At 41.0% G+C, this 57671-nt stretch carries 54 protein-coding genes and 1 pseudogene (2 of these 55 cut by a window edge); 37 read left to right on the top strand and 18 right to left on the bottom strand.

The features are described 5' to 3' along the window. Positions 1–526 carry the 3' portion of a cation:proton antiporter gene (locus tag DW036_RS19630; protein ID WP_118465885.1) on the top strand. It extends 1745 nt beyond the left edge of the window, so 526 of the gene's 2271 nt are visible here — the last part of the coding sequence; its start codon lies beyond the left edge, outside the window; it ends in the stop codon at positions 524–526. A 53-nt stretch (positions 527–579) separates the two neighbouring features. Then, positions 580–1005, top strand: coding sequence for an HIT family protein (locus tag DW036_RS19625; protein ID WP_118296533.1), 426 nt, complete (start codon positions 580–582; stop codon positions 1003–1005). Positions 1006–1092: 87 nt separating this feature from the next. Here DW036_RS19625 and DW036_RS19620 read toward each other — a convergent pair whose 3' ends face one another. The 5 genes from DW036_RS19620 to DW036_RS19600 form a co-directional block, all read right to left on the bottom strand. Further along, the gene (locus DW036_RS19620) at positions 1093–2079 is read right to left on the bottom strand and encodes a Gfo/Idh/MocA family protein (protein WP_118465884.1); all 987 of its coding nucleotides are present in this window, start codon (positions 2077–2079) and stop codon (positions 1093–1095) included. Positions 2080–2100: 21 nt separating this feature from the next. Continuing rightward, positions 2101–2520, bottom strand: coding sequence for an RNA-binding S4 domain-containing protein (locus tag DW036_RS19615; RefSeq protein WP_022391529.1), 420 nt, complete (start codon positions 2518–2520; stop codon positions 2101–2103). 36 nt (positions 2521–2556) lie between these two features. Continuing rightward, on the bottom strand, positions 2557–3120 hold the full coding sequence (gene pth, locus DW036_RS19610; RefSeq protein ID WP_118220909.1) for an aminoacyl-tRNA hydrolase: 564 nt from the start codon (positions 3118–3120) through the stop codon (positions 2557–2559). 164 nt (positions 3121–3284) lie between these two features. Then, positions 3285–3875 (bottom strand): 50S ribosomal protein L25/general stress protein Ctc, encoded by a 591-nt coding sequence (locus tag DW036_RS19605; protein WP_118465883.1) that lies wholly within the window; start codon positions 3873–3875, stop codon positions 3285–3287. A gap of 125 nt (positions 3876–4000) precedes the next feature. After that, positions 4001–4456, bottom strand: a complete 456-nt coding sequence (locus DW036_RS19600) for a PUR family DNA/RNA-binding protein (RefSeq protein ID WP_118465882.1) — start codon at positions 4454–4456, stop codon at positions 4001–4003. Between the two features lie 172 nt (positions 4457–4628). Here DW036_RS19600 and nusB point away from each other — a divergent pair, with 172 nt between their 5' ends. The 6 genes from nusB to DW036_RS19570 all read left to right on the top strand — a co-directional run bounded on the left by nusB (position 4629) and on the right by DW036_RS19570 (position 8684). After that, positions 4629–5555, top strand: coding sequence for a transcription antitermination factor NusB (gene nusB / locus DW036_RS19595; RefSeq protein WP_118465881.1), 927 nt, complete (start codon positions 4629–4631; stop codon positions 5553–5555). 39 nt (positions 5556–5594) lie between these two features. Further along, positions 5595–5924: a preprotein translocase subunit YajC gene (gene yajC, locus DW036_RS19590; protein WP_118465880.1), complete on the top strand. Its 330-nt coding sequence runs from the start codon at positions 5595–5597 to the stop codon at positions 5922–5924. A gap of 17 nt (positions 5925–5941) precedes the next feature. After that, a complete protein-coding gene (locus tag DW036_RS19585; RefSeq protein ID WP_118465879.1) occupies positions 5942–6958 on the top strand; it encodes a CdaR family protein in 1017 nt (338 codons plus the stop codon). Continuing rightward, on the top strand, positions 6948–7562 hold the full coding sequence (gene coaE, locus DW036_RS19580) for a dephospho-CoA kinase (protein ID WP_118465878.1): 615 nt from the start codon (positions 6948–6950) through the stop codon (positions 7560–7562). Before DW036_RS19585 ends, coaE begins: the two co-directional genes overlap by 11 nt. 29 nt (positions 7563–7591) lie before the next feature. After that, entirely contained in the window at positions 7592–8023 is a 432-nt protein-coding gene (locus DW036_RS19575; protein ID WP_118465877.1) for a DUF5606 domain-containing protein, read from the top strand. 424 nt (positions 8024–8447) lie between these two features. Further along, positions 8448–8684 (top strand): hypothetical protein, encoded by a 237-nt coding sequence (locus DW036_RS19570; protein WP_118220915.1) that lies wholly within the window; start codon positions 8448–8450, stop codon positions 8682–8684. Between the two features lie 78 nt (positions 8685–8762). On the opposite strand, the gene clpB is transcribed toward DW036_RS19570, so the two are convergent. After that, the gene (gene clpB, locus DW036_RS19565; RefSeq protein WP_118465876.1) at positions 8763–11351 is read right to left on the bottom strand and encodes an ATP-dependent chaperone ClpB; all 2589 of its coding nucleotides are present in this window, start codon (positions 11349–11351) and stop codon (positions 8763–8765) included. A 582-nt stretch (positions 11352–11933) separates the two neighbouring features. Here clpB and DW036_RS19560 point away from each other — a divergent pair. The 6 genes from DW036_RS19560 to DW036_RS19535 all read left to right on the top strand — a co-directional run bounded on the left by DW036_RS19560 (position 11934) and on the right by DW036_RS19535 (position 16520). Then, positions 11934–12536, top strand: a complete 603-nt coding sequence (locus tag DW036_RS19560; RefSeq protein WP_118220917.1) for a DUF6621 family protein — start codon at positions 11934–11936, stop codon at positions 12534–12536. 43 nt (positions 12537–12579) lie between these two features. After that, on the top strand, positions 12580–13476 hold the full coding sequence (locus tag DW036_RS19555) for a LysR family transcriptional regulator (protein ID WP_118465875.1): 897 nt from the start codon (positions 12580–12582) through the stop codon (positions 13474–13476). Positions 13477–13571: 95 nt separating this feature from the next. Then, positions 13572–14582, top strand: coding sequence for a YeiH family protein (locus DW036_RS19550; RefSeq protein ID WP_118465874.1), 1011 nt, complete (start codon positions 13572–13574; stop codon positions 14580–14582). Between the two features lie 152 nt (positions 14583–14734). Beyond that, the gene (locus tag DW036_RS19545) at positions 14735–15250 is read left to right on the top strand and encodes an RNA polymerase sigma factor (protein ID WP_118465873.1); all 516 of its coding nucleotides are present in this window, start codon (positions 14735–14737) and stop codon (positions 15248–15250) included. Further along, positions 15231–15758 carry a hypothetical protein gene (locus DW036_RS19540; RefSeq protein WP_118465872.1) on the top strand — a complete coding sequence of 176 codons (528 nt, stop codon included), beginning with the start codon at positions 15231–15233 and terminating at the stop codon, positions 15756–15758. Before DW036_RS19545 ends, DW036_RS19540 begins: the two co-directional genes overlap by 20 nt. Positions 15759–15764: 6 nt before the next feature. Beyond that, positions 15765–16520: a DUF4252 domain-containing protein gene (locus DW036_RS19535; RefSeq protein ID WP_044533869.1), complete on the top strand. Its 756-nt coding sequence runs from the start codon at positions 15765–15767 to the stop codon at positions 16518–16520. A gap of 73 nt (positions 16521–16593) precedes the next feature. On the opposite strand, the gene recA is transcribed toward DW036_RS19535, so the two are convergent. The 3 genes from recA to DW036_RS19520 all read right to left on the bottom strand — a co-directional run bounded on the left by recA (position 16594) and on the right by DW036_RS19520 (position 19452). After that, positions 16594–17631, bottom strand: coding sequence for a recombinase RecA (recA, locus tag DW036_RS19530; RefSeq protein ID WP_022391543.1), 1038 nt, complete (start codon positions 17629–17631; stop codon positions 16594–16596). Between the two features lie 139 nt (positions 17632–17770). Then, positions 17771–18217 (bottom strand): thioredoxin-dependent thiol peroxidase, encoded by a 447-nt coding sequence (gene bcp, locus DW036_RS19525; RefSeq protein WP_118465871.1) that lies wholly within the window; start codon positions 18215–18217, stop codon positions 17771–17773. 41 nt (positions 18218–18258) lie between these two features. After that, the gene (locus DW036_RS19520; RefSeq protein ID WP_118465870.1) at positions 18259–19452 is read right to left on the bottom strand and encodes a saccharopine dehydrogenase family protein; all 1194 of its coding nucleotides are present in this window, start codon (positions 19450–19452) and stop codon (positions 18259–18261) included. Between the two features lie 339 nt (positions 19453–19791). On the opposite strand from DW036_RS19520, the gene DW036_RS19515 reads away from it, so the two are divergent. After that, on the top strand, positions 19792–20583 hold the full coding sequence (locus DW036_RS19515; protein ID WP_118465869.1) for an META domain-containing protein: 792 nt from the start codon (positions 19792–19794) through the stop codon (positions 20581–20583). A 64-nt stretch (positions 20584–20647) separates the two neighbouring features. On the opposite strand, the gene DW036_RS19510 is transcribed toward DW036_RS19515, so the two are convergent. The 4 genes and pseudogenes from DW036_RS19510 to DW036_RS19495 all read right to left on the bottom strand — a co-directional run bounded on the left by DW036_RS19510 (position 20648) and on the right by DW036_RS19495 (position 23762). Then, positions 20648–20974, bottom strand: a complete 327-nt coding sequence (locus tag DW036_RS19510) for a multidrug efflux SMR transporter (protein WP_118465868.1) — start codon at positions 20972–20974, stop codon at positions 20648–20650. 70 nt (positions 20975–21044) lie between these two features. Then, positions 21045–21608 (bottom strand): Crp/Fnr family transcriptional regulator, encoded by a 564-nt coding sequence (locus tag DW036_RS19505; RefSeq protein WP_118465867.1) that lies wholly within the window; start codon positions 21606–21608, stop codon positions 21045–21047. Positions 21609–21815: 207 nt separating this feature from the next. Next, positions 21816–22391: a Crp/Fnr family transcriptional regulator gene (locus DW036_RS19500; RefSeq protein WP_118465866.1), complete on the bottom strand. Its 576-nt coding sequence runs from the start codon at positions 22389–22391 to the stop codon at positions 21816–21818. Then, a pseudogene (locus DW036_RS19495) lies at positions 22330–23762 on the bottom strand (MATE family efflux transporter). Before DW036_RS19495 ends, DW036_RS19500 begins: the two are co-directional and overlap by 62 nt. Before the next feature lie 318 nt (positions 23763–24080). On the opposite strand from DW036_RS19495, the gene dnaK reads away from it, so the two are divergent. Continuing rightward, positions 24081–26000: a molecular chaperone DnaK gene (gene dnaK / locus DW036_RS19490; RefSeq protein ID WP_118465864.1), complete on the top strand. Its 1920-nt coding sequence runs from the start codon at positions 24081–24083 to the stop codon at positions 25998–26000. Positions 26001–26294: 294 nt separating this feature from the next. After that, a complete protein-coding gene (locus tag DW036_RS19485; protein WP_118465863.1) occupies positions 26295–30149 on the top strand; it encodes a TIM-barrel domain-containing protein in 3855 nt (1284 codons plus the stop codon). Positions 30150–30182: 33 nt separating this feature from the next. Here the strand turns inward: DW036_RS19485 and DW036_RS19480 are convergent, their stop codons facing one another. Next, positions 30183–30656, bottom strand: a complete 474-nt coding sequence (locus tag DW036_RS19480; protein ID WP_118465862.1) for an N-acetylmuramoyl-L-alanine amidase — start codon at positions 30654–30656, stop codon at positions 30183–30185. A gap of 265 nt (positions 30657–30921) precedes the next feature. Here DW036_RS19480 and DW036_RS19475 point away from each other — a divergent pair, with 265 nt between their 5' ends. The 5 genes from DW036_RS19475 to DW036_RS19455 are packed head-to-tail and all read left to right on the top strand — an operon-like array spanning position 30922 to position 35447. Then, the gene (locus tag DW036_RS19475; RefSeq protein WP_118465861.1) at positions 30922–32181 is read left to right on the top strand and encodes a carboxypeptidase-like regulatory domain-containing protein; all 1260 of its coding nucleotides are present in this window, start codon (positions 30922–30924) and stop codon (positions 32179–32181) included. Between the two features lie 49 nt (positions 32182–32230). Then, positions 32231–32782, top strand: a complete 552-nt coding sequence (locus DW036_RS19470) for an RNA polymerase sigma-70 factor (RefSeq protein WP_118465860.1) — start codon at positions 32231–32233, stop codon at positions 32780–32782. Beyond that, positions 32779–33636, top strand: coding sequence for a FecR family protein (locus DW036_RS19465; protein WP_118465859.1), 858 nt, complete (start codon positions 32779–32781; stop codon positions 33634–33636). Before DW036_RS19470 ends, DW036_RS19465 begins: the two co-directional genes overlap by 4 nt. Positions 33637–33655: 19 nt before the next feature. Next, the gene (locus tag DW036_RS19460) at positions 33656–35215 is read left to right on the top strand and encodes a carboxypeptidase-like regulatory domain-containing protein (RefSeq protein WP_118465858.1); all 1560 of its coding nucleotides are present in this window, start codon (positions 33656–33658) and stop codon (positions 35213–35215) included. Between the two features lie 55 nt (positions 35216–35270). Further along, positions 35271–35447 carry a DUF4250 domain-containing protein gene (locus DW036_RS19455; protein WP_118465857.1) on the top strand — a complete coding sequence of 59 codons (177 nt, stop codon included), beginning with the start codon at positions 35271–35273 and terminating at the stop codon, positions 35445–35447. A gap of 11 nt (positions 35448–35458) precedes the next feature. Here DW036_RS19455 and DW036_RS19450 read toward each other — a convergent pair whose 3' ends face one another. Beyond that, the gene (locus tag DW036_RS19450; protein WP_118465856.1) at positions 35459–36556 is read right to left on the bottom strand and encodes a DUF4421 domain-containing protein; all 1098 of its coding nucleotides are present in this window, start codon (positions 36554–36556) and stop codon (positions 35459–35461) included. 994 nt (positions 36557–37550) lie between these two features. Beyond that, positions 37551–37778 carry a hypothetical protein gene (locus tag DW036_RS19445; protein WP_007665603.1) on the bottom strand — a complete coding sequence of 76 codons (228 nt, stop codon included), beginning with the start codon at positions 37776–37778 and terminating at the stop codon, positions 37551–37553. 169 nt (positions 37779–37947) lie between these two features. Here DW036_RS19445 and DW036_RS19440 point away from each other — a divergent pair, with 169 nt between their 5' ends. The 6 genes from DW036_RS19440 (at position 37948) to DW036_RS19420 (ending at position 42139) form a co-directional block, all read left to right on the top strand. Then, on the top strand, positions 37948–38487 hold the full coding sequence (locus tag DW036_RS19440) for an RNA polymerase sigma factor (RefSeq protein WP_007665601.1): 540 nt from the start codon (positions 37948–37950) through the stop codon (positions 38485–38487). A 4-nt stretch (positions 38488–38491) separates the two neighbouring features. Further along, on the top strand, positions 38492–38845 hold the full coding sequence (locus tag DW036_RS19435) for a hypothetical protein (RefSeq protein ID WP_118465855.1): 354 nt from the start codon (positions 38492–38494) through the stop codon (positions 38843–38845). A gap of 25 nt (positions 38846–38870) precedes the next feature. Then, the gene (locus tag DW036_RS19430; protein WP_118465854.1) at positions 38871–39413 is read left to right on the top strand and encodes a hypothetical protein; all 543 of its coding nucleotides are present in this window, start codon (positions 38871–38873) and stop codon (positions 39411–39413) included. A 78-nt stretch (positions 39414–39491) separates the two neighbouring features. Then, positions 39492–39689, top strand: a complete 198-nt coding sequence (locus tag DW036_RS25795; RefSeq protein ID WP_187374644.1) for a hypothetical protein — start codon at positions 39492–39494, stop codon at positions 39687–39689. 96 nt (positions 39690–39785) lie between these two features. Further along, positions 39786–39944 carry a hypothetical protein gene (locus DW036_RS25790; protein ID WP_187374643.1) on the top strand — a complete coding sequence of 53 codons (159 nt, stop codon included), beginning with the start codon at positions 39786–39788 and terminating at the stop codon, positions 39942–39944. Positions 39945–40564: 620 nt separating this feature from the next. Further along, positions 40565–42139 (top strand): ClC family H(+)/Cl(-) exchange transporter, encoded by a 1575-nt coding sequence (locus DW036_RS19420; RefSeq protein ID WP_118465853.1) that lies wholly within the window; start codon positions 40565–40567, stop codon positions 42137–42139. A gap of 9 nt (positions 42140–42148) precedes the next feature. Here DW036_RS19420 and DW036_RS19415 read toward each other — a convergent pair whose 3' ends face one another. Beyond that, positions 42149–43516, bottom strand: coding sequence for a TrpB-like pyridoxal phosphate-dependent enzyme (locus tag DW036_RS19415; protein WP_118465852.1), 1368 nt, complete (start codon positions 43514–43516; stop codon positions 42149–42151). A 133-nt stretch (positions 43517–43649) separates the two neighbouring features. Between DW036_RS19415 and DW036_RS19410 the strand changes: the two genes are divergently transcribed. Together DW036_RS19410 and DW036_RS19405 are read left to right on the top strand one after the other, a co-directional pair. Continuing rightward, a complete protein-coding gene (locus tag DW036_RS19410) occupies positions 43650–45479 on the top strand; it encodes a TrkH family potassium uptake protein (RefSeq protein WP_118465851.1) in 1830 nt (609 codons plus the stop codon). 23 nt (positions 45480–45502) lie between these two features. After that, positions 45503–46189, top strand: a complete 687-nt coding sequence (locus DW036_RS19405) for a TrkA family potassium uptake protein (RefSeq protein WP_118465850.1) — start codon at positions 45503–45505, stop codon at positions 46187–46189. On the opposite strand, the gene DW036_RS19400 is transcribed toward DW036_RS19405, so the two are convergent. Further along, on the bottom strand, positions 46190–46558 hold the full coding sequence (locus tag DW036_RS19400; protein WP_022393352.1) for a helix-turn-helix domain-containing protein: 369 nt from the start codon (positions 46556–46558) through the stop codon (positions 46190–46192). Positions 46559–46953: 395 nt separating this feature from the next. Here DW036_RS19400 and DW036_RS19395 point away from each other — a divergent pair, with 395 nt between their 5' ends. The 7 genes from DW036_RS19395 to DW036_RS19365 all read left to right on the top strand — a co-directional run. Next, entirely contained in the window at positions 46954–47532 is a 579-nt protein-coding gene (locus tag DW036_RS19395) for an RNA polymerase sigma-70 factor (protein WP_118465849.1), read from the top strand. Between the two features lie 49 nt (positions 47533–47581). Next, positions 47582–48523: a FecR family protein gene (locus tag DW036_RS19390; RefSeq protein ID WP_118465848.1), complete on the top strand. Its 942-nt coding sequence runs from the start codon at positions 47582–47584 to the stop codon at positions 48521–48523. 152 nt (positions 48524–48675) lie between these two features. Beyond that, positions 48676–52065 (top strand): TonB-dependent receptor, encoded by a 3390-nt coding sequence (locus tag DW036_RS19385; protein WP_118465847.1) that lies wholly within the window; start codon positions 48676–48678, stop codon positions 52063–52065. A 15-nt stretch (positions 52066–52080) separates the two neighbouring features. After that, positions 52081–53778, top strand: coding sequence for a RagB/SusD family nutrient uptake outer membrane protein (locus DW036_RS19380; protein ID WP_118465846.1), 1698 nt, complete (start codon positions 52081–52083; stop codon positions 53776–53778). 33 nt (positions 53779–53811) lie between these two features. Beyond that, on the top strand, positions 53812–54270 hold the full coding sequence (locus DW036_RS19375; RefSeq protein ID WP_118465845.1) for a hypothetical protein: 459 nt from the start codon (positions 53812–53814) through the stop codon (positions 54268–54270). A 168-nt stretch (positions 54271–54438) separates the two neighbouring features. Beyond that, entirely contained in the window at positions 54439–55893 is a 1455-nt protein-coding gene (locus DW036_RS19370) for a putative Ig domain-containing protein (RefSeq protein WP_369906823.1), read from the top strand. A gap of 36 nt (positions 55894–55929) precedes the next feature. Beyond that, positions 55930–57671: the 5' portion of a glycoside hydrolase family 20 protein gene (locus DW036_RS19365; RefSeq protein ID WP_118465843.1), read on the top strand. 583 nt of this gene lie beyond the right edge of the window; only the first 1742 of its 2325 coding nucleotides appear in the window; the start codon lies at positions 55930–55932; its stop codon lies beyond the right edge, outside the window.

Below are 57671 nucleotides of genomic sequence, written 5' to 3'. Positions count from 1 at the left end.
GCGTCTGCTATCCCGTGATCTCCACCTGACGGATTTTGAAGTACCTGGTGAGTCGGCATGGGCAGGGAAAACACTTGCAGAACTCAATTTCGGAAAGAAATATGGTATACATGTAGTTTCTATTCTTCGCGGAAGGAGGAGAATTAATATACCGGGAGCTTCCGTGCGTCTTTTTCCGGAAGATAAAATACAAGTTATAGGTACGGATGAAGAACTGAACCTGTTTAGTTTGGAGATGGAGAAAGCAGCAATCTTAGAAACGGATGTAGTTGAAAAGAGTGAGATGATTCTGCGTCAGTTCCGTGTAGATGCCCACTCCATATTTTTAGGTAAGACAATGCGTGAATCCGGTATTCGTGAGCAGTATCATTGTCTTATTGTAGGCGTGGAGAGGGGAGAGGAAACTTTGCACGCGCCCGATCCGCATGAACCGTTTATGGAAGATGATGTGGTTTGGATAGTAGGAGAAAATGCGGATGTGTATAAATTAGTGGGACAAAAGAATGAGAATGTCGACATGGAATAAGGATAGAAAGTTTATCTTTGCTCCGTAAACATAAATAATAAATCAAGAATATCATGAAAAGTGATCCGAAAGAATGTTTGTATTGTCAGAATAATGAGACTCTGCACAATCTGATGATTGAGTTTGCTGAATTGAGTGTATCCCGCGTATTTTTGTTTAAAGAGCAAACCTACAGGGGACGTTGTCTTGTATCTTATAAAGACCACGTCAATGATTTGAACGAATTGAGTGATGAAGACCGTAATGCTTTTATGGAAGATGTTACTCGTGTAACCCGTGCTATGCAGAAAGCTTTTAATCCAGAAAAGATCAATTACGGTGCATATTCCGATAAATTATCACACTTGCATTTCCATCTTGCACCGAAGTATGTAGATGGTCCTGATTATGGTGGTACATTTCAGATGAATCCGGGAAAGGTATACTTGACGGATGCTGAATATAATGAGTTGATTGAGGCGGTGAAGAAGGAACTTTGATAGTGATTAGGGGTGAGTGATTAGTGATTAACACCATGCGGTTATAGCGTAGCTACTAATCACTAATCACTCACCCCTAATCACTAATTAAAGTTTATTAAGTATCTTGTCCATCACCCAGTTTGTAAGCGTTGCGCTTGCTCCGTCGCAGGTACAAATAGACTTGCCTAAAAGATGATCGACAACGGCTTGAATAAGTGGCTGTTGTACATGCTCGGGGTTTGCAACAGGAATTTCTTCTCTTCCTTTTTCCGTATGCAGGGCGATGGGATCGTAAGTAAATACGGAGAAACAAATCATTCCCTTATCTCCAATAACTTCAATGCGGTCTTCGCGTGCAGAGTCGTGTGCTACAAAGCACCAGGAACCACTGCCTACTAATCCACTGTCGAACTGGAAACATGCACTTAAAGTATCTTCGGCCGGATAGAGTCCGCCACGATTACTTTTGTATCCGTTAGCTTCCAAGATGCAGCCGAACATATCTTGTAATAAATCAATCTGGTGTGGAGCTAAATCATAAAAATAGCCACCTCCGGCAATGTCTGGTTGTACTCGCCACGGAAGATTTTCTTTGTTATAATCCAGGTCCCGGGGAGGTTGGGCAAAGCGGATTTGTACATTGATAATATTACCTATCGTACCATTCTCTACTAATTCCTTTACTTTCAGAAAATAGGGAAGATAACGGCGATAATAAGCTACAAAGCAAGGAACCCCCGTTTCGTTTGAGATACGGTTGATGCGGCAGCATTCCTCGTATGTTACCGCCATAGGCTTTTCTATATAAACAGGTTTACCCGCTTTCATAGCCATGATGGCATAGGTGGCGTGTGAAGAAGGAGGAGTGGCGATATAGATGGCATTCACTTCTTCGTCATCAATCAGTTCCTGAGCATCATTATACCACTTTGGAATACCTCTTTCCTGAGCATAAGCTTTGGCTTTAGCTCCATCGCGACTCATGACGGCAATCACTTCTGAACCTTCTACCTTTTGAAAGGCGGGACCACTTTTATGTTTGGTTACTTCTCCGCAACCAATAAATCCCCATTTTATCTTCTTTTCGCTCATAAATATATAATGTGTTCTCTTTTACTCTTCTTCAAAATCAAAGTCAAAATCAAAGTCATCCATAAATTCTGGAGTAGTGAACTCCTCCAGATTCCGTCGATCTTTCTTTGTAGGGCGGCCGGCACCTTTAGCACGGTCTACGAAGCCACTGACACGGCTCATTTCCAATAATTCATACTGGTCGGGAGTCGTTACATTTTCCATCATCTCTGCAACGAGCTTTGCTCCGACACGTTTTTCAATGGCTTGCAGTACTTTAAAAGAGTAGGTAACAGGTGGTTTACGTACTTGTATAACATCGCCTGGTTTCACTGTACGAGCGGCCTTTGCCAATGCTCCATTGATGCTGATTCGGCCTTTCTTACATGCCTCGGCAGCGATGGTGCGTGTTTTGAAAATACGCACGGCCCACATCCATTTATCTATTCTTGCTTCACTCATAATTATTTATAGGAGGAAGTAGTTGTTAACTGCCAACTACTTTTTATTAAATTGGTTCATTGTAATGTCAATTCCTGCCAGGCAGAAACTCTTGATGATCTCTCCTGCTGTTTTCAGGCGTTCATCCATCGTTTTCTGATCTTCTTCGGTAAAATGTCCCAGCACGTAGTCCACTTGGCCGCCTCGTGGAAATTCGTTACCGATACCGAAACGAAGTCGGGCATAATTCTGTGTACCCAGAATAGCAGCAATATGTTTTAAACCGTTGTGTCCGGCATCGCTACCTTTTCCTTTTAGGCGCAAAGTTCCAAAAGGTAGGGCGAGGTCATCTACTATTATTAACACATTTTCCAATGGAATGTTTTCTTTCTGCATCCAGTAACGCACGGCATTTCCGCTGAGGTTCATGAATGTAGAAGGTTTTAGTAATAACAGTTGGCGTCCTTTGACGGATAGGGTAGTGGTAAAACCGTAACGTCCGTCGTTGAAAGTGGCACCTGCTTCTTTTGCCAATGCATCTACTACCATAAAACCTATGTTATGGCGGGTTTCGTGATATTCGGGACCTATATTTCCTAATCCAACAATTAAATATTTCATGTTTCTGAATAATGTTTTTAGAAAACTATAAGCTATAAATAGCTATGCTATGAGAATAGTAGTAAACGAGGAACGCGGATTACCGCAGCGTTCGCGGATTAATGTAATCTGCGTCTTCTGCGTTAACCCGCGTTCCGGAATATGTTTTCTTACGAAAGAACTGATTAGTTGCCTGCAGCAGCAGCGGCACCTCTTGCAGCACGAGTCAGCTTAACAGCGCATACAACAGCTTCTTTTGCATTCATCAATTCCAGACCTTCGAAGCTCAACTCACCAACTTTAACAGTCTTACCCAGACCCAAGTGAGCAACATTTATAGTCAGTTTCTCAGGAATAACGTTATATAAAGCTTTCACTTTCAGTTTACGCATCTGCAATACCAGCTTACCACCGGCTTTAACACCTTCTGCCAAACCTTCCATTTGTACCGGAACTTCCATAACGATGGGTTTAGATTCGTCAATCTGATAGAAGTCAACGTGCAGGATAGTATCTTTTACCGGGTGGAATTGAATATCCTTCATGATAGCGTTTATTTTCTTGCCATCGATTATGAGGTCAACTACGTAGATGTGCGGAGTATAAACTAAGTTGCGCAGACCATCAGCGGGTACAGTGAAGTGAATGTTTTCACCTGCTCCGTAGAGTACGCAGGGTACACCGTTGTCTTTACGAATAGCTTTCAAAGCTCTTGCTTGTTCCGAAGAACGTTCTGCAATAGTTCTTGCAGTACCTTTTACTTCAATTGATTTCATTTCTTTAATTTTTTGTGTTACTCTAAATTAAGTTGTTTTGTTGCTTAATTCACCATCGCACGATGTGGGGTTACCACACAATGTTGCAAAAAAGCGGTGCAAAAGTACAGCTTCTTTTTGAATTATCAAAGAGTTGGCTCTTCAAAATCTATATCAATCTTGATTTCTCCGTCCAATTCCATACCTTTTTCATTCATTTCAGCTATAGCCTCCAGTGCAGCCTCTATATTTGCATCGGCATCTGCATCTATAACATTCTCTGCATCTGCTTTTGCATTCATATCGCCTATAACTTCCAGCATTTCTTTCTGATTAATGAAATTAATAGCTTCATTCAGACCGTTCATGAACTTTTCAAAATCTTCCCTATATAAGAAAATCTTATGTTTCTCAAAACTTACCTGCGCATCTTCGCCTTCACCAGTCACCACTTTCTTGCTTTCAGTGATTGCGAGAAACATTTCATCTTTTCTGTTCTTTTTTACATCCAGATAGTAGATTCGTTTACCTGCTTTAATGGATTTGGAGAATACAATCTCCTTATCGTTCATGTCCGCTCCTTTTTTCTTTAAGTCTTCCATATTTTAGGTTTCTTGTTGTAATTGGCTTCAAAAATGACGATTTTTTTTAAACTGTCAAAAGAAAAAGCCCGGATAATGAATATCTGCATTAAAAAATGTGATTTATTTGCGTAAACTCATTAAAAATGTCTACTTTTGCAACTCGTTAACAACAGTATTGATTAATAGATTTATGATTAACAGAGTTCTTATTCGTCTTAAGATTATACAGATTGTATATGCTTATTATCAGAATGGCAGTAAAAATTTAGACTCAGCGGAGAAAGAATTATTCTTTAGTCTTTCGAAAGCGTATGACCTTTATAATTATTTGCTGATGCTGATGGTGGCTCTGACGACTTACGCACAAAAACGCATTGATGCGGCAAAAGCCAAGTTAGCTCCGACCGCGGAGGAGTTGTATCCCAACATGAAATTCGTAGAAAACAAGTTCGTTTCTCAGTTGGAAGTGAATAAGCAGTTGCTTGATTTTGCTGCCAACCAAAAACGGTCGTGGACAAATGACGAAGACTTTATCAAGGGTTTGTATGAGAAGATTATAACTTCTGATATATATAAGGAATATATGGCTTCGCCTGATAAGTCTTATGAAACAGACCGTGAATTATGGAGAAAGCTCTATAAAGCATTTATATTTAATAACGAAGCATTGGATGCTTTGTTGGAAGACCAGAGTCTTTATTGGAATGATGACAAGGAAATCGTAGATACTTTTGTTCTGAAGACAATCAAACGTTTTGAGGAAAAGAATGGGGCCAATCAGACTTTGTTGCCTGAGTTCAAAGATGAGGAGGACCAGGAGTTTGCTCGTCGTTTGTTCCGTCGTGCTATTTTGAACTGCGACTACTATCGTCATCTGATCAGTGAGAATACTCGTAATTGGGATTTGGATCGTGTAGCCTTTATGGACGTTATAATAATGCAATGTGCATTAGCGGAAATTCTAAGTTTTCCGAACATTCCTGTGAGTGTTTCGTTAAATGAGTATGTAGAGATTGCTAAAGTCTATAGTACGATGAAGAGCGGAAGTTTCGTAAATGGTACATTAGACGGAATAGTTAATCAATTAAAAAAAGAAGGTAAGTTGGCTAAAAACTGATATCTTTGTTGAGTATTAAAAACTAAAAACGAATAATTTATGAATTTAATGACCGTATTCTTGCAAGCTCCTGCCGCAGCCCCTGGTGGTGGTAGCATGATGTGGATTCTTCTGATTGCTATGTTTGCTATCATGTATTTTTTCATGATTCGTCCACAAAACAAAAAGCAAAAAGAAATTGCAAACTTCCGCAAATCGCTTCAGGTAAACCAAAAGGTGATTACTGCCGGCGGTATCCATGGTATTATCAAAGAGATTAATGATAATGATATAGTACTTGAAATCGCTTCTAACGTTAAGATTAGAATTGATAAGAATTCTATATTTGCAGCAGCTGCAGATGCTAACAGTAATCAGGCTGCTAAATAATTTTTAATAATGAGCCTATGATTGATCGTAGGAACATAAAACGCATATATTTAAAAACTGCGAGAAAAATTAAGGACTTTCTGCTCAGTGATAAGAGCAGAGAGTTCTTAATTTTTTTATTCTTCTTCTTTATAGCCAGTGGCTTTTGGCTGCTTCAGACATTAAATAATGACTATGAAACGGAATTCTCTATTCCGGTACGTCTGAAAGGAGTTCCTAATAATATTGTTATCACTTCTGAACCTCCTTCCGAACTGCATATCCGAGTGAAAGATAAAGGTACGGTGTTACTCAACTATATGCTTGGAAAGAGCTTTTTCCCTATTACTCTGGATTTTTCTGATTATAAAGGGAAGGATAACCATGTACGTATCTATTCTTCGCAGTTTGAGAAAAGATTGCTCAACCAATTGAATATATCTACAAAATTACTTTCTGTGAAACCCGATACGTTAGAGTATATCTATTCTACCGGAGACTCCAAATTAGTTCCGGTGAAGTTACAGGGAACAGTAAGTGCCGGACGCCAGTATTATATTTCCGATACAATTTGTACGCCTGATTCTGTATTGGCTTACGCACCTGCAGGTGTATTGGATACGATAACCATTGCCTATACACAGAAGGTGAAATTTGAAGATGTCTCTGATACATTGAAGAGGCAAATTCCTTTGCTTGCTCAGAAAGGGGTTAAGTTTGTGCCAGCTTCTGTGGAGATGATTTTTCCTGTGGATATTTATACTGAGAAAACTGTGGAAGTTCCTTTGCGAGGTGTTAACTTTCCTGCAGGCAAAGTGTTGCGTGCATTTCCATCAAAAGTGAATGTTACTTTCCAGGTTGGTTTGAGTCATTTCCGCCAAATAACAGCAAGTGATTTTCATATCAATGTTTCTTATGAAGAGCTTCTGAAATTAGGTTCGGATAAGTATACGGTGAAATTAAGATCAGTGCCGAAAGGCGTAAACCAGATACGCATCAGTCCGGAACAGATAGATTTCCTTATTGAGCAAGTATCTCCTGATTATGGCAATTAAGATAGGTATAACTGGTGGAATCGGTAGTGGAAAAAGTGTAGTTTCCCGACTACTGGAAGTGATGGGGGTCCCTGTTTATATCTCGGATATTGAATCCAAGCGCCTGACTGTTTCGGACTCTTTGATTCGCCGGGAACTGATAGCTTTATTGGGAGAAGATATTTATACCGGTGGAGAGTTGAATAAACCCTTGCTTGCTTCCTATATATTTGGTAACTCCGAACATATCCGTACTGTAAACGGTATTATTCATCCACGGGTGCGGGATGATTTTCATCAATGGGTAAAGCGACACGATACATATCCGATAGTAGGGATGGAGTCTGCAATTCTGATTGAAGCCGGATTTGCAGGTGAGGTAGATGCTGTAATTATGGTATATGCACCCGAGGAAATCCGTATAGCCCGTGCCATGCAGCGTGATACTGCTCCGCGGGAATTAGTGGAACGTCGTGTTCGTAGCCAGATGAGTGATGAAGATAAGCGTATCCAGGCTGATTTTGTAATTGTAAACGACGGTGAAACTCCGTTAATTCCGCAGGTTTTAGAACTAATAACTTCTCTATCTAAAAATATTGCTTACCTTTGCCCACCGAAAAAATAAAATATTACTAATAAAAAATAGAACATACTATGTTGAAGACTATTTTGTCTATCTCCGGTAAACCGGGATTGTATAAACTCATTTCACAAGGTAGAAATATGTTGATTGTAGAATCACTTACAGACAAGAAACGTTTCCCTGCTTATGGTAACGAGAAAATAATATCTTTGGGCGATATTGCCATGTATACGGATACGGACGATGTGCCTTTGAAGGATGTATTACTTGCCATGAAAGAGAAAGAAAACGGTGCAGCTGTAGTGATGGATCTGAAAAAAGCCACTGCTGATGACCTTCGTGCTTATTTGGGAGAAGTTCTGCCGACTTTCGATCGGGACCGTGTTTATGTGACGGACATCAAAAAACTTATTTCCTGGTACAACCTGTTAGTTGCTTGCGGAATGACTGATTTCGAAGAGGCTGCAGAAGTTGAAGCTACTGAAGAAAAAACAGAAGAATAAAATTAAAAACAAGCTATTCTTTTTATAGAAAAGCGGATTATGCGGGACATCTCGGATAATTCGCTTTTTTTTATGCTGTAGCTTTAATTTTGACTACTTTTTTTCTACCTTTGTTGCCATCCTGAAATGCAGGGTAGGTAGTGACCTCCCTTTACAATAATTGAAGGATAATTATAGATAAAAGCGTTTAATATTATCTTGTACTTGAAATCTGGACAATTTCACGCTATTCAAGGATAATAGACAACAAACGTTCATGCTCTGTTGTATATGTACATGTATATATAGTTCGGAGCGTGGGTTGTTGTATATTATTTGAATAGTGGCAGTCCAGAGCCCCAGGTACAATAATAACAACAGTTCCCACGCTTTTTTATTATGAATTTACTGCCTTGAGAGGGAACTTGAGGTTGGCAATGATAAGATGGAAGAACATAAGAGCGTAACAGTACAGGTAGATAAAACTGCTGGTAAGATATATGTGGGTGGAGTGTTGCCTAACGCTACGCTTTGTTTATACCATATCCGGGGAAAGGTGATCGATGTAAAGCAGGCGAAAGAAGAAAATATTTCTTTTGATTTGCCATGTGCAGGAGATTATGTGTTGGTTGTGACGCATCCCTTATCTACACCAGTTGTTAAGCAACTTGCTATAAAATGAGAAAAAGGCTGTCTTGTTAGTTCTGAAGTACATTTCATCCAGAAACAAGACAGCCTTTTTTATCTCCGTTTTTTAGGTTTAATTTTTAAATACTAACCCTTCACCGCTGGCATCGACTGTAATCGGTTTGCTACGGTCTACTTCCTGAGATAACAGCTTCTTAGACAAGTCATTCAGCAAGTAATGTTGGATAGCCCGTTTTACAGGACGAGCACCAAACTCAGGATCATATCCTACCTTCGTCAGGAATTCTATAGCTCTTTCCGTCAATATCAATTCCACACCATTTTGGGCAAGCATCTTTTGTACACCTTTTATCTGAAGTACCACAATCTGCTTGATTTCGCTTTCGGTCAGTGGCAGGAACATAATTGTTTCGTCAATACGGTTCAGGAATTCCGGGCGAATTGTCTTCTTCAACATATTCATCACTTCCTTCTTCGTTTCTTCAATTATCTGCTCCTTGTTGGTACCATTCAGCTTTTCCATCTGACTTTGGATATAAGCACTACCCATGTTAGATGTCATGATAATGATGGTATTCTTGAAGTTTACCACACGTCCTTTGTTATCCGTCAGGCGTCCGTCGTCCAATACCTGAAGTAAGATATTGAATACATCCGGATGTGCTTTCTCTATTTCGTCGAACAGTACGACTGAATAGGGCTTGCGGCGGATAGCTTCGGTTAACTGGCCACCTTCATCGTAACCTACATATCCCGGAGGCGCTCCGACCAGACGAGATACACTATGCTTTTCCTGATATTCACTCATATCGATACGCGTCATCATAGACTCGTCATCGAAGAGGAACTCGGCAAGAGCCTTGGCAAGTTCCGTTTTACCAACACCGGTAGTACCGAGGAAGATAAACGAACCAATCGGTCGCTTCGGATCTTGCAGGCCGGCACGGCTACGGCGTACAGCATCAGCGACCGCTTCGATAGCTTCATCCTGACCAATCACGCGTTGGTGAAGTTCATCTTCCAGATGCAACAATTTGTCTTTTTCACTTTGCAACATCTTGCTGACCGGAATACCTGTCCAACGGGATACAACATCTGCAATATCCTCAGCGTCTACTTCTTCCTTAATCATGGCTTTATCGCCTTGCATCATGTGAAGTTCTTTTTGAGTATCTTCGATTTCCTTGTTCAAAGCTTGTAGTTTACCATAACGGATTTCGGCTACTTTGCCGTAGTCACCTTCACGTTCCGCCTTGTCAGCTTCAAATTTAAGGTTTTCGATTTCAACCTTATTCTGTTGTATCTTGTTGACCAATGTCTTCTCACTTTGCCATTTCGCTTTGTGCGATTTTTCCTGTTCTTTCAGTTCGGCAAGTTCCTTACCGATTTGTTCCAGTTTCGGTTTGTCGTTTTCACGTTTAATGGCTTCGCGCTCAATCTCCAACTGTTTGATCTTGCGGGAAATTTCATCCAACTCTTCCGGTACGGAATCTACTTCCATACGCAACTTAGCGGCGGCTTCGTCCATCAGGTCGATAGCCTTATCCGGTAAGAAACGATCTGTGATATAACGGTTACTCAACTCCACAGCGGCAATGATGGCATCGTCTTTAATCCGTACATGGTGGTGGTTTTCATAACGTTCTTTCAGACCACGCAGGATGGAGATAGTACTCAGCGTATCCGGTTCATTGACATACACTATCTGGAAACGACGTTCCAATGCTTTGTCCTTTTCAAAGTACTTTTGATACTCGTCGAGGGTAGTTGCACCGATACTTCTCAGTTCGCCACGAGCCAGTGCAGGTTTCAGGATGTTGGCGGCATCCATAGCACCTTCACCTTTTCCGGCACCAACCAAAGTGTGGATTTCATCAATAAAGAGAATTATGTCTCCTTCTGATTTCTTCACCTCATTAATAACGGCTTTCAAACGTTCCTCAAACTCGCCTTTGTATTTAGCACCGGCAACCAATGCTCCCATATCCAGTGAATAAACTTGTTTATTCTTCAGGTTTTCAGGCACGTCACCGCGCAGAATACGATGGGCAAGCCCTTCTACAATGGCAGTCTTACCGGTACCCGGTTCACCTATTAGTATAGGATTGTTTTTGGTACGACGGCTCAGAATCTGCAATACACGCCGGATTTCTTCGTCACGGCCGATAACAGGGTCGAGCTTACCGCTTCGGGCGGCTTCGTTCAGGTTGATAGCATACTTTTCAAGTGACTGATAAGTGTCTTCACTGGATTGTGAAGTCACTTTTTCTCCTTTACGCAATTCGGTGATAGCATTACGAAGTTCACGTTCCGTCATTCCTGCATCTTTCAGGATGGTAGAAACGGTACTTTTTACAGTGAGTAATGCCAGCAGCAGATGCTCCAGTGAAACAAACTCATCACCCATTTCTTTGGAATATTGGGTAGCTTTCTGGAATACCTCATTTGTCTCGCGACTCAAGTAAGGTTCTCCGCCCGAAACTTTGGGCAAAGAGTCTGTTTGTTTGTCAAGTACAAGTGCAATCTGTTGACCATTCATGCCCAGCTTCTGGAAGATGAAGTTAGTGACGTTTTCGCCTACCTTCATTACTCCCTGCATCACATGAACCGGTTCGATGGCTTGCTGTCCACGGCTTTTGGCCAGGTTCAGTGCTTCTTGCACAGCCTCTTGCGATTTAATGGTAAAATTGTTAAAGTTCATATCTTATATCTCCTTTCTATTTTTCATTTTCAATAACACCTAAACGGGCGCAAAAGATTTGCCAATAGCCTATTTATGACAAAATTACAGTTAATAGGTGAATAATAGTGACAAAATGTCTACGTGTGTTGTCTATATAACTTTTGCCGAAACTAAGATGATATAGTGGCAAGGTTACTTCAAAATTGTACAGAAAGGAAATAATTTATTATTTTAAACAACTTATTTGTCTTAATTTCTTAATACTGAAAGGGTGTTTGCTAAACAACTGATTATCAGATGTATTATAATGATGATATCTCAGTATACGACTGAGGTAGTCTCAGTATCATACTGAGGTACCCTAAGTATCATACTGAGATACCCTAAGTATGCGACTGATCTCACAAATATATTGTTGTATAAATATTTATCATCCGTATGTGGTGCCAATGTACAAGATCATCGTCTTGCCCATGCTGGGAAAGAAAGGAAGTTAACTTGCCAACTTCTCCTCGTATCGTTTAATTTTTGAATAAATTTTATGCAGGGCTAAAAGGATTATTGTATCTTTATCCCTCAAAAAATAGAATAGAATATATTATGGCAGAAGATGTAAAGTTCGCAGAGAATGTGATACTGGTGGATGTAGCATATTTCAATGATGTGGTTAAGGACTTAAAGAGATACTTTGAATTACAGTTGGGACGCCCCTTGCAGAATATCTATGTGGAAGAATGGGCTTCTTATCTGGCACTCGATTCTGGGGTTCGTGATAAAGAAAACAATATCGGAGTACTTTTTGTACATGATGGGCAGACTGATAAATTGCTTCATTGTGATCCTGCAGATTTGAATAAAGATCTAAATGGGGTAGGGTTTACAAATCAGTTAGGTGAGTTTTCATTCACTTCTGTATCTTCTGAGGGACTTGTTTCCCGGGCGAACCTCTATCTTGATCTGCTGAATATTGCACTTGATTCTGCTGATGTGAAGCGTCTTATGCTGGTTCCGTTTATAGATGATTACGGTGCTAAACTTATGGAGGTTCTTGAAGAGCATCTAAGGGAAGCTGATCCGGAAAAATCGAAAGAAGTATTCCTTTTCAATATGGATGAACCGGCCCGTCCTCTGGGTTGCAAATGGGATTTATTGGGTTATTCCATGATGCGTGCGTTAGGCATTAAAGCCGAAGAATTGGAATAGTCCTGTTTTAATCACCTATTATTAATCCTTAATCACTAACTCCGTGTCTGATTTTCGATTAAAAGTATTTCAATCTGTGGCGAAGAATCTGAGTTTCACGAAAGCTTCGCAAGAGTTGTTTGTCAGTCAGCCTGCCATTACAAAGCATATACAAGAGTTGGAGAGTACCTATCAGGTGCGTCTGTTTGATAGGCAAGGTAGTAAAATCAGCTTGACGGAAGCTGGTAAGTTGCTGCTGGAGCATTGTGAGCGTATTCTGGAAGATTATAAGCGACTGGAATATGAAATGCATCTGCTGCATAACGAATATACGGGAGAACTGCGTTTGGGGGCCAGTACTACAATTGCTCAATACGTCTTGCCGCCATTACTTGCCAGTTTCATTAAGAAATTCCCGCAAGTAAACCTTTCGCTGATGAATGGTAATTCGCGGGAGATAGAAGCTGCTTTACAAGAGCACCGCATTGATCTGGGACTGGTGGAAGGCGTTTTTCGCTTACCCAATTTGAAATACACAACTTTTCTTGAAGATGAGCTGGTGGCTGTGATACGCACGGGAAGTAAACTGCAGGTCGGTGAAGAAATTACTCCCGAAGAATTGCTTCATATTCCTTTGGTGCTTCGTGAAAGGGGATCGGGTACATTGGATGTTTTTGAGAGGGCATTATTGCAACATAATATAAAGTTATCGTCTCTTCAGGTTTTAATGTATCTGGGCAGTACGGAAAGCATTAAACTTTTTTTGGAACATACTGATTGTATGGGTATTGTTTCCATTCGTTCCATTACCCGTGAACTCTATGCCGGACAGTTGCGTGTTGTCGAAATAAAAGATATGGCTATGCTTCGTGAATTTAGTTTTGCACAACCCCAGGGGCAGGAGAGTGGGCTCTCTCAAGTCTTTATGCAGTTTGCTACACACCATAACAACAAGTTATAGCACATAAATAGATACAATTGGTGTATATAGGTAAAGAAGCCTACCTTTGCACCCGAAAACAGAAATAATATAAATATTGATATACAAGAAAAATTATGGCTTCAATTCAAACTGCGAGTGTAAGTACTCTGGCATATCTTCAACGGAAGAACAAAATTACTTATGTGTCTTTAGTAGTGCTTTTATCAGCTTTCTTATTATTGGATTATATTCCCGGTTATTCTACTTGGGTGACACCTCCTGTCGCCTTGTTTCTGGGATTAATTTTTGCTTTGTCGAGTGGGCAGGCACATCCAAAGTTCAATAAGAAAGTATCTAAATATCTTTTGCAATATTCAGTGGTAGGACTGGGTTTCGGAATGAATCTCCAGGCATCTCTGGCTTCCGGCAAAGAAGGAATGGAGTTCACTATTATTTCAGTAGTGGGTACCATGCTTATCGGTTGGTTTATCGGTCGTAAATTTTTAAAAGTAGATCGTGATACTTCCTATCTTATCAGTTCCGGTACGGCTATTTGTGGCGGTAGTGCCATTGCCGCAGTAGGTCCTGTGTTGAGAGCGAAAGATACAGAGATGTCCGTAGCATTAGGAACTATCTTTATTCTGAACGCTATTGCACTGTTTATCTTTCCGGTTATTGGCCATGCCCTGGATATGAGCCAGCAGGAATTTGGAACATGGGCAGCAATTGCTATACATGATACGAGTTCTGTAGTGGGTGCCGGTGCTGCTTATGGCGAAGAAGCGCTGCAAATAGCTACTACTATTAAATTGACACGTGCTTTGTGGATTATTCCTCTGGCATTGATTACTTCTTTCGTCTTTAAGAGTAAGGGACAGAAAATCAGTATTCCCTGGTTTATTTTCTTCTTCATTCTGGCTATGGTATTCAATACGTATGTGTTGAGTTCCTCGGAAACCGGAATTATGATAGGAGAGGGAATTAATAGTTTGGCCAGAAAGACATTGACTATCACTCTGTTCTTTATTGGAGCTTCCCTTTCGCGTGATGTATTAAAGGCAGTGGGTATCAAACCGCTTATTCAAGGTGTGTTGCTATGGATTACAATCAGTGTAAGTACTCTGGCATATATTTATTGGTTCTAAAGAAACCACTTATTAATAAGGTGTGCGGCAGAAGTTTTTTTCTTTTGCCGCATTTTTTTTATAAAATTCATTTTCTTTGTAACAAAGTTCCGTTCCTTTACGTCTGACAAATAGATACAAGAAATAACAGGATTGAGATACAGAAAAAGCCCATGGATGCTGAAAGTTTTAAAAATGAGTTTCTGCCTTACCACCGCAAGCTGTACTGTGTAGCCTATCGGCTACTGGAGAATGCGGCCGATGCGGAGGATCTGGTTCAGGAAGCCTATCTGAAGCTATGGGATAAGCGAGAAGGATTGACGGTTATCAGCAATCCGGAAGCGTTCAGTGTCACTTTGGTAAAGAATATGTGCTTTGATTTGCTTCGTTCAGGAAAATATGTCTTATCCAAGCAGACGGTAGAATTAACTGCTGTGCAGGATATTTCTCAAAGTGATAACCTGGAAGTGCGCGATGAAGTACGGCAAGTAAAAGATATCATTGCCCACTTGCCCGAACAGCAGCAACGGATTGTGAATCTGCGTGACGTCAAAGGATGCTCTTACGAAGAGATAGAACAAGTGACCGGGTTGAATTCTACAAATGTCCGTGTACTGCTGTCTCGGGCGAGGAAAAGAATACGTGAGGAATTTAATAAATGGAATAACTATGAAAGTCGAGGAAATTGAAAGGCTGCTCGCCGAGTTTTACGAGGGGAACACTACCGAGAGCCAGGAAGAGGCGTTGAGAGATTATTTCAGAACAACGGAAGTACCTGAACATCTGCAGAAGGATAAAGAAATTTTTCTTAGCCTTTACCAAGACGCAGATAGAGATGTGGAAGTTCCTGAGGGGCTGGGGGATAAACTAAGCCTGCTGATTGATGAAAAGGCTGAGGAAGAGCAACGGTTCTTCAGTCCTAACAAGTCCAAACGCAACTGGCGGTGGATTGGAAGTGTTGCAGCTACCATATTGGTGATTATCGGCATAGGATATGGGGTTGAAAATATCGGAAGAGGTGTGTGTCCGCCTACACCGCAAGATACATTCTCTGATCCGGAAGAAGCCTATCAGGTGCTGCAAGCTACTTTAATGGAAGTTTCCACCAATCTGAACCAAGGCATTGCTCAGGTGAAGGAGACGCAGGTTGATATGAAGAAAGTAAATCAGGAAATAAAAAAAGAAATACAAAGATAAATGATTATGAAACTCAACAAAATTTTATTGGCAGGTGTGCTGCTAATGTTACCCCTGCTCTGCCAAGCGCAGAAAAATATATTCAACACCTACAATGATATGAAAGGTGTCTCTTCCGTTTATATCTCAAAGGCAATGATTGAAATGAATCCTAACCTGTTTACGAAAGATATCTATATAGGAAAGGTATCCGGTAAGTTGGATTGTGTGCAGATTCTTTCTACGATGGATAGCAATATCAAGAAAGACATGCGTAAGGATTTGCGTGCATTGGTGCAGTCCTCTAAATATGAGTTGCTGATGAAGCAGAAAGGTACCGTATCCAGTTCCGAATTTTATATTAATAGGAAAGGGGATAAAGTAAAAGAGCTGATTATGATTATTGATGGTGCTGCCAACTTGAAGTTTGTTTATCTGGAAGGCGAAATGACTTTAAAGGATATTCAGAATATCATGATGTATCAGAATACAAGTATGAATGAGGGAGGGAATGTATATCGTATCGTAGATGGTACTCTTGATTTGGCCGATTTGGGCGTTTTGAATGGTTTGCAAGGATTAGAGGGTTTACAAGGCTTGGAAGGTTTAAAGAGTCTGGAAAGCTTAAAAAGCCTGGAAAGCCTGAAAGGATTGAAGAGTTTGAAAGACTTAGGTAAATTGAAAGATAGCGAATATTTAAAGAAACAGATGGATGCCGATACCTGGAAACGATTTGAGGAAAGCATGGAGATGCTGGAAAAGCGTTTGGAAGACTTGGAATGAGGCCATCTGCTGATAGGTGTAAATAGTTTGTTGAAAGGGGGAGCCGATTCCGGTTCCCCCCTTTATTGTGAAATTATTTGTCTTTTCTAAGTGCTTCGAAAATCAATCCTTCCAGTTCTTCTGCCAGTTCCGGATTATCGGCAACCACTTGTTTGGCTGCATCACGTCCCTGTGCCAGTTTCGTTTCATTATAGCTGAACCAGGAACCGCTTTTCTTGATGATACCCAAATCTGCACCCAGATCAATGATTTCACCGGCGCGGGAAATACCTTCACCGAACATGATATCAAATTCTGCTCTACGGAAAGGAGGTGCCACTTTGTTTTTTACTACTTTTACTTTAGTCTGCTTGCCTAATACTTCGTCACCATTCTTGATAGCCTGACTTCCGCGAATATCCAGACGTACCGAAGCATAGAACTTTAAGGCATTACCACCAGTAGTTGTTTCAGGATTACCAAACATAACGCCAATCTTTTCACGCAACTGATTGATGAAGATACATGTGGTACGTGTCTTGCTTACGGCTGCTGTTAGTTTACGCAATGCTTGAGACATCAGACGGGCTTGCAAACCAACCTTATTGTCACCCATGTCACCTTCGATTTCAGCTTTTGGAGTCAGAGCAGCTACAGAGTCTACAACGATAATATCGATTGCAGAAGAACGGATCAGCTGTTCTGCAATTTCTAGAGCTTGTTCTCCATTGTCCGGTTGAGAAATCAATAAGTTGTCTACATCTACACCCAACTTGGCAGCATAGAAACGGTCGAATGCATGTTCTGCATCAATGAATGCGGCAATGCCACCTGCTTTTTGTGCTTCGGCAATGGCATGGATAGCCAGAGTCGTTTTACCGGAAGATTCCGGACCATAAATTTCAATAATACGTCCGCGGGGATAGCCGCCAACGCCGAGTGCTACATTCAGTCCGATAGAGCCTGAGGGGATTACTTCTACTTGTTCGACGCTTTCGTCTCCCATTTTCATGATAGAACCCTTGCCGAAGCTCTTTTCTATCTTGTCCATAGCTGCCTGCAAAGCTTTCAGCTTTTCGCTTGGTGCTATTTTATTTTCGTTCTCAAAATTAAGTTCGTCTTTCTTTGCCATCTTTATGTTTACGATTTTACGAATTACGATTCAAATTAGTTTATTTACAATTCTACTATTTACGATATTTATTTAGCGATTTACGATTTTAGTCTACCTCACAATATCTAACTTCAATCGTAAATCTTCAAATCGTACCTTACAGGATTTGTGCGGCGTGGTCTTTGGTTTTTACTTCCTTCGGCGTGATAATTCGCTCTATCACTCCTTCTTCATTTATAATGAAGGTGGTGCGGAAAGTACCCATATACTTACGTCCGTACATACTCTTTTCTCCCCATACTCCGAATTGCTCTACGAGTTTCTTGTCCGTATCTGCAATCAGCGGAAAGGGTAGATCATTTTTCTCTATAAATTTCTGGTGCGACTTTTCATTATCCACGCTTACACCAATTACCTCGTAACCGGCTTTGCGTAGTTCAGAATAGTTATCGCGCAGGTTGCAGGCCTGTGCCGTACATCCCGAAGTCATATCTTTAGGATAGAAATAAAGAACTATCTTTTTTCCTTTATAGTTGCTGAGGCGGATTTCTTCGCCTTTTTCATTGATGCCCAGTACTTCGGGCGCTTTATCTCCGACTTGCATAGTGCATTTAAATTTAAAAATAAAAAAATAAGAATGAAGATTTATACTTCCAAATCTTTATCAAACACCTCATGCCACGGCAATCCTTGTTTGTTTAATTGTTCCATGAACGGGTCCGGATTAAACTCTTCCACGTTCCATACCCCCGGCTTCTTCCATAGTCCTTTGAGGAACATCATGGCACCTATCATGGCAGGAACACCTGTTGTATAGCTTACCCCTTGCATACCGGTTTCCTTATAGGCTTCCTGGTGGCTGCAATTATTGTAAACGTAGTAAGTGCGTTCTTTACCATCTTTCAGACCACGGATACGGCAACCGATGGAAGTTTCTCCTTCGTAATTTTCACCCAGGTCTTGCGGGTTGGGCAATACGGCTTTCAGGAATTGTAACGGAACAATCTTCACTCCGTTATAATCCACTTCGTCGATGCGCGCCATACCAATATTTTGGATTACTCGCAGGTGAGTCAGATATTCCTGACCGAAAGTCATCCAGAAACGTGCACGTTTAATGGTTGGGAAGTTTTTCACCAAAGATTCCAATTCTTCGTGATATAAAAGATAAGAGTCACGTGGTCCGATATTCGGGTACGTCAGATCTTTATGGATTTCCAGAGGTTGAGTAGTTACCCATTCTCCATTTTCGTAATAACGTCCGTTCTGTGTGATCTCACGGATGTTGATTTCCGGATTGAAATTCGTGGCAAATGCCTTGTGATGATTGCCTGCATTACAGTCTACAATATCCAGATACTGCATTTCATCAAAATAATGCTTGGCAGCATAGGCAGTATAAATGCCACTTACACCCGGGTCGAAACCGCAACCCAGGATAGCGGTCAATCCGGCATCCTCAAAACGTTTCTTGTATGCCCATTGCCAACTGTATTCAAAGTGAGCCACATCTTTTGGTTCATAGTTGGCGGTGTCCAGGTAATTAACTCCGCTTTTGAGGCAAGCTTCCATAATGGTAAGATCCTGATAAGGGAGTGCTACGTTTATGACGATTTCGGGTTTGAAGCTATTAAAGAGAGCTACCAGTTCATCTACATTGTCGGCATCCACCTGTGCGGTCTGTATGTTAGGGTTACCGATTGCTTTTACGATAGCGTCGCATTTGGACTTTGTGCGGCTGGCAATCATAATCTCAGTGAATACATCCGGATTTTGAGCCACCTTGTGTGCAACGACGGTACCTACACCGCCTGCACCGATAATAAGAACTTTACCCATTTCTTTTAATAACAAATTACGAGTTACAAATTATAAACTAAAGGACGGAATCTTTCCGTCTCCATTTCATGATAAAAAGTATGTTTCCCTTGACGGGGAACTTCTTTTTTATTGGTGAGCAAATATAGGGTTTAATTCGCAGATAAACATTAAAATCCTACTAAATACTTTTTAGAAAAAGCCTCTATTTCTAAACAAACTGCTTGTATTTGGGTTATTTTACATATATTTTCTTACTATGAATATAGGCTATACCTTGGCATCATGCAAATAAATTTGCTTATAAGCCTAGTTTGCACTATATTTGCCCCGTAAAATTAACTTAAACAACGAATAACAATGAAGAAAGTTTTGTTTTCTTTCTGTATGGCAGGGGCTTTGGTAGCTCTGTCATCTTGTCGCTCGTCCAAGGATGCTGCGACACTATCCTCCATCAGTGGTGAATGGAATATTATTGAAATAAATGGTGCTGCTGTAGTGCCTGCTCCTAATCAGGAATTCCCTTTTATCGGTTTTGATACAGCTACCGGAAAAGTATTCGGTAACAGTGGTTGCAATCGTATGATGGGTTCGTTTGATGTGAATGCTAAACCTGGTACAATTGATCTCGGTGCCATGGCAAGCACACGCATGGCTTGTCCGGATATGGCCTTGGAACAAAACGTTTTGTCTGCTTTAGGACAAGTGAAAAAATATAAAAAACTGGGCAAGGAGAACATTGCCTTGTGCGGTTCGTCTAATCGCCCTATTATTGTATTACAAAAGAAAGCTTCTACTGTGAAATTATCAGATTTGAGTGGTAAGTGGATGATTTCTGAAGCCGGTGGTCAGGCCATTCCCGAAGGTATGGAGAAGCAACCGTTCATTGAATTTAATCTTTCAGAGAAGAGAATACACGGTAATGCCGGTTGTAATCTTATTAACGGTGGATTTGTTGCAGATAATGAGAATTCCTCTGCTATCTCTTTCCCGCAGCTTATCAGTACGATGATGGCTTGTCCGGATATGGAAGTAGAAGGTCGTGTGATGAAAGCGCTGAATGAAGTAAAGTCTTTCGGTAAGCTGGCAGGCGGCGGTATCGGACTTTATGATGCAGACAATACGCTGGTGATGGTGTTGGTGAAGAAGTAATCCGTAAAAACTGAATATAGAAAAACGGGATGTCAATATCTAATTGGCATCCCGTTTTTTAGTTTTAATGAGAAACAACTTTTAAGCCGATGATCGAACCGATCAACGTTACAATGAAAAGTAATCTCCATACGGTAGCAGGCTCTTTGAATATCAGTATGCCTGCTAATACAGTTCCCACTGCACCTATTCCCGTCCACACTGCATAAGCCGTACCAATAGGCAGGGTTTGTGTTGCTTTTATCAGTAAGAACATGCTTATACTCATAGATATTAAGAAACCGGTGAACCACCAGTACATTTCACTGCCTGTTGTTTCTTTTACCTTGCCCATGCACGATGTAAATGCTACTTCGAACAATCCGGCTACAATCAAATATATCCAACTCATAACTTTCGTTTTTTTGTGCAAAGTTCATGAATTGTTTTGACTTGTTATTTAACAAATGATAAAAAGTGATTTACCTGAATTTGGCCCGGATACGGCTTAAGCTGACTTGGGTAATGCCAAGGTAAGAAGCTATATAACCTAATTGTACTCTTTGCAACAGATCTGGAGTATGATTCATCAGGTCCCTATAACGTTCCAGAGATGTTTTGAATTGTCTGCCGATAAATCTTTCCTCTGTTTTTAACAGTTCCTGTTCTGCAAATTCTCTTCCCCAATTAGCAATGTGTATGTCCTTGCTGAATAGTTCATGCAAGGATTGTTTTTTCATTTCGTATAGTTCACATTCCTCCAGAAGCTCTATATTCTCATAGCCTCTTTGGTTGGATACATAACTTTTCATTGAGACTACTGTGTCGCCTTCGCGTCCGAACCAGAATGTAATCTCATTGTCAGCTAACTCTGTATAAGCGCGGACAATACCTTTCTTGATGAAGTATATTTTGGTTTCCACTTTATCTGCTTTAAATAAAATATGTCCTTTGGGATAAGTAACTTCAGAAATAATCTCTTTTAACGTATTCTTTGACGTTTCCGGGAGTTTGCCTATATGATCAATAATCTGATTTATATCCATATGAGTACTGTTTTATATCTTTTTTCATGGTGTCCGATTCATACCTGAAACATATCAGGTCCGTACCCGAACCGTACCTACTCCGTACCTGCTCCGTATAAAGGTACCTCTGAGTGGAGAATGTACGGAGCAGGTACGGAGTAAGTACGGTTCGGGTATGGAGTTGATAGGGGAAGAAGTGGTTAAACCTATAATGGTTCTATGGGGTTATCTTCTTCTTTTTAATCCTGCCCGTATTCTGCTCAATGACTGTGGAGTAATGTATAGATACGATGCCAGATGTTTCAATGGAACATATTGCAATAGTTCCGGGTTCTCTTCCATCAAGGTTAGGTAACGTTCTTTGGCACTTGGAGTACCATATGCCAATGTGTAGCTGTCAATGAATAGAATTTCCTGTTCAAAGATTTTCCGACCGAAGTTGGATAACTCTATGGAACTATTGAAGAGCTCTTCTAAATCTGGTTTGGCAATACAGTAAGCAGTACTTTCATTCACAGATTCGATGTTTACCTGTGAAATTTCATTATTGACATATCCCCAGGACGAAAAGGCTATTTCACCTGTTCCGGCAAACCATAGAGAACTTTCTGTTCCGTCTATCATATAATAAGCACGCCAAATACCTTTCTTAAGAATGTAGAAGTTGATATTCCGTTCTCCCTCTTTCACAATTAACTCTCCTTTGCCGAAATGATATTCTGTCATGTGTGACAAAAGTTCATGCAGGCTTTTTTCCGGAAGTCTGTATCTTTGGCAGAATTTCTTTATCATCGTTTCCATGTGGCAAAGATACTATATTTTTTTGCACTCCCTTTTCGCTCTTATATAAATAATAAGAATGAAAAGGGTGGTTAGTAACTCAGCTAAAGGAGTTGCCAGCCAAATGCCCGGGTTGCCAAAGAGCAGAGGAAGTACAAAGAAACAGGCCGTTAGCAGAACGACCCCACGTAATAAGGTAATGATAGTGGCATAGCGTGCCCGTTCTACACTTTGGAAATATCCGATAGATACGATATTGATGGCAAAGAAAATAAATCCGGTAGCATACAAAGGAAGTCCCTTACTGGCTATCTCATAGGCCGGATAACTGCGGTCGATGAACATGGAAACAATTTCTGAACTGAACAGGGCGGTTATGAATGCAAAAATAGCACCGCAACCGATGGCTGTTTTCAGCGCCAACAAGTAGGCACGGCGGACACGAGCAGTTTCATGTAGTCCGTGGTTATAGCTGATAATGGGCTGAGCGGATTGTGCAATGGCATTGTACACCATAAATATAATAGGAAAGAAGTAACACGCGATGCTGAACGCTGCTACACCTTCTTCCTGCAAATAATGGATAAATACTATATTTCCGACGAACATCATACAAGCAATAGCTACTTCGCACAGGAATGCAGAAGACCCCAAACGGCACATATATCCTACGTTGCGGCGGGTCAGCTGTATACTTTTATGAGTGAGTTTTACAGGGTAAAAGCGTAAGGCGCATTTGCGACGGGAAAGGTAGATGATTATCATTAATGCACCCACTGTAGTACCGATAGCACTGGCTATGGCTGCACCGAACATACCCCATCCGAAAGGGAAGATAAAGAGGTAATCAAGCATGATATTCAGAACGGCAGCTACCACATTGCACATCATGGCAAAGTTGGGTGAACCGTCCAAACGCAGGAAAAACATTCCCGAGTTAAGCAAGGCAGTGAACACCGAGAAGGGAACAAACCAAAGCATATACTCTACTGCCAGTGGAGTCAGGCGCTCAGAACCACCTAAAAGATGCACTACTTGTGGAGCAAATGAACAAAATAATGTAGAGGTACATATCAGCAATAGTGAAGATACAGCTATAGACTGTGTGATATTGATGCGGGCAGCTTTTACTTTTCCGTGTGATAAATGAATAGATGCCACAACGGATGCTCCTACACCAAACATTAATCCGATGCCGGTGGAGAATAACCAGAGTGGGGCTACTATATTTACTGCTGCCAGGGCATCACTACCAATACCTTTTCCAACGAATATCCCGTCTGTAATGACAAATAATGCAGAAAATATCATTCCAAGTACGGTAGGAAGTAATAATTTGCGGAACAGTGCCGCGATGTCTGTGTTTTTAAAATCAATGCTATCTCTTTCCATGATATATTAGTTACGAGCTACAAATTACGAGCTACGAGTGGCTACGCTATGATGCCGAAAGGCACTTGTAGCTTGTCACTTGTAGCTCTCAGCTTTTTCGCCGACAAAAGTAGTGCTTTTACCTGAAGGAGCGATTAACAAATGGTAATTTTCGACAGAAAAAAGGAGATATATTCTGCCAAACTGACAGCCTTTCTGCCAACCTATAAAATTACAACCTCTCTGAACATTTTGGCACGACGTTTGTCTTTTTATTGGCGTCTGCTGCTAAGGCAGGCGACTGAAACTTGAATAATAACAAATAAAATATTAAAGATCATGGGAAAAATTATTGGTATTGACTTAGGAACTACAAACTCTTGTGTTTCTGTATTCGAAGGAAACGAACCTGTAGTAATTGCAAATAGTGAAGGAAAACGCACTACTCCGTCTATCGTAGCATTCGTTGACGGTGGTGAGCGCAAAGTGGGTGACCCTGCAAAACGTCAGGCTATCACGAACCCGACAAGAACCGTATCCTCAATCAAACGTTTCATGGGTGAAAGTTGGGATCAGGTTCAGAAAGAAATTGCCCGTATGCCTTATAAGGTTGTTAAGGGTGACAACAACATGCCGCGTGTAGATATTGACGGACGTCTTTATACTCCGCAGGAAATTTCAGCTATGATTCTTCAGAAAATGAAGAAAACTGCTGAGGATTATTTGGGACAAGAAGTTACGGAAGCTGTAATTACCGTTCCGGCTTACTTCTCCGATTCTCAGCGTCAGGCAACAAAAGAAGCCGGTCAGATTGCTGGTCTGGAAGTGAAACGTATCGTGAACGAACCGACAGCTGCTGCTTTGGCTTACGGTATCGATAAAGCGAACAAAGATATGAAGGTTGCCGTATTTGACCTTGGTGGTGGTACATTCGATATCTCTATCCTTGAATTCGGTGGCGGTGTATTCGAAGTATTGTCAACAAACGGTGATACTCACTTGGGGGGTGACGACTTTGACCAGGTAATCATCACTTGGTTGGTAGATGAATTCAAGAATGACGAAGGTGCCGACCTGACTCAGGACCCGATGGCTATGCAACGTCTGAAAGAAGCTGCTGAAAAAGCTAAGATTGAATTGTCTTCTTCTACAAGTACTGAAATTAACTTGCCGTACATTATGCCGGTAGGTGGTGTACCTAAGCACTTGGTTAAGACTTTAACTCGTGCTAAGTTCGAAGCTTTGGCTCATACTTTGATTCAGGCTTGTCTGGAACCGTGTAAGAAGGCTATGTCTGATGCTGGTTTGAGCAATTCTGATATTGACGAAGTAATCCTTGTAGGTGGTTCTTCACGTATACCGGCTGTACAGAAGTTGGTTGAAGATTTCTTCGGTAAAGCTCCTTCTAAAGGTGTAAATCCGGATGAAGTAGTAGCCGTAGGTGCTGCTGTACAAGGGGCCGTGTTGACGGATGAAATTAAGGGTGTGGTATTGCTGGATGTTACTCCGCTGTCTATGGGTATCGAAACTCTGGGTGGTGTAATGACTAAGTTGATCGATGCTAACACTACTATTCCGTGCAAGAAGAGCGAAACGTTCTCTACTGCTGCTGATAACCAGAGCGAAGTAACGATCCATGTATTGCAAGGAGAGCGTCCGATGGCTGCTCAAAATAAGTCAATCGGTCAGTTTAACCTGTCAGGTATTGCTCCGGCTCGTCGTGGTGTTCCTCAGATTGAGGTAACGTTCGATATCGATGCTAACGGTATCTTGAAGGTATCTGCTAAGGATAAGGCTACAGGTAAAGAGCAAGCTATCCGTATCGAAGCTTCCAGCGGTTTGAGCAAAGAAGAAATTGAAAAGATGAAGGCTGAAGCTGAAGCTAATGCAGAAGCTGATAAGAAAGAACGTGAAAAGATTGACAAGCTGAATCAGGCTGACTCAATGATCTTCACTACTGAAAATCAGTTGAAAGAATTGGGTGACAAGCTGCCGGCTGACAAGAAAGCTCCGATTGAAGCTGCTTTGCAGAAATTGAAAGATGCTCATAAGGCACAGGATCTGGCTGCTGTTGATACTGCTATGGCAGAACTGAATACTGCATTCCAGGCTGCAAGTGCTGAAATGTATGCACAGAGCGGTGCTCAAGGTGGTGCTCAGGCTGGTCCTGATATGAATGCCGGACAAGCTGGTGGTGCTCAGGATAGTGGTAAGCATGGCGACAACGTGCAAGATGCAGATTTCGAAGAAGTCAAGTAAGTTCGGTAGATAAACGAATAATATATTATAAGAAAAGAGTTGTAGGTTAACTACTTACAACTCTTTTTTTGTCTATATGCGATTGAAGGGTTGTGATTTCTTTATTGGAGTTTGGTCTTTATTTTATTTTTAAAGTATGCGCGATATTTTAGGTCTACAATTTCGGATAGGTTTAAAAACTAAGTATCTTTGCAAAGTGCGTTCGGAAAGATTACTTTTTGAGTATCCTCTTTTTCATACTTATAGCGAATACTCTTAGCTTGAAAAACATTCATAACCTTATAAAGAAAAAACATGAAGAAATCACTCAATCACTCTGGGAAGTTGACAGCATTGGTATTTGCTTCCTTCCTATGTTTTATGCTGCCTTATCTGTCTGCGTATGCAGTAGAAGAAAACTACACCGGAATACCGCAACAAGAAACTTTAATTGTTGATGTTGTGAAAATCAATCCAACTACAGTTGACATCTTGTTTTCCAATCACCAGCGTATGACGCTCGACTTTTATGGAGAAAATATTTTCAGAGTGTTCCAGGATAATTCAGGTGGGATGCTCCGTGATCCGAAAGCAAAGCCTGAAGCTAAAATTCTCGTGGACCAACCACGTAGAGGTGTATCTCAATTGGATATTAAAAATAATGGTGACTTTTTCTCGATTACCAGCGGAAAAATAAAAGTAGAGTTTGATAAGAGCACCGCATTGATGAAAGTCATAAACCTCAAAACTGGAGCTACTGTGCTGGAAGAGGCTGAGCCTGTTCTTTTTGATAAAGAAAGAGTTACCTTGAAACTGAAAGAAGACCTTCAGGAATATTTTTATGGGGGTGGTGTACAAAACGGCCGTTTCTCACACAAAGGCAAGACCATTTCTATTGAAAACCAAAATAGCTGGACAGATGGGGGAGTAGCATCTCCCAATCCATATTATTGGTCAACAAATGGTTACGGCCTGATGTGGTACACTTTTAAAAGAGGGGTTTACGATTTTGGCAGAGAAGAAAAGAGGATTGTGAAACTGTTTCACGAAACAAACTATCTTGATATCTTCATTATGGTTAATGATGGTGCCATATCCTTGCTGAACGATTATTACCAGTTGACAGGTAACCCCGTACTGATGCCGAAATTCGGTTTCTATCAAGGACACCTGAATGCCTATAATCGTGACTATTGGAAAGAGGACGAAAATGGCATCCTGTTTGAGGATGGGAAGCGTTACAAAGAAAGTCAAAAAGATAATAGTGGTATTAAAGAATCGTTGAATGGAGAGAAAGATAATTATCAGTTTTCGGCGCGTGCTGTAATAGACCGATACAAGAATCATGATATGCCGCTGGGGTGGCTGTTGCCTAATGATGGTTATGGAGCTGGTTATGGTCAGACAGAAACGCTGGACGGTAACATTCAAAACTTGAAGAACCTGACAGATTATGCTCGTAAGAATGGTGTGGAAATCGGCTTATGGACACAGTCCGATCTCCATCCAAAGGAAGGTATCAGTGCCTTGTTGCAGCGTGACATTGTAAAGGAAGTGAGGGATGCAGGCGTGCGCGTACTGAAAACCGATGTTGCCTGGGTAGGTGCCGGATATTCCTTTGGATTGAATGGTATTACAGACGTAGCACAGATTATGACTTACTATGGTAATGATGCCCGTCCCTTTATTATTTCCCTTGATGGTTGGGCGGGTACGCAGCGTTATGCCGGTATATGGTCGGGCGACCAGACAGGAGGAGTCTGGGAATATATTCGTTTTCATATTCCTACTTATATAGGTTCAGGTTTGTCGGGTAATCCTAATATCTGTTCTGATATGGACGGTATCTTCGGAGGAAAGAATTCGGTAGTCAATACCAGAGACTTCCAGTGGAAAACCTTTACACCCATGCAGTTGAATATGGACGGATGGGGAGCTAATGAAAAGTATCCTCATGCTTTGGGCGAACCGGTCACTTCTATCAATCGATGGTATTTGAAGCTGAAATCAGAAATCATGCCTTATGCTTACAGTATTGCCAAAGAATCGGTGAACGGTTTGCCTATGATACGGGCTATGTTTTTGCAATATCCCAATACCTACACATTGGGTAAGGCTACGCAATATCAGTTCCTTTATGGGCCCTATTTCTTGGTGGCGCCTATTTACCAGGCTACCAAGGCAGATGAGCAAGGCAATGATATTCGTAATGGCATTTATCTCCCTGAAGGAGAATGGGTCGATTACTTCTCCGGTGAAGTATATCAGGGGGGACGTGTTATTAATAACTATGCTTCACCACTCTGGAAATTACCTGTATTTGTGAAGAATGGAGCCATTATTCCTATGACACTCCCTAATAATAATGTCAGCGAAGTAGACAAAAAACTGCGTATATATGAACTCTACCCCTATGGGCAGAGCACATTCACTGAGTATGACGATGATGGAGTGACTGAAGAATACCGCTTGGGTAAGGGGGTAAGTACATTAATTGAATCTAATGTCGACGCTAAAGGTGAGGCTATAGTTACTATTCATCCGGCTCAAGGTGATTTTAATGGTTTTATAAAAGAAAAGGCTACCGAGTTCAGGATCAATGTTACTGAAAAGCCTAAGAAGATTTCGGTAACTATTGGTAAGAACAAGATTAAACTTACAGAAGCAAGCAGTATGGATGAGTATCTTCAGAAAGAAAATGTTTACTTCTACGATGCCCAGCCCAGTCTGAATAAGTTTGCTACCAAGGGCAGTGAGTTTGAGAAAGAAGTTATCACGAAGAATCCACAGCTTCTCGTCAAGTTGGCTGCTTCCGATATTACGGTAGCTCCGACACTATTGAAGGTAAAGGGGGTTGTATTTAAACCGGCGAATAACTATCTGGTAACCTCGGGTTCGCTGGTTGCTCCAAAGGCACAGGTAACTGATGAAAATACGGCTGCCTACACCCTGAAGCCTACTTGGAATACAGTACAAAATGCAGACTATTACGAAATAGAGCTTAATGGTACGACCTATAGCACTATCAAAGACGCAGAACTGTTATTTGATGGTCTGAATGTGGAGACTACTTATGACTTTAAGATACGTGCTGTGAATAAAGATGGATATTCCGATTGGTCAACATTCAGTGCTACCACCCAAAAAGATCCGTTGGAGTTTGCCATACATGGCATTGTGGGTGAGACTACTGCTGACAACCAGGGCCGTTCGCTTCGCCGTCTGTTCGATTTTGAAGAAGGAGAGTTATGGCATACCAAGTACAATGAAAAAGCAGTTCCCTTCGACTTGGTTATGGACTTGAAGTCTATCAATCAGGTTGAAAAGTTCCATTACTTGCCTCGTGAGAATGCAGGAAACGGAACGTTGCTGAAGGGTACCGTTTATTGTAGTATGGATAAGGAGAACTGGACTGAAGCAGGAACCTTCGACTGGAAGCGTGATAATGAAGTGAAAGTATTCACCTTCGCTGAAGCTCCTACTGTTCGTTATATCAAGATGAGTATTACCGAGGCTGTAGGTAATTATGGTTCGGGACAAGAGATTTATGTCTTCCGGGTACCTGAAACGGAAAGTTACCTGCCCGGCGACATCAACAATGATAAGTTGGTTGATGAAAACGATTTGACTTCTTACATTAACTATACAGGATTGAGGCGTGGCGATGCCGACTTTGAAGGATATATCAGCAATGGCGACCTGAATCGTAATGGTCTGATAGATGCCTACGATATCTCTGTTGTTGCTACGCAACTGGATGGTGGTGCTGATGCCATAAGAGGTGAGAAGGTGGAAGGAAAGCTTGACATCAGCACATCGAAACAAACTTATGCCAAGGATGAACTTGTTGAGGTATTGGTGAAAGGCACCGGTCTGCGTTTTGTGAATGCCCTCAGTTTTGCATTAGCTTACGATCCTGCCGACTACGAATTTGTAGGTATACAGCCATTAGGTATGAAAAAAATGGAAAACCTGACTAATGACAGGCTTCATACCAACGGCACCAAGTCATTGTACCCCACGTTCGTAAACATCGGGGAACACGAGTCGCTTGAAGGTGACAGCGACCTGTTTGTCATTAAGCTTAAGGCCAAACGGAAAGTCACCTTCAAACTGACAGCAACAGATGGATACCTAGTGGACAAGTTGCTGAATGTGCATACGTTTTAAGAAGAAACGAATGATAGGATAAAAGAAGGTGTATCAGGGAGTGCTTGGTACACCTTCTCTCAAATAACCATACTCTCTCGCCGCATCAAAACAGGGACATTCTTCCAACCATGACTCCGGCTCTATCAGCGAATTATCATCTGGGATCTGGGGTAAATCACGGTGCCCGCAAATATGGCACATGGGAAAGTCGGTGAGCAGCGTCCTTATCAGAACAATCATGGAGTGTTTTTGCCATTCCGTGCGTGTATCTTTGGGAACTCCACGTTGATTAAGTCCACCTTCGTAACATATAGCAATGCTGTCAAGATTGTGCCCTCGGGTGTGAGCCCCGGGTTTTCGGACTGGACGTGTGCTTTTAATATTTCCATCCCTTCGGATGTAATAATGATAACCAATACCATTGAGTCCACGTTGCCGATGTGATTTTTCTAACTCCATTTCCGTAAAAGTTTCATTCTCCTTTGTTGCGGAACAATGAATAACTATCAGATGAACTGTTCTCATAGCTGTTAAATGTTTTGTAAGGTGAATAATTTACTTATTGATCGCATGTGAACAATAGTAGAGGATCAAAGTTCATATTAGCAATCACTTATTTCTTCTTTTTGTATTCTTTTATAATAAAACGGACTCGTGTGATACTGTCAGAAATATTTTGTGCTGGAAATATTTTCCTCACTTTTTTCTTCCAAAATCTGTAGGGTTTTTCTTTGCTGGACGATCTTATAAGTAGAAAAAAAAAATTGTTCACCTTTAAAATCATACGAAGATGAAAAAGTTAGTTGGAATTACAGTTGGGTGGTTGATGGCATTTTTGCTATTGGGTATTTCACCTTTGTGGGCACAGGAAGAGGCCGAGAGCTATTTCACTATCACGGGAATGGTGAAAAATAAGGATAATAAAAGAAAACTGGAGAATGTGAATGTATCTGTTCCCGGTACGAACATCGGAACCGTTACAAATGCAGATGGGGTGTTCTCTTTGAAGATAAAGGATACGGAGACTATTCAGGGATTGGAAGTTTCACATATCGGATACTTGAATTCCCAGGTTTCCCTGAAAGATAACAAAGATATATCTGACCTTACCATTTGGATGCTGCCGGCTCCTAATCTGCTGAGTGAGATTGTAATCTTTGGTAATAATGCCCGTGCACTTGTGGAAGAAGCCATCAAGAAGATTCCGGTGAACTACTCGCCCGATAAGAGTTTACTGACCGCATTTTATCGGGAGACAGTGCAGAAAAGACGCCGTTATATCAGTGTATCGGAAGCTGTGATAGATGTTGCTAAAACAGCATATAGTGACCGTGAACCCTCCAATGACAAAGTGCAGATACAGAAGGGACGTCGTTTGCTAAGTCAAAAGACAAGTGATACGCTGGCTGTCAAAGTAGTGGGCGGACCTACTCTCTCAGTTTATCTGGATGTTGTGAAGAATGGGGATGCACTGCTGAGTCCGGAAAATCTGAATTACTATGATTTCCATATTGAGGAACCTGTGAATCTGGATAACCGTATGCAATATGTAGTTAGTTTCCGTCCCAGAGTCAGTTTAATGTATGCCTTGTTCTATGGGAAGCTCTATATCGATTTTGAGAAGTTGGCATTCACCCGTGCAGAGTTCTCTCTGGATATGCAGAACAGAGTGAAGGCGGTAGAAGCGATTCTCCATAAGAAACCCCTTGGGTTACGATTCAGGCCACAGGAAGTCTCCTATCTGGTGACATATAAAGAGCAGAATGGAAAAACCTATCTGAATTATATACGGAATGAAATCCGTTTCAAGTGCGACTGGAAAAAGCGTTTATTCTCTTCCGGCTATACAGTATTCTCCGAAATGGTAGTGACGGATAGAAAGAATGATTTCGCAGCTATTCCATACAAGAAGGCTTTTAAAGAAAAACAGGTGTTCTATGATATGGTAGACGTATATTGGAACGAGGACTTCTGGAAGGCATATAATATTATTGAACCCACAGAGTCTCTGGAACATGCAGTGAGCAAATTGAAAAAACAATCCCGTTAGATTTCAGATAGTTTTTCTTATATTTGGAGATCAACAATAATTCCCGGATATGCTGAATGAACTCTTCATACTGACAAAAATAAAAGAGGGCGATATAAAGGCGTTCGAGGAGATCTTCCGCCATTACTATTCCCCTCTTTGCTGGTATGCCGCAGGCATTACGGGGGAGATGGAAGCTGCCGAGGAAATAGTGGAGGAACTGTTCTACGTGTTTTGGAAGGACCGGGAGCATTTACAGATTTTCCAGTCTGTAAAGAGCTATCTGTATAAAGCTGTTCGCAATGAAGCTCTACAATATTGCCAGCATAAGGAAGTTAAAGAGCGGTATCGCGAGTATGTATTGGCAGGTAATGTCTTGGAACAGGATTCTGATCCCCACAGGCAATTGGAATATGAAGAGTTGCAGGGACTGATTCGCCATACTCTTGATAAACTGCCGGTACGCAGGCTGCAGATATTCGAAATGCATCGTATGGAAGGAAAGAAATATGCGGAGATTGCTTCTTCATTATCTCTGTCCATTAAGACAGTAGAGGCTGAAATGACGAAAGCGCTTCGTACCTTACGAAACGAAATAGATAATTATATTCTTACGAAATGACTGAAGTGAATAAAAATAGGACAAAGACGGATGAGGCATGGGAACGGTTGTATGCCCGTTTGGATAAAGACCGCCTGCTCGTAGAGGTAGGGCAGGGACGGGTAGTGCGTCGCAAACTACTTTTGAAATGGGGAACACTGGCGGCTGCCGTAATTGCTGGTTTTGTCTATCTGGCATCTGCTTTATGGTTCGTGCCGGGAGGTGAGGTGGAAAATCTTAATCTGGTGACGCAGGAAAACCGTGAAGCATCCATGCTGGTTACTACGCTCGAAGATGGCTCTGTGGTATATCTGGCACAAGAGAGTACCTTGCGGTATCCCGAACATTTTGCTACGGACAAGCGGGAAGTGAATTTGCAGGGAGAAGCGTTCTTTGATGTAGCGAAGAATCATGAACAAAGCTTTCTGATCGAGACAGGAAAGGTACGGATAGAAGTGCTGGGTACGGCTTTCAATGTACGCAGCCATGAGGATGACTCTTTCCGGCTATCCGTGCAGCGGGGCAGGGTGAAGGTCTCGTTGAAGCAGGGAGGACAGAGTGTGCTGGTAAATGCTGGGGAAACCGTAACCTTACAGGCTCGACAATTACAATTGAGTGAAACAGGAGATTCCGATGAGTTCAGACAGTATACAAAGAATATACGCTTTAAAGATGAATGTCTGGAAGATATTCTGCGAGTGGTGAATGCTGAAGCTCCTACTTTGCAGATACAGGCGGCATCGTCGGTCTTGAATAAACGGAAACTGACTATTGAATTTGAAAACAACTCCCCCGAAACAGTGGCAGAGCTCATTTGCTGGGCATTGAACCTGAAATGTTCACGCGAAGGCGATAAACTGATTTTATCCGAATGATAACTTAACAATATAAATCATGAAACTTCATCGTTTCTTCATTCTCCTTTTAGGGCTGCTCTTCATAACCTGTAGTATGAGAGCGGATGGGGGAGATGTATTGGAACGTATGATCCGACTGCCCGGAATGAAAGGAACCGTATACTCCTTGTTGGGTAAAGTTTCGGAGCAATCCGGTTACCTTTTCGTTTATGACAGTAAGGTGGTGAATAATGATATTGAGGTAAAGACAAAAAGGAAAAACTGTACGGTCCGGCAGGCTATTTATGAAATCATAGGCGATAGGTCATTAGAACTTAAGGTGATAGGACATCACATCCTAATTCTACCTCCTGTGGAGAAGATTGCGAGGAAGAAAGCAGTTTCGGAAGAACTACCTCCACTACTGGCTTATTTCACCATAATCGGTACTTTACGCGATAAAGAAACGGGAGACCCCGTTGTAAATGCATCGGTTATTCTTCAAGGCACTTCAATAGGTAATATTACAAATAAGAATGGGGAGTTCAGGCTACATCTGCCTGACTCCCTGAAAAGTGGCAATCTTTCTTTTTCCCATTTAGGGTATGTTGCACAAAATATCGAAGCAGCTACGCTGATTGGACGGGATAATGTACTGAGTCTGGAACCCAAAATAGTTCCTTTACAAGAAGTGTTGATCCGGTTGGTAGAACCCAGGAAGTTATTGCGAGAAATGGTGGAGCGACGCAAAGAAAATTATTCGTTGGCTCCCGTTTATTTGACTACCTTCTATCGGGAAGGCGTCCAGTTGAAGAACAAATTCCAAAGTCTGACAGAAGCGGTTTTCAAGGTTTATAAAGCTCCTTTGCAGGAGATTAATACATCCGATCAGGTAAAACTATTAAAGATGAGTCGGATTGATAACCGGGAGAGTACGGACAGTCTGGTAGCTAAGATGAGAGCCGGTATTCAGGCTTGTCTGCAACTGGATTTTATTAAAGACTTGCCGGATTTTCTGTCGGTTGATGCAAGAGATAATCAGTATGTATATACTTCGGGTGACATAACCTTTATTGACGACCGATGTGTCAATGTGGTTTATTTTGAGCAAAAGCCGGATGTCAAGGGGCCTCTCTATTGTGGAGCGTTGTATATTGATTCGGAGAATGGGGCTTTGGTACAGGCTCGCATTGAGATACAGCCCAAGTACATCAAAGATGCTACGCGGATCTTTGTTGTACGGCAGGCGCAGAAGGTGAACCTGACTACACAGAAGGTGGTATATACCATTTCGTATAAACCGTGGAATGGTACTTACTATATCCATCATATTCGTGGTGACTTATATTTCAAGATGAAGAGAAAACGTGTTTTCTTCAGTAATCCGACCTTGCATACTTGGTTTGAAATGGTGACTTGTCTGGTAGATAAAGAGAATGTAACCCGTTTTCCTCGTGCTGAGAGACTGCCTACACGTACTGTACTTGCAGATGAAGAGTTTAGGTATGACGAACATTTCTGGGAAGATTTCAATATCATTCCACTGGAAGAAGAACTCAGTAAAATTATAGAGAAGGTTGCGTTAAAGATAGAAAAAATAGGTCCTCAGGAGGAATAGGATAAGCCGGATAATTGTAATTTTGCAGTCGGAATCAATAAGTATTAGTAGAAAGATGGAATTGCCTAAAGACCCGATGATACTTTTCAGCTTCATCAATATGAAATTGCGTGACTGTTACTCTTCATTGGATGAACTCTGCGATGATATGAATGTAAATAAGGAGATGATTGTAAGAAAATTGCAGTCTGCAGGATTTGAATATAGTGTCGAGCATAATAAGTTCTGGTAATTTTATAGCCATTATTTCTTTTTCCGGTGTTCTTTTTTCAGATAGAAATTGAAGCCGGCATATATTTGCAACGTACCGAATCCGTTGTTTAAGGAGAAGTTATCCCGATAATAGTCGTATGTCCTGCCCAGGAAAGAAGCGCCTGCAAAGTACTTACTATTATTGTATACCACACCTGCCCGCAATATGAAATCAATATTGAAGTTCTTGTACCAGTCGTTACCTTCTTCCGCATCCTTTTCTATACGTGACGTTTTGTAAGCAATTGCCGGACAGAGTGACAGGCAAGCCAGGCAGTTGCGTGCAAATACCCAGTTGTAGGCGTATCCAAAGTTGAGACTGATATTAGTGTATTTGATGTGCCTGACTTTCATTCCGGGATTCATTGTTTCCTGAATAACTTCAGGTAATTTAGTATAATCGAATTTTAGATTGTGGGTGGACACGGAAAGACCGGCTATCAGTGAACCCGCATTTCGTCGTTGGTTGGTAGACTGACTGAAGGCTGCCGGATATGAGAAGTGCCGGTTGTTGAAGATATAATATAAGTTGAATCCCTTCATATTTACTTTCAGTCCATTGAAGTCTTCTGAATAGTTGGAAGGAATGCGGTCGGAAAAGCCCGTAACTTGGTGTATCTTGTAATCGTTACCTGTACGCCGATAGAAAAGATCCACTCCAAATTTCGAACTGTAGAGACTTAGGTCGAATTCTGTTCCCCTGTTTTTCCCACTTTTTTTCCCAAGGAGTCCATCTGTATCGACAGACCATCCTAAAAATATCCAGCGCCAACCGAAGTAAGCTCCTATTTTGTTGCGAGGGTTGGGGGTGAACCGGAGCCGTTGAGGTTCGGGAACAGCGGTACCTACGGAATAATACTCGTAATTTGTGAAATGGTCGAGCATTAAGGCATAGTTGTAGCGATTAGGGCTTATATAAGTTGTATCGAAATCATTGAAGTTAAGGAACTTTTTCATTGCTTTAATAAAAGTCCCCTGATGCTTCTTGGTAGTAAGACTATCGTATGCGATGGAATTAATCCCTTCGTTTTGGGCAAACAAAGAGAACGGTAATAATATCCATAGACAGAAGATAAATCTCTTCCACATCAATTCTGTTTTTTTTAATTAATAATCCAATTTTCTATGCTATAAACAAAGCAAAAGAAGGAAGTGCACTGGTTCTATTTGCGAATTTAACAGTTTTTTTGCATATATCCAATAATCTGGCGAGATTGTTTCATTTCTGTAGCGGTTATGAACAAAGTGTAATAAGGTGGTAAGGTGATAGGGTGATAAAGTGGCTGCGCTATATATCAAAGAGTCTTATCCCGTTATCACCTTACCACCCTACCACATTATCACTCTTTTATTCCTTCCTGTACCGTTATAGGTAAAATGATGATTCAGTATGCCACCTCCACATATAAGCAACAAATGCTTACAAAACAAGATATTTGTGAGATCAGTCGTATACTTAGGGTATCTCAGTTCCGTACTTAGGGTGCCTCAGTCCCGTACTTAGGGTACCTCAGTCCCATACCGAGATACCATCATTATAACACATTTGATAATCAAGCATTTGCAGAAAACCTTTCAGGCCTCAAGAAATTGTAACAAACAAACTGCTTTAAATGATAAATTAGTTCTTTTTTTTCGGTATTGAACCTGATTCAGTCGTATACTTAATAGAATTTGGTTTAATCGTGTTGATAATCAGGAAGATATAGAGGACTATGTTGCTGTTGATAAATTGAGACAAATAGGCCGTTGAGGTAATAAGCTATTTCCTTGTTGCTAGCCCCATCCGTATCATCCGCGATAAAAATAAAAAGTATGTTGCCTGGGAAAGAGATGTCTTTCACCGAATCGACTCATAGCAAGATAAGGATTATATTAATTATTAACACAACGAATCCCCAATGGTTAACGAAACCGCAGAGCTTATTAAAACATGTTGTAATATGTTGTAGTTCACCCCGAAAATTTGGAGATATTCCGGAAGTCCGTATCTTTGCAATGTGTTTTTCATAGTATTAGATTTAAGGTTAACAAAAGATTGGCTGTCTGGGATAGATAGCCTTTTTTTATGCTTGGAAGTGAACTACATATCGGGTACTTTTATCTTCTCCGGATTTTCTTCACGGTACCTTTTGAAATCATTCTCTATCAAGTCTCTCAAGTCTTTAAGAAACTCTTCGCTACATTCTTCTTTTGCTAAGGAATAATAGTATTCCAGAGTTTGTAGTGCAAACTTATCTTTCCCGATCAGGGCAAATGCAGGTATTTCATTTTTAACCGCATTGCGTACCAATACTGCTTGATCTCTCATAATAAATTGTTTTTTTATACAGAATATATTATTCATGTACGTTTTGAGGAGGCAAAGATAAGAAACTTTATTTTTAACCACTTCTTTAATAAATGCAAAATGTGAACTTGCCGATTTAACTTCATCCTTTTTTCTGTTTCTAATCTAATAAAGCTAAGAAATTGAATGGATGATAAACGAGGATAAAATCCGGCAGGTATATGCTTCTGACCCGAAAAAGGGGTTTAAAATGCTGATGGATAACTTCCAGGTACCTATATATAATTATATACGGCGTTTGGTGGTATCACATGAGGATGCAGAAGATGTTCTCCAAGAAGTCTTTATCCGGGTATACCGTAATCTGGGACAGTTTCGTGGTGAAAGCTCGCTGAGTACCTGGATATACAGGATTGCAACCAATGAGAGTTTGCGCTTGCTGAATACACGAAAGGATGAAGAAGCGATTCCTGCGGAAGAAGTACAAGAAGAACTGATTGGTAAGCTGAAAGCTTCCGATTATATTGATTATGAAAATGAATTGGCAGTCAAGTTTCAGGAAGCCATACTGAGTTTACCGGAAAAACAACGATTGATATTCAACCTACGCTATTATGACGAGCTTGATTATGAAGAGATCAGCCGGATACTGGATAGCAAGGTCGATACTCTCAAAGTGAATTATCACTATGCGAAAGAAAAAATAAAAGAATACATCTTAAATAGATAGGACGATGAATAAAGAATTTGATTTTGACGATATAGGTAAAAAGACACCTTATCGCACTCCTGATAATTTCTTTGAGGATATGCAGCAAAAGGTTATGGAACGTACTTACGGTGGGCAACATCGGAAACGCCGTTTACAGATAATATTTTCTACTGCTGTAGCAGCTGCTGCAATACTGGCAGGAGTATTGTTTGTTCCGTCTTATTTACAGACGGGAGATGTACCTGCAGGAACTTCGGATATGCTGGCTGTGGATAGCGGCAGCAGTGATCCGGTTGATAAATGGATTTATGAACTGTCGGATGAGGAGTTGGAAGAGCTCGTCGACTTCTCTGAAAATGACATATTTTTAAATTAGGTATTAATAAAAAAACAAGAAAATTATGAAGACTAAGTTTATTTATGTAATGATGGCTGCTCTTTTGATTGGTAGCCAAACAATTTCTGCTCAGAAGAAGGATAATAAGGATCAGAAACAACGCCCTACTCCCGAGCAGATGATGCAGAGACAAGCTAATCAGATGGTAAAAACATTGATGTTGGATGATGCTACTGCTGCTAAATTTACTCCTGTTTACGAGGGTTACCTGAAAGCATTGCGTGAGTGCCGGATGATGAACCGCCACGAAAGAAACAGAGGAAACAATGCGGAAGCTAAACAAACTGCGAAACCTGTACCGACAGATGCGGAAATAGAAAAACAGATTAAGGATCAGTTTGCTCAAAGCCGTAAGATTCTGGATGTTCGTGAGAAGTATTATAATGAGTTCCGTAAGATTCTGTCTCCTAAACAGATTATGAAGATCTATCAGACAGAAAAGAGTAATGCGAATAAATTCAGAAAAGAATTTGATAAAAGAAAAGGTCAGAAGCACGGACAAGGAAAGCGCCCGATGCATGGAAGACCTGCTCCTGCTACTAAATAATACATTTTCATTAGACTACTTGATAGACACGAATGGGGCATAGGCATACATATTTGACTTCCCGAAACATACTATTTTATGTTTTTTTTATTATGGTCAGGTATGACTGCTAATGCTCAGTCCGGCAAAGGGAGCTTTGCCGGATGTGTTGTTGATAAAGATACAAAGCAATCGGTAGGATATGCAGCGGTGCGTTTACTAACTTTACCGGATAGTGCTTTTATTGCCGGTGTGGTAACGACGGATGACGGTAAATTCAAAATGCCGATTGTCTGACCAAAAGATAAGAAGTTACTATCGGAGATTTCTTTCATTGGCTATACTACTTTTTCTAAATCTATTCCCGCTTCATTCAGAGGTTTTTCGCAAAACTTGGGTGATATTGCATTACTTCCTGATGGATTTTTATTGAATGAAATGGTTGTAGTGGGTAAAGCACTATTAGCGGTTACTGAACAGGATACATCGGTTTTTAATGTTTCAGCCTATCGTATTCCCGAAGGTTCCATGCTGGAAGATATTATGAAATAATTGTCCGGTGGATAATTGATGGCGATGGAAAGTTGTTGATCCATGGAAAGGAAGTTATCAACAGAGTTGGTCGGATGAAACCCTATTGAACGAGAGGACTGCCTCTAATCTTTATGATAATTTCCTGTATCATCTGACTTTCATGTTACAGGTCAACCGTAAGTTCAGCCGTAAAGGGCGAAACCTGGCTTTGAAAGTGGATTATGGAACGAATGCTTCTTCGGCCGATAGGGAATTTTTTCTACTACACATTATTTTAAGAATGATATTGAGAAAGTAGTCAACCAGCGTGTTGATGATGAAGGAGACGGTGATAATTACCGCCTGCAACTGGTGTATGTAGAACCGTTGCCTAACCGTTATTTTCTTCAGTTTTGTTACAGCTATCAATACCGGGTGACTAATTCGGACCATTTCGTCTATAACTGGGATGAGGCGATGGAAGATTTTGTAGCCGATTATGATTCCTTGGCAAGTAATAGTTTTGAGACGTTATTTTATGGTACATGCTATCCTGCGATTGAATATGATGGGGAAAAAGTAAAAAACGCAAAGTCTTGAAACTTCAACAGGGTTAATTTGTTGTAGATACTCAAATTAATAAAAGAAAACTCTGAGGAATGTTTCAAAGGTTCAAAAACTTTAGAAAACTGAGGAAGTGGTATGTCGTGAAGCTGAAACTGGTTGACGCACGCCTGTATTTCGTCAGCATCTTCGTAGGATTGCTGACGGGGCTGGTGGCTGTTCCCTATCATTATTGCCTCTATTATTTCTTTAACCTGCGAAGTGAATTCTTTGCTTCCCGCCCGGAGTGGTACTGGCATATTCCTCTTTTTCTTTTCTTTTGGGCGATACTGATATTCGTATCTTGGTTGGTGATGAAAATGCCACTTATCACCGGGGGAGGTATTCCTCAAACACGTGCTGCCATTAATGGACGCATTACCTATAAACACCCTTTCATAGAATTGGTTTCTAAATTCTTCGGTGGTATTCTTTCGGTTTCAGCCGGATTATCACTGGGACGTGAAGGACCTTCTGTGCAAATAGGTTCGTATATCGGATGTCTTGTAGCGCGTTGGACACATATTTTGAGAGGTGAACGAAAACAATTGCTTGCCGCCGGTGCCGGTGCCGGTCTTGCCGCTGCGTTTGCAGCACCGCTGGCTTCTTCATTGCTTGTCATCGAATCCATCGAACGTTTTGATGCTCCGAAAACAGCTATCACCACCTTGCTGGCAGGTGTAGTGGCAGGGGCGGTGGCGAGTATGGTTTTTCCTATAAATTCTTACCATCTGATACAAGTGGCCGAACCAGGTTTTTCTTTTGGAGTCCAAGTGAAATACTTCTTATTGCTTGCAGTGATTATTTCTGTTTGCGGGAAGTTGTATTCCATGATGATGGTGTCCTTTAAGCGGGTTTATGCTACGGTGAAATCTTCGGTATATATGAAGATGTTCTATCTGTTGCTGGTTGCTTACATTATTTCCTTTATGCAGGTTAACCTGACGGGTGGGGGAGAACAGTTTCTTTTGGAGCAGGCACAGTCCGGCAGTAATGCACAGATTATGTGGGTAACGGCAATGATGCTGTTGCATTTTGGCTTTTCCGTAATCTGTGTTTCATCCGGTTTGCCGGGAGGAAGTTTTATCCCTACACTGGTCACCGGTGGATTACTGGGCCAGATTGTCGGGTTACTGGGAGTGGAATATGGAGTTATTGAACCGGAGAATGTCAGTTATGTGATGTTGATTTCCATGTCGGCTTTTCTGGTGGCTGTGATACGTACCCCTTTGACGGCTATCGTACTGATTACCGAGATAACAGGGCACTTTGAGGTATTTTACCCGTCGGTAGTAGTAGGCGGATTAACTTATTATTTTACGGAACTTCTTCAGATAAAACCTTTTAATGTGACACTTTATGAGGATATGATCAATACTCCTGCTTTTCAGGAACAAAAAAGATATAAACTATCCATCGAAGTGATGACAGGTTCCTATCTGGACGGTAAACTTGTGGACGAGCTTTCTTTACCCGAAAACTGTGCTATTATCAATATACATCGGGATGGTAAAGACGCAAAGCCCCCCGGAATACGGTTGATTCCGGGGGACCAGGTTGATATTGAATTGGATGCACAAGACATTGAAAAGCTCTATGAGCCACTCGTTAGTCTGGCAAACATTTATTGATGAGGCGTCTTACGTCAGACTGCCTATTTCGTCCAGATTCTTCTGAATATCCTGATCAGTCAGTTCATAATTCACAAGATCACCGGAGAGATATTTATCGTACGAAGCCATGTCAATCAGTCCATGACCGGAGAGATTGAACAGGATCACTTTTTCTTCGCCTGTTTCCTTGCATTTGTTTGCTTCGCGGATGGCGGCAGCAATAGCGTGACAAGATTCGGGTGCGGGAATGATACCTTCAACTTGGGCAAACAGACAACCGGCTTCGAATGATTCCAGTTGTTTGATGTCTACAGCTTCCATCAGACCATCTTTCAATAGTTGCGAAACGATGACACCTGCACCGTGGTAACGTAATCCACCTGCATGAATATTGGCAGGAGCAAAGTTATGTCCCAGTGTATACATAGGTAGCAATGGGGTATATCCGGCTTCATCGCCGAAATCATATTGGAACTTACCACGTGTCAACTTCGGGCAAGAAGCTGGTTCGGCAGCGATGAAACGTGTTTGTTTACCTTCCAGGATCTTATGGCGCATGAATGGGAATGCGATACCGCCAAAGTTGGAACCACCACCGAAGCAAGCAATTACCATATCAGGATATTCTCCTGCCATTTCCATTTGCTTTTCGGCTTCCAAGCCGATTACAGTCTGGTGCAAAGCTACATGGCTCAAAACGGATCCTAATGTATATTTGCAATTCGGTGTAGTTTGTGCCAGTTCAATGGCTTCCGAAATAGCTGTTCCTAAGGAACCCTGATAGTTGGGGTGAGCTGTCAGAATGTCTTTTCCGGCGCGGGTAGACATAGATGGAGACGGTGTAACTTGTGCACCGAAAGTCTGCATAATGCTGCGGCGGTAAGGCTTTTGTTCGTAGCTGATTTTCACTTGGTAAACAGCAGCTTCCAAGCCAAACAAGCGGGCAGCATAGGCCAGTGAAGCACCCCATTGACCGGCACCGGTTTCTGTGGTAACGTTGGTTACTCCTTCTTTTTTGCAATAGTAAGCTTGGGGAATGGCAGAGTTTAACTTGTGTGATCCCATTGGACTGACACTCTCATTCTTGAAATAGATGTGTGCCGGGGTACCCAATGCTTCCTCCAGTCCATAGGCACGGACGAGCGGAGTACTGCGATAATATTTGTACATTTCGCGTACTTCTTCGGGAATCTCAATCCACTTATCGGTCTGGTTAAGTTCTTGCTTACACAGTTCCTGAGCGAAGATAGGATATAAATCTTCTGCTTTCAGTGGTTGTTTGGTACCGGGATGAAGCGGAGGCATCGGTTTATTTACCATATCTGCCTGTATATTATACCAATAGTGTGGAATTTCTTCTTCCGGAAGGAAAAATCTTTTTGTCTTGTTGCTCATAGTGGTTAATTCTATTAAATTTTTACGAGGTCAAATGTAACTATTATTTTTAAAACAATATCTTTTTTCTTTTGTTTTTTGTCTATACGCATTGTTTTGTTTATGTTTGCCTGATATTTAATTTGGTGTCTCCATGAAGATTTATCACAAATTCTTGTTATATCAGAATAAATGGATTCATCCGTACACTCGGATCATTCTTGGAGGGGTGACTTACATAGCCTACCTGGCTTCTATTCTGTTAATTGTAGGTGTAGTATATGAACACGGCTTTACTATTTCCGAACACGAGGCTTCTCAACTGCAAACTCTCTATCGGTTTGTGTGGGGTGTTTTCCTGACGGAAGTGACTTTGCATCTTTTGTTGGAATACAGAGATACAAAGCGTGCGTTTAAGAAACTGGCTTGGATACTGATCGCCTTACTCTATCTTACTCTGATTCCGGTTATTTTTCATCGACCGGAGGAAGAAGGAGCTATTTTGTTCTTTTGGGAATTCCTGAACGGAAAACCTTATCACATTGTACTTTTGCTTATTTTTTCTTTCTTTAATCTGTCCAATGGCTTGGTCAGGTTATTAGGACGGAGAACTAATCCTTCTTTAATCCTGGCTGGTAGTTTCTTTATTATTATTATTATAGGAACAGGTCTGTTAATGCTGCCCCGCTGTACGATGAATGGAATTTCGTGGGTGGATTCTTTGTTTATTTCCACCAGTGCAGTGTGTGTCACAGGACTGACTTCGGTGGATGTGGCTTCCACCTTTACTGCATCTGGTTTTGTGGTGATTATCCTACTAATACAAATTGGTGGTTTGGGGGTGATGACACTGACCAGTTTTTTTGCAATGTTCTTTATGGGTAATACATCATTCTATAACCAGTTGGTAGTTCGTGATATGGTTAGTTCCAATTCATTGAATTCATTGCTTTCTACTTTACTGTATATATTAGGCTTCACATTGGCTATAGAAGGGACGGGAATGCTTGCCATTTGGAGTGATATTCATGGTACAATGGGAATGACTTTTGAGGAGGAAGTAGCCTTTTCAGCTTTCCATGCCATATCAGCATTTTGTAATGCGGGTTTTTCCACATTACCGGGTAATTTGGGTAACCCATTGGTGATGACGGGGCATAATCCTTTCCTTATTTATATATCCTTTCTGATTATTCTGGGTGGTATCGGTTTCCCGATATTGGTGAATTTTAAAGATATCGTACTCCATCATTTACGTCGTATATGGAAGTTCTTGCATACATGGGAGTGGGACGGACATCATTTTTACCATCTGTATAACCTGAATACGAGGATTGTACTGATTATGACTTTTCTGTTGCTGGTGCTTGGTACAGTTTTTATTGCCATTTTTGAGTGGAACCATGCCTTTGCCGGCATGTCGGTTGCTGATAAATGGACACAGGCATTTTTTAATGCAACTTGTCCGCGTACTGCCGGGTTTACCAGTGTGGATTTAACTTCGTTGGGAGTACAGAGTGTATTGATCTATATTTTCCTGATGTGGGTTGGTGGTGCAGCACAATCTACGGCCGGTGGTGTCAAGGTGAATGCTTTTGCGGTAGTTGTGTTGAATCTTGTTGCTGTGTTGCGCGGTACGGAAAAGGTTGAGGTGTTCGGACGTGAATTGTCATACGACTCAATCCGTCGTTCCAATGCTACAGTGGTGATGTCTCTTGGTGTTTTATTTGTTTTTGTTTTTATTCTGACGATGTGGGAACCTCAGGCATCTGTTATGGCACTTTTGTTTGAATGTGTGTCGGCACTGAGTACGGTAGGTTCCAGTTTAAATCTGACTCCGACCTTGGGTGATAATAGTAAGCTACTTGTTGCTTTCTTGATGTTTATCGGACGTGTGGGTTTGATTACGTTGATGTTGGGTATCATTAAGCAAAAGAAACATACGAAGTATCAGTATCCAAGTGGACAGATCATTATAAATTAGTAATTAGTAGTAAAATAAATAGTATGAAGTATATTATTATTGGTTTAGGAAATTACGGACACATGCTTGCCGAGGAATTGTCGGCATTGGGGCACGAAGTGATTGGTGCGGATGTGAGTGCAAGCCGCGTAGATAGTATAAAAGAAAAAATGGCTACAGCTTTTGTATTGGATGCAACTGACGAGCAGGCGCTTGCTGTTCTTCCTTTAAATGGAGTGGATGTGGTAGTAGTGGCTATTGGTGAGAATTTTGGCGCTTCCATTCGTGTAGTGGCTTTACTGAAACAACAGAAAGTGGAGCATATCTATGCGCGGGCTATTGATAATGTCCATCGTTCCGTACTTGAGGCTTTTGATTTGGAACGGATTTTAACTCCGGAGGAAGATGCTGCTCGTGGTTTGGTACATCTGTTGGAATTTGGTGCCAATATGGAAACATTCAGGGTGGACTCAAATTATTATGTAGTGAAATTTACTGTGCCGGAAAAAATGATAGGATACTATGCCAATGAATTGAATCTGGACAAAGAATTTGGCTTGAAATTATTAGCACTGAAGCGTGCCAAGACTTTAAAGAACTGTCTGGGCATCTCATTTACAGAACATGATGTGATGAATGAATTACCTGAAAATGATCAAGTACAAGCTGGTGACGAATTGGTTTGTTACGGACGGTACAAGGACTTCCAGAAGTTTTGGAAAGCGATGTAATTACGCTTTCCTATAGGATTTTCTGTCATCTAATATATCATTCATATTTTCTTGTGCCCATAATATCAAGGAATTGATATGGGGCAATAAAGACATGGCTCTGTCTGTAAGTGAGTATTCCACTTTCGGAGGAACCTGTGCATAAATTTGTCTCTTCACGAGTCCATCTTCTTCCAGAGTGCGTAGAGTGACCGTCAGCATCTTTTGTGATATATCTGGTATTGTCTTTTGTAATTCATTGAACCGCATGACGGGTGCCTGTGTCAGTGTGAAAAGTGTCAGTATCGACCATTTATCACTGATTCGTGATAGTATCATTCGGATGGGACAATCGATATAAGAGCTATTTTGTATATCTATTCTATTCATATCTTGCTGATTTATAAAACACTCTACAAAAGTAACTAATATGCCAATTATATGCAAATATACACCTGTGATTCTTTTATCACTTTTCCTTGCATGAGCATACGATTTGATATAGTGAATTGAAAACTGCTTTATCCAGAATTTGGTTGATAATAAACTAAATTCAGGATAAGACTGTTTTATGTATTATATTAAAATGATTTTTATTAAATCTTTTGGTTGGATAAAATTATTATGCTACCTTCGCATTTGGAATATTTTAAACAGTATTCAATGTTAACCTTGGGCATAGACTTTCATTAGGTTCGTACTCGAGCACTAAATTAAAGATACACAGTTGGTAAAAGCTTGTGCAATAAGTAGAGATTCAGATCCAGACCTTTATAAATTATCATATGTATATAAAGACTAACATGGAAGAAACGACATCTTTCAATCAGTTATATAAAGATTACCAAACATCGTTTGTCAACTTTGCCTATACCTATGTTCGTGATTGGAATGTAGCGGAAGACATTACAGCAGAAGCTATTATCTATTATTGGGAAAATCGGAATTCTCTTTCTGGTGTTGCAAATATTCCAGCATATATACTTACTGCTATAAAACATAGGAGCCTCAATTATCTCCGGCATTTACGGATACATGAAGAATGTTCTGAAGCAATCAAAAAATATCATGAATGGGAACTCAATGCACGCATCGTTTCATTGGAGGCTTGTGAACCCTATGAACTGCTTGCCAAAGAGGTACAGGAACTTATTCGGAAAACTTTGGATGAATTACCGGAACGTACCCGCAAGATATTTATAATGAGTCGCTACGAAAACAAATCTTATAAAGAAATTGCTGCACTAATGAATATGACCACTAAAGGAGTGGATTTTCATATAGGCAAGGCATTAAAACTGTTCCAGACTAATCTAAAAGACTATTATCCGATATTTCTTTTATTTTTTGCAAAATTCCACTAGGAATCATTATCCATGAAGTGCCTTATATACAGAAGGAAGGTATTTTAATATGGATAGAGAATTACTTTATAATTTTTTTAAAGGTAATGCTACTTTAGATGAGGGCATGAAAATAAAAGCCTGGGTGGAGGCGTCGGAAGAGAATGAACGTACTTTTTATAAAGAACGTGAGCTTTTCAATACCCTTTTATTACATAATCCGCTTTCTGAAAAGAAATCCTCTGTATTTAATTTTTCCATTTTTAAAAAGATAAAATCGGATGGGTTGAAAATTGCTGTTGTTGTTATTCTTACCTTGACATTCAGCCATTTGTACCAAGGATATAAAAATCGTCGGGATGATGTAATAATGAGTACGGTATCTGTTCCTGCGGGACAACGTACTCACCTCACATTACCTGATGGAACCACTGTCTGGCTGAATGCTCGGACTACTATGCAATATCCTTCTTCTTTTAATAAGAAACAGCGTGTGGTTAAACTGCAAGGAGAAGCTTACTTTGACGTAAAGAGGGATGAAGACAAACCATTTGTGGTACAGACCAGTACTTGTGATGTAGAAGTTTTAGGAACAAAATTTAATGTGAATGCATATCCTGAACTGGAGAAGTTTGAAGCTACCCTTATGCACGGTAGTGTGAAAGTTATTCCGAAAGCTAATCCTTCTCAGGTTGTTATCTTGAAGCCTGAACATAAATTATCACTGGAAAAAGGAAAACTTAGTGTTATAAGAGTAGAGGATTTTGATTCTTACCGTTGGAAAGAAGGGCTTATCTGTTTTACGGATGAATCGTTTCATAATATAATGAAGGACTTTGAGAAATATTACGGGGTAAAGATAGTGATGGAGAATGGAAAAGTGGGTGAATCTCACTTTACAGGAAAATTCAGACTATCGGATGGCATTGATTATGCTCTCCGGATTTTGCAGGGAAACATAAAATTCCGATATGAGAAAGACAGTGAAAAACAGATAATCTATATAAGATGAAATATCAGTATTAACCCTTAAACAATGAATGCCTATGATGAATGCCCTATGTTAACCTAAAAATGCCGATAAGTGTTCCCGCACCTACCGGCATCGAAATCAACACAATTTTCCTGAAAAAACTGTATTAACTTAAAAATCTATACAAAGGTATGAAAAATAACACTTTGTCGGGGGGATATTATCCTAAAAATCCCCGAATAAAACATTTTTTTAGAATTATGAGAATCACTTTATTCTTGTTGGTGGCATGTGTCTTTTCTTCATATGCCGGGAATTCGTATTCCCAGAACACGAAGGTCAGTCTTGATGTGAGTAATGTCAAGTTGGACAAAGTATTGGATGCAATAGAGAACCAAACCGATTACCTCTTTATATATAACAGTCAAATAAGTATAAATAAGCTGGTGAGTGTCAAAGTGCACGAACAGGCAGTTTCAAAGGTATTAGATAAAATATTGAAGGACACCGGCATTAGATACAAATTGGAGGGCTCTCATATCATTTTGGAAAGAAAAATAGAAGAGGTACGTGATATCCCCACTGCTGTTTCGCAGCAGCAAATGAAGAAAATTACCGGAACCATTGTTGATAAGACCGGAGAAACCATTATTGGAGCAAATGTTAAGGTACAAGGTACCGACAGAGGCACTATTACTGATATTGATGGTAATTTTAGCTTGGATGTTTCTCCAAAAGAGATCCTTATTATTTCGTTTATCGGGTATCAGGAGAAGAAAATAACAATTGATAATCAGACTCATATCAATGTAACTCTGGAAGAAGATAGTAAATTGCTGGATGAGGTAATAGTCATTGGTTATGGTACTACTTCTACACGCAAAATGGCGTCTGCCGTAACAGCCGTGAAGGGTGAAAAGTTGCAGAATCTTCCTTTCAGCAGCGTAACCGCTTCTTTGGCTGGGCGTGCTACGGGAGTCATTGTTGAATCGTCTGGTGGCGAACCAGGTTCCACACCTTCTATCTCTATTCGTGGTGGTGGTGCACCGATCTATGTAATTGACGGCGTTATTTCCGATTCATGGGATTTTAATACACTGAATCCTAATGATATTGAAAGTTTATCTATATTGAAAGATGCGGCATCTCTGGCTGTTTATGGTTCGCGTGCTGCCAATGGTATCGTAATGGTGAAAACCAAACAGGGCGGAAAGGGTAAGACTGCTGTTACTTATACGTTTAATGCAGAATTTAGCCAACCGACCAAATTATTGGAGAAAACTCGTTCTTATGACTATGCTTACAATCAGAGAGCGGCAGCCCTAAATGATGGCATTGCAGAAGAGAATATTACTTTTACTCCGGAAATATTGGAGATTATCAAAAATCAGACTGATCCTTATACATATGCTAATACTGACTGGTTAGGAGAAGGACTCAAAAATTTTGCTCCCCAATATAAGCACACGCTTTCTTTGAGTGGAAGTGGAGAGAAAGTTAATTATTACCTTTCTTTGGGGATGCTAGACCAAGGAAGTATTTATACTTCGAATGCATTGAATTATAACCGTTATACGGTTCGCAGTAATGTAAACACCACTTTTGACAAAATAGGTTTAAAAGTAACTCTGAACCTGAATGGTGCATATGAAAAGAAAGAATATCCTTCATTTTCTGCTGCGAAAATATGGGAAAATCTTTATAATCAATCGCCTCTTAATCCGGCTTATAATCCAGATGGCACCTATGCAGCTGTTACTGACCATCCGTTAGTACAAATGGACGACCGCTCCGGTTATGATAGGAATTATGGTAAGTTTATCAATACACAGGTGGCGGCAGACTGGACTTTACCTTGGATGAAGGAAGTGATTATCGGTGCTATGTTTAATTATCGTCTGAATGACTCTCATACCAAGAAGTTTAGTACTAAAGCTCCCCAATATTATCAGGACGGCACTATTTATCCGATTGGTAATCCGACATTGGATGAAGCCGGTTACTGGGGAGACTCCTACAACTTTGAGTTGAGTGCCGCTTATGTAAAGACATTTGCGGAGAAACATACTGTGGATGCAAAATTCGTGTATACAGTTTCTGAAAATAATGGGTGGAATATGAGTGCTTACAGAGGAGAATACTTATCAACGGTAGTCGACCAGTTATTTGCCGGTGCTGCAGATACGCAGCAGAATAGTGGTAACTCGGAAGAAGGCGGACGTATGGGATTCGTTGGTCGTTTGAAGTACGATTATCTGAACCGCTATATTGTGGAGGGAAGTTTCCGTTACGACGGTTCGGACAACTTTGCACCGGGACATCGTTGGGGATTTTTCCCTTCGGGTGCTATAGCTTGGGCTGTAAGTGAAGAACCTTTCTTTAAAGAATGGAATCAGCATGTGATTGATTTGATTAAGATACGTGCTTCTTATGGACAGACCGGTACAGAAGCTGGTGTTAATCGTTTTGGCTATCTTTCCACTTATAATATGGATGAAAAGAAGATTGTAATCGGAGGTAAACTGCAATCTGGATTTAGTGAAGGAGAGCTGGTTTCTCCTGAATTGTTGAGTTGGTATCAGGTTAATTCCCTAAACTACGGATTAGATATGGCTTTCTTCAAGAATCGCTTAAAAGGTACTTTCGATTATTTCTATTATGTGACCAAAGGTGGTCTGATGAGTCCGGGCGATCGCTATGTTACTCCGTTAGGAAAGAAGTTACCGCAAATTAAGTCGGAAAGTGAACAACGTCGTGAAGGTGTGGAACTGACCATGCGCTGGTCGGATACAACTCCGCGCAAATTCTCTTATGAAGTAGGATTTAATATGACTTATTTCAATACCCTCTGGAAGGTGAAATCTGATGAAGCCTTGACTTCATTGATGAATCCATATAAACGTCAGACTAATCAAACTGATTATTATGGTATTGGTTATCTGGATACGGGGTTGTACCAATATATAGAAGATATTTTGAATTCACCGCGCAGATTAGCTTCCAATCAGACTAAATTGGGAGATATAGGTTATGTAGATGTCAATGGCGATGGCAAAATTGATGGTGAAGACCAGGTACGCATCGGTATGCCGACAAAACCTCATTTTACGTATGGCATTGACTTTTCTTTCAGTTATGAAGGTTTTAATTTGTCAGGTCTGTTCTACGGTACTGGCGAACGTTACATGACGCTTGGAGACCGCTACCAGAAAGGCGAAAGTAAATATCTTTATTACCAGAATCAGTTGAACTATTGGAGACCGGATAATACGAATGCCGACTTCCCGAGAATTTCTGTAAGTTCCGGTGCAAATGGGAGTAACAATCAGGTCAGTTCTACTTATTGGATGAGGGATGGATCTTATATCCGGTTAAAGAATTTGCAGTTGAGTTATGATTTTAAATACAAACTTCTGAAAAAATGTGACTGGTTGCAGATGTGTCGCGTGAATCTTAGTGGCAGTAATCTGTTTACAATCTCTGGAATAAGTAAATTCTTCGATCCGGAAACTTCATCTACCAGTGGTGATGGATACCCCGTACAGCGGGTTTATGCAATAGGTTTAACGATTGGCTTTTAATGAGGAGGAACGAATATGAAAAAATTGAAGAATATAGTAATAATGATAATCCTTGCTGTGGCTGCCTTTGCGTGTACAGATATACTGGACAAGGGGCCACTGGACAAATACTCGGAAAACGATGTATGGAAGAGTACTGATCTTACCCAGGCATTTATCTATACTGCATTGAAAAATGCCACTGATATGATGATTTGGAAGGATAACTGGACCGATAATGAGGCTATTCTGGAAGATGGGCGTAATATTAATTTTGAATTGATAGACCGTTATTATGATGCAGGATGGAATGTATATGGGGACATCCGTCGTTGCAATATGGTGTTGGCCCGTGTGCCGGATGCACCTTTCACTGAAGTTGAAAAAGCTAATTTTATAGCTCAGGCAAAAACGATACGTGCCATGATTTACTTCACACGTGCCCGCCTGTTCGGTAAACTGATGCTGGTAGGAGATTTGATTGATACGGATGCCGATATGACTTTTTCACGTACAACAACTATAAAAGAGACATATGATTTCATTATAAAGGATCTTCAGGAAGCTGCTCCCGATCTGCATGTAGATGAACCTACAGGTGCCGTAAGTCGTGGAGTGGCCTATGCATTGTTGGGAGAAGTTGCATTGCATGGTGCTGCTTATATCGAAAATGGCCAAGACGATTATTATAAAATAGCAGCGAAGGCATGTGAAGACTTGTTTGCACTGAATAAGTATTCTTTGGACAAAGACTATGCAGGAATGTTCAATGACTATGACCATTCGTTATCTTCAAGTGAAATCATTTTGGCACAATGGAGAAGTCAGGAGAATACTACTTTCGCGGATACATGGATGCAGAGACTGGTTCCTAATATTGATCCAAGTAAACTGACTCATGAAGCACAGGAGAAATATCCCTTGGCAGAGGAATGTGCAGGGTGGCCTCAGAGGTTCCCTTCTGTTAGTCTGGTGAATGATTATCTGGTGACTGATGAAGACGGACAAGCTAAAGAATGGGATCAGACTTCTTATTATAAAGATTTCCTGACTAATGGAGGAATGGTAAATGATGCCATCTATAAGAATCGTGACAAACGTTTCTATGCTTCTATTATTTATGATGGATGTTCTTACTTTGCCAATACAGTATGGCTCCGTGAAGGTGGAAATCTTTATTATTCTTCCAAATCTACGGAAGTTTGGGGAATGCCGGTGTCGGGATATGTTTACCGGAAATGTGTTTATGAAGCCAAGCGTTTGTTGAATTCGGAAAAGACCGGATATCATTATATATTGTTACGTCTGGGACGTTCGTATTTGAACTATGCCGAAGTCAAATTGCGTCAAGGAGATAAAGAGAAAGCTATCGAATATATCAATAAGACGCGGGTGGAGCATGGTGGTTTGCCGGGACTGTCGAAGTCCATATCATTGGAAGAAGCTTGGAAAGAGTATAAACGTGAACGTCGTGTAGATTTAGTAAGTGAGGGCGACCGTTATTGGACTGTACTCCGTTGGGGAAAGACAGAAGGTCTGGAAGTTGTTCCGGAATTAACCGTTACGCAGAAATTCATGAAGATAGCTCCTGATGGGAAATCTTTCGAAATAACAGAGCTTCCGATTTATGTAAGTGATAATGAACGTACTTTTACCTCAAAGCGCTATTTGTTCCCGGTTCCACAGGGAGAGCGTGACCAGAATTCTAATTTGGACCAGAATGAAGGCTGGTAAAAGATAAAGTAAACCTTTTAAAATATTACGAATATGAAGAAATTTATAAATATAATTCTGCTGATATTCCTGATGGGTGCAGTTTCTTCGTGCTTGAAGTCAGGATTAGACGAGTTGCCCACTTATGAGGATGCTGAAATAATCAACTTGAATTTTGAATATCGTTGGTGGGATGAGGCTAATAATCAGATGGCTGTTAAGACACTTACTATCGAAAAAAACATATCGACCGATGATAACCTGATTACTTGCAAACTGACAGTTCCCGATGCAAGCGGTAGTTTTACCGATGCTATCCGGCAGGGAGTTTCGTTAAGTAATCTGATAGGTTATATGGATCTTTCTACTGCAGCCAGAATCAAACCATTGAATGGAGCACCTAAACTGGGAGAACCCGCTGACTTTTCTGCTAAGGAATTCAGGTATCAGGTGACAGCCGCTAATGGTACAAAAAGAGAGTGGACAATAAAGATTACAGATTTTGTGAAATGAGAGTAACTGTATAAAGTTGCTCAATTTGATGTTTGAAATGAGGAGGGAAGATATTTGGAAAGAATATCTTCCTTCATCTTTTAATTCATTGTATTAGTAACCCGAAATGATAGAATTATTATGAATAGACTATATATTGTTGCAATATTCCTTTTGGGGATATTATCTATGATAGGTATGCCTGTATCTGCTGAAAACGCTACCCAAAAAGTTTTTCAGGGATCTCCCGTTATAAATTCTCCGGCAATTGTGGGGAATTATCCTTCCACACCTTTCCTTTTTTATATTCCTACTTCCGGTGAGCGCCCCATGAAATGGAGTGCCGTGAAACTGCCCAAAGGCTTGAATTTGGATACCGAGACCGGTATCATCAGCGGAACGGTAACTGAGAAGGGAGATTATACAGTCACCCTTAAAGCAAAAAACACACAAGGCGTTTGCGAGAGAAAATTTATCATACGCATTGGCGATGAGTTGCTGTTGACTCCGCCTATGGGATGGAATAGCTGGAATACTTTCGGGCGTCATCTTACCGAAGAATTAGTATTACAGACGGCAGACGCAATGATAGCGAATGGAATGCGCGATTTAGGATATTCCTATATCAATATTGACGATTTCTGGCAATTGCCGGAACGAGGAACTGATGGGCATTTGCAGATCGATAGGAGAAAATTCCCACGCGGGATAAAATATGTGGCCGATTATCTGCATGAACGGGGATTCAAATTGGGCATTTACTCAGATGCGGCCGATAGAACCTGTGGCGGTGTGTGTGGTAGTTATGGATATGAAGAGGTGGATGCGAAAGATTTTGCTTCCTGGGGCGTGGATTTACTGAAGTATGACTATTGCAATGCACCTGCCGGAAGGGTAGAAGCAATGGAAAGGTACGCGAAGATGGGAAAAGCTTTACGGGCTACGAACCGTTCTATCGTGTTTTCAATTTGTGAGTGGGGGCAACGTGAACCCTGGAAGTGGGCAAAGCAGGTGGGAGGACAATTGTGGAGAGTCTCCGGGGACATTGGTGATGTCTGGTACCGGGATGCTAACCATATAGGAGGTTTGCGTGGTATTTTAAATATTCTTGAAATCAATGCTCCGTTGGGCGAATATGCCGGTCCTGCGGGGTGGAATGATCCAGATATGCTGGTAGTCGGCATTGGTGGAAAAAGTATGAGTATCGGTTATGAGTCTGAAGGATGTAATCAGGAACAATATAACTCCCATTTCATTTTGTGGTGTATGATGGCTTCTCCATTGCTTTGCGGAAATGATGTGAGGAATATGAATGACAGCACCCTGCACGTTTTGCTGGATGCTGATCTGATTGCTATCAATCAGGATGTGCTGGGCAGGCAGGCTGAGCGCAGTATCCGTTCGGATTATTATGATATTTGGGTAAAATCGCTAGCAGATGGACGTAAGGCTGTAGCCTGCTTCAACCGAATGAATTCACCACAAACCGTAGTTTTAAATGATAAGACAGTGGTGGGGTTGGCATTTGAGCAGATATATTCCTTGGGTAACCGTTCTCTGCAGAATAACAGCAATTCGAAGGAGTTGATCGTGAAACTAGCTCCTTATCAATGTAAAGCTTATATCTTTGGTAAAACAAAATAGAAGAAATTATTTTATAAACACAATTCTGATTCATTCATGAAAACACTATTTAAACTTGTCGGTCTACTGGCTATGGTAGGAATTTGGAGTTCCTGTGGTAACAATAAGGAAATGGCTAATTATCACGTGATTCCTTTGCCTCAGGAGATGACGATGACTTCCGACGGGGAGTTCACCATAAATAACGGGACTAAAATTCTTTATCCTAAGAACAATGAGAAAATGCAACGTAATGCTCAGTTCCTTGCCGGCTATTTAAAAGAGGCTACAGGTGCTGATTATGTCGTTGAAGCTGGAGTTGAAGGTAAAGGAAACATTCTTCTCTGTTTGGGGGTGGAGGCCGAAAAGCCCGAAGCCTATCAGTTGGATGTCACATCCGAAGGAATAACCATCACTGGAGCGAGCGAATCCGGCGTATTTTATGGTATCCAGACATTACGTAAGTCCATTGCTCCGGTGAAAAACAGTACTCCTGTTTTGGCTTCTGTGGATATAAAGGATTACCCACGCTTCGATTACCGTGGAATTCATTTAGATGTAAGCCGTCACTTCTTTACGGTGGATGAAGTGAAAAGTTTTATTGACATGATGGCACTCCATAATATGAACCGCCTACATTGGCATCTGAGCGATGATCAAGGGTGGCGTCTGGAAATAAAGAAATATCCGTTGTTGACGGAAGTTGGCTCTAAGCGCAAGGAAACTGTCATCGGACGAAACTCCGGTAATTACGACGGTAAGCCTTACGGTGGATTTTATACCCAGGAGCAAGCTCGTGAAATTGTAGCTTATGCAGCCGAACGCTATATCACCGTCATTCCCGAAATTGATCTCCCGGGTCACATGCAGGCTGCACTGGCAGCTTATCCGAATTTGGGATGTACCGGTGGTCCGTATGAAGTGTGGACACAATGGGGAGTATCGGACAATGTTCTTTGTGCCGGAAATGACAGTGTGCTGACTTTCATTGATGATGTATTGTCTGAAGTAATGGATATTTTCCCATCGCAGTATATACATGTAGGCGGTGATGAATGCCCGAAAGCAAAATGGGTGACTTGTCCCAAATGCCAGGCACGCATTAAAGTTCTGGGAATCAAGAGCGATGCCCGACATAGCAAGGAAGAATACTTGCAAAGTTTTATAATTAACCATGCAGAAAAAACAGTGAACAGTCATGGACGTAGGATTATCGGATGGGACGAAATTCTGGAAGGTGGATTGGCACCGAACGCTACTGTTATGTCGTGGAGAGGTGAAGGAGGAGGCATTGAAGCTGCCCGGCAGAAACATGATGTTATTATGACTCCGAACACCTATCTCTATTTTGATTATTATCAGACAAAAGATACGGAGAATGAACCGTTGGCTATCGGAGGCTATCTACCGATTGAACGTGTGTATGGTTACGAACCGATGCCTTCGTCATTAACTCCCGAAGAACAGAAATACATTGTTGGTGTGCAGGCTAATCATTGGGCGGAATATATACCTGTCTATTCGCAGTTGCAATACATGGCATTGCCCCGTTGGGCAGCCTTGGCAGAAGTGCAATGGACCAATCCGGAAAAGAAGAACTATGAAGACTTTCTTAGTCGTTTGCCGCGTCTGATTAATCTTTATGTACTTGAGGGCTATAATTATGCAACCCATGTGTTCGATGTGAAGGCTGATTTTGTTGCAAATTCTGCAGATGGTGCAGTCGATGTGATAATGACAACCATTGATCATGCTCCTATTCATTATACACTTGATGGCACGGAGCCGACAACAGTTTC

The sequence above is a fragment of the Bacteroides sp. AF39-11AC genome, assembly GCF_003474285.1.
Lineage (GTDB): Bacteria > Bacteroidota > Bacteroidia > Bacteroidales > Bacteroidaceae > Bacteroides.
This window is presented reverse-complemented; position numbering and strand designations above follow the sequence as displayed.

Excerpts from the sequence above, each read along its gene's own strand:
- DW036_RS19600 (WP_118465882.1), bottom strand. The coding sequence starts at position 4,456 with ATGGAAGACTTAAAGAAAAAAGGAGCGGACATGAACGATAAGGAGATT.
- DW036_RS19485 (WP_118465863.1), top strand. The coding sequence starts at position 26,295 with ATGAAGAAATCACTCAATCACTCTGGGAAGTTGACAGCATTGGTATTT.
- bcp (WP_118465871.1), bottom strand. The coding sequence starts at position 18,217 with ATGCAAGTCGGAGATAAAGCGCCCGAAGTACTGGGCATCAATGAAAAA.
- DW036_RS19560 (WP_118220917.1), top strand. The coding sequence starts at position 11,934 with ATGGCAGAAGATGTAAAGTTCGCAGAGAATGTGATACTGGTGGATGTA.
- DW036_RS19535 (WP_044533869.1), top strand. The coding sequence starts at position 15,765 with ATGAAACTCAACAAAATTTTATTGGCAGGTGTGCTGCTAATGTTACCC.
- pth (WP_118220909.1), bottom strand. The coding sequence starts at position 3,120 with ATGAAATATTTAATTGTTGGATTAGGAAATATAGGTCCCGAATATCAC.
- DW036_RS19505 (WP_118465867.1), bottom strand. The coding sequence starts at position 21,608 with ATGGATATAAATCAGATTATTGATCATATAGGCAAACTCCCGGAAACG.
- DW036_RS19520 (WP_118465870.1), bottom strand. The coding sequence starts at position 19,452 with ATGGGTAAAGTTCTTATTATCGGTGCAGGCGGTGTAGGTACCGTCGTT.
- DW036_RS19435 (WP_118465855.1), top strand. The coding sequence starts at position 38,492 with ATGAATAAAGAATTTGATTTTGACGATATAGGTAAAAAGACACCTTAT.
- DW036_RS19430 (WP_118465854.1), top strand. The coding sequence starts at position 38,871 with ATGAAGACTAAGTTTATTTATGTAATGATGGCTGCTCTTTTGATTGGT.
- clpB (WP_118465876.1), bottom strand. The coding sequence starts at position 11,351 with ATGAACTTTAACAATTTTACCATTAAATCGCAAGAGGCTGTGCAAGAA.
- DW036_RS19405 (WP_118465850.1), top strand. The coding sequence starts at position 45,503 with ATGAAGTATATTATTATTGGTTTAGGAAATTACGGACACATGCTTGCC.
- DW036_RS19450 (WP_118465856.1), bottom strand. The coding sequence starts at position 36,556 with ATGTGGAAGAGATTTATCTTCTGTCTATGGATATTATTACCGTTCTCT.
- DW036_RS19390 (WP_118465848.1), top strand. The coding sequence starts at position 47,582 with ATGGATAGAGAATTACTTTATAATTTTTTTAAAGGTAATGCTACTTTA.
- DW036_RS19395 (WP_118465849.1), top strand. The coding sequence starts at position 46,954 with ATGTATATAAAGACTAACATGGAAGAAACGACATCTTTCAATCAGTTA.
- DW036_RS19585 (WP_118465879.1), top strand. The coding sequence starts at position 5,942 with ATGATTGATCGTAGGAACATAAAACGCATATATTTAAAAACTGCGAGA.
- DW036_RS19380 (WP_118465846.1), top strand. The coding sequence starts at position 52,081 with ATGAAAAAATTGAAGAATATAGTAATAATGATAATCCTTGCTGTGGCT.
- DW036_RS19410 (WP_118465851.1), top strand. The coding sequence starts at position 43,650 with ATGAAGATTTATCACAAATTCTTGTTATATCAGAATAAATGGATTCAT.
- DW036_RS19575 (WP_118465877.1), top strand. The coding sequence starts at position 7,592 with ATGTTGAAGACTATTTTGTCTATCTCCGGTAAACCGGGATTGTATAAA.
- DW036_RS19570 (WP_118220915.1), top strand. The coding sequence starts at position 8,448 with ATGGAAGAACATAAGAGCGTAACAGTACAGGTAGATAAAACTGCTGGT.
- DW036_RS19605 (WP_118465883.1), bottom strand. The coding sequence starts at position 3,875 with ATGAAATCAATTGAAGTAAAAGGTACTGCAAGAACTATTGCAGAACGT.
- DW036_RS19500 (WP_118465866.1), bottom strand. The coding sequence starts at position 22,391 with ATGGAAACGATGATAAAGAAATTCTGCCAAAGATACAGACTTCCGGAA.
- DW036_RS19620 (WP_118465884.1), bottom strand. The coding sequence starts at position 2,079 with ATGAGCGAAAAGAAGATAAAATGGGGATTTATTGGTTGCGGAGAAGTA.
- DW036_RS19370 (WP_369906823.1), top strand. The coding sequence starts at position 54,439 with ATGATAGGTATGCCTGTATCTGCTGAAAACGCTACCCAAAAAGTTTTT.
- DW036_RS19540 (WP_118465872.1), top strand. The coding sequence starts at position 15,231 with ATGAAAGTCGAGGAAATTGAAAGGCTGCTCGCCGAGTTTTACGAGGGG.
- DW036_RS19510 (WP_118465868.1), bottom strand. The coding sequence starts at position 20,974 with ATGAGTTGGATATATTTGATTGTAGCCGGATTGTTCGAAGTAGCATTT.
- yajC (WP_118465880.1), top strand. The coding sequence starts at position 5,595 with ATGAATTTAATGACCGTATTCTTGCAAGCTCCTGCCGCAGCCCCTGGT.
- DW036_RS19615 (WP_022391529.1), bottom strand. The coding sequence starts at position 2,520 with ATGAGTGAAGCAAGAATAGATAAATGGATGTGGGCCGTGCGTATTTTC.
- DW036_RS19625 (WP_118296533.1), top strand. The coding sequence starts at position 580 with ATGAAAAGTGATCCGAAAGAATGTTTGTATTGTCAGAATAATGAGACT.
- DW036_RS19420 (WP_118465853.1), top strand. The coding sequence starts at position 40,565 with ATGTTTCAAAGGTTCAAAAACTTTAGAAAACTGAGGAAGTGGTATGTC.
- DW036_RS19400 (WP_022393352.1), bottom strand. The coding sequence starts at position 46,558 with ATGAATAGAATAGATATACAAAATAGCTCTTATATCGATTGTCCCATC.
- DW036_RS19445 (WP_007665603.1), bottom strand. The coding sequence starts at position 37,778 with ATGAGAGATCAAGCAGTATTGGTACGCAATGCGGTTAAAAATGAAATA.
- nusB (WP_118465881.1), top strand. The coding sequence starts at position 4,629 with ATGATTAACAGAGTTCTTATTCGTCTTAAGATTATACAGATTGTATAT.
- DW036_RS19480 (WP_118465862.1), bottom strand. The coding sequence starts at position 30,656 with ATGAGAACAGTTCATCTGATAGTTATTCATTGTTCCGCAACAAAGGAG.
- recA (WP_022391543.1), bottom strand. The coding sequence starts at position 17,631 with ATGGCAAAGAAAGACGAACTTAATTTTGAGAACGAAAATAAAATAGCA.
- DW036_RS19545 (WP_118465873.1), top strand. The coding sequence starts at position 14,735 with ATGGATGCTGAAAGTTTTAAAAATGAGTTTCTGCCTTACCACCGCAAG.
- DW036_RS19465 (WP_118465859.1), top strand. The coding sequence starts at position 32,779 with ATGACTGAAGTGAATAAAAATAGGACAAAGACGGATGAGGCATGGGAA.
- DW036_RS19515 (WP_118465869.1), top strand. The coding sequence starts at position 19,792 with ATGAAGAAAGTTTTGTTTTCTTTCTGTATGGCAGGGGCTTTGGTAGCT.
- DW036_RS19455 (WP_118465857.1), top strand. The coding sequence starts at position 35,271 with ATGGAATTGCCTAAAGACCCGATGATACTTTTCAGCTTCATCAATATG.
- coaE (WP_118465878.1), top strand. The coding sequence starts at position 6,948 with ATGGCAATTAAGATAGGTATAACTGGTGGAATCGGTAGTGGAAAAAGT.
- dnaK (WP_118465864.1), top strand. The coding sequence starts at position 24,081 with ATGGGAAAAATTATTGGTATTGACTTAGGAACTACAAACTCTTGTGTT.
- DW036_RS19460 (WP_118465858.1), top strand. The coding sequence starts at position 33,656 with ATGAAACTTCATCGTTTCTTCATTCTCCTTTTAGGGCTGCTCTTCATA.
- DW036_RS19385 (WP_118465847.1), top strand. The coding sequence starts at position 48,676 with ATGAAAAATAACACTTTGTCGGGGGGATATTATCCTAAAAATCCCCGA.
- DW036_RS19475 (WP_118465861.1), top strand. The coding sequence starts at position 30,922 with ATGAAAAAGTTAGTTGGAATTACAGTTGGGTGGTTGATGGCATTTTTG.
- DW036_RS19415 (WP_118465852.1), bottom strand. The coding sequence starts at position 43,516 with ATGAGCAACAAGACAAAAAGATTTTTCCTTCCGGAAGAAGAAATTCCA.
- DW036_RS19470 (WP_118465860.1), top strand. The coding sequence starts at position 32,231 with ATGCTGAATGAACTCTTCATACTGACAAAAATAAAAGAGGGCGATATA.
- DW036_RS19440 (WP_007665601.1), top strand. The coding sequence starts at position 37,948 with ATGATAAACGAGGATAAAATCCGGCAGGTATATGCTTCTGACCCGAAA.
- DW036_RS19550 (WP_118465874.1), top strand. The coding sequence starts at position 13,572 with ATGGCTTCAATTCAAACTGCGAGTGTAAGTACTCTGGCATATCTTCAA.
- DW036_RS19375 (WP_118465845.1), top strand. The coding sequence starts at position 53,812 with ATGAAGAAATTTATAAATATAATTCTGCTGATATTCCTGATGGGTGCA.
- DW036_RS25795 (WP_187374644.1), top strand. The coding sequence starts at position 39,492 with ATGTTTTTTTTATTATGGTCAGGTATGACTGCTAATGCTCAGTCCGGC.